Raw genomic sequence first — 57138 nt, 5'->3', positions numbered from 1 at the left:
GCACCGATGCCGAAGAAGGCACCATGGTTGAGGCTGGTCACCAACCGCGACAACAGCAGCAGGCCGTAGTTCGGGGCCAGCGCCGAGAGCAGGTTGCCGACCACGAAGATCGACATCAGCAGCATCAGCGCGCTGCGCTTGCCGAAACGCCCCATCAGCAGCGTCATCACCGGCGCGCCCAGCATCACGCCGACGGCATAGGCGGTGATCAACATGCCAGCGGACGGGATGCTCACGCCGACGCCATCGGCGATGACCGGCAGCAGGCCCATCGGGGCGAATTCGGTGGTGCCGATGGCAAAGGCACCGACGGCGAGGGCCAGCAGGGCAGCTCTGGAGTTCATGGGGTCGTGTGGGGGCGAGTACGGGCAGGTGCGTAGCCTGCGCGCATTGCGCTGCGGGATTAAGCCTCGCCCCGGGAAAACACTGTTGATTCCAGTTCACAGACGGGCACGCCGGGCCACGCGCGGCGAGCGCAGCGGCCCCGGAACGCAGAACCCCCGGCCGGGCCGGGGGTTCTGGGTGACACATTTACCAGTGGCGCGCTTACCAGTTGCCAGCGCCCGGCACGTTGTGATCGCGTGCGCGGCGGCGCATCAGCAGGTTCAGCCACTCCACCAGCACCGAGAAGCCCATTGCGGCGTAGATGTAGGGCTTGGGCACGTGCAGGTCCAGGCCGTCCAGGATCAGCACTGCACCGATCATCAGGATGAAGGCCAGCGCCAGCATCTTCACCGTGGGGTTAGCATCGATGAAGCGGCCCAGCGGGTTGGCCGCCAGCAGCATCACCAGCACCGACAGCAGGATGGCGGCGACCATCACCGGGATGTGGTCGGCGATGCCGACCGCGGTGATCACCGAGTCCAGCGAGAACACGATGTCGATCACCGCGATCTGCGCGATCACGTAGCCGAACACGGCCGAGGCCTTGGTGGTGCTGGGATCTTCATCCTCGCCACCGCTGATCAGTTCCTTGATCTCCATGCAGCCCTTGATGATCAGGAACAGGCCGCCGACGATCAGCACCAGGTCGCGGATGGAAATGCCCATGCCGGCCACGGTGAACAGGTTGGCCGCCATGTGCGCCAGGTAGGCCAGCGACACCAGCAGGGCGATGCGGGTGATGCAGGCCACGGCGATGCCCAACTTGCGCGCGAACGGACGGCGCTCCTCGGGCAGCTTGCTGACCGCGATGGAAATGAACACCAGGTTGTCGATGCCGAGCACGATTTCCAGCGCGCTGAGCGTGAACAGGGTCACCCAGGCATTGGGGTCGGCGAGGAACTCAAAGGACATGGAAACTCTTCAAGGCAGTGGGGGAATGGGGTTTCAGCCGTAGGCACCGGCCAGCGTGTGCGGAACCACGACCAGGGCCCAGCACAGCAGCACGTTCATCATCAGCACGAACACCGCCGCCGAGCCCATGTCCTTGGCGCGGCCAGCCAGCTCGTGGATCTCGCTGCCGTAGCGCTCGATCACCGCCTCGATGGCCGAATTGGCCAGCTCCATCGCCAGCACCAGCAGCATCGAGCCGATCAGCAGCGCGCGCTCCACCGGCGTCTGGCCCAGCCAGATCGCGACCGGGGTCAGCAGGATCAGCAGGTAGACCTCCAGCCGGAACGAGGACTCGTGCAGCCAGGCGGCACGCAGGCCCTGCCAGGACCAGCGGGCGGCCTGGAAGATGCGGCGGGGACCGCGGGGCATGTGGCCGAACTGGTCAGCCACGGAGGAAACATCCAGCAACAAGGGCGCGGCGCAGCGACCGCTCAGACGCACGGCAGGCAATCATGGGTGCACAGGAATAGGCAGACAGCCCCCATTTTGCCACAAGGCCGCCGGCCATACGCCGGAACGCCCCGGCGAATGGCCTGCCACGGGCAAGCATGCCGCCTGTCCCGCTCTCTATGATGGGGTTCCCCTTGCCTGCTGGAGCGCCTGATGTCCCGTCGTCATACCTGCCTGCTGATGCTTGGCCTGCTGACCGCCGCGCCGTTGGCGCAGGCCCGGGGCCCAGCCGCGCCACCGCGCGTGCCGGACCAGGTCTCCAACGTGGCCTGGGCAGGCGACATGGAGCATTTCGCCCGTGCCGACCAGGCCAGCCCGCCACCGCGCGGCGGCATCGAATTCATCGGCAGCTCGTCGATCCGGATGTGGGAGAGCCTGGCCCGCGACTTCCCCGGCCAGCCGGTATTCAACCGCGGCTTCGGTGGCTCGGAAGTGCGCGACAGTACGTGGTACGCCGACCGCATCGTGGTGCCGTACGCGCCCTGCAAGGTGTTCTTCTACGCCGGTGACAACGATCTCAATGCCGGCCGCAGCGCCGTGCAGGTGCGCGACGACGTGGTCGCCTTCGTGCGGCGCGTGCACCGCGACCTGCCGAAGACCCGCGTGGAGTACCTGTCGATCAAGCCCAGTCCGTCACGTGCGCACCTGCTGCCGGCGATCAACGAGGCCAACACGCTGGTCAAGGCAGCCCTGGCCAAGCTGCCCAATACCGGTTTCACCGACGTCTACACGCCGATGCTGGGCACTGATGGCCAACCGGACGCGACGCTGTTCCGCGAGGACATGCTGCACATGACCCCGGCCGGCTATGCGCTCTGGACCAAGGCGCTGGCGCCGAAGGTCAACTGCAACTGAGGCATTACGGACGCCGGGCATGGCCCGGCGTTACCGCAACCCCATCCACGCATGGCGTGGATCTACTGTGGATCGCGGGAATCTGTCGAAGGCGGGGCGGCGTGCGTTTGCAGGACCGTTGGCGCCATGGATGGGTTTACGGCGTGGCCTGCAAACCCACACCGGCCCGGCCCGCCACTCCACGGAACGCCCGCTTTTGATGTTGATGTTGCCTCGGCGGTGCCGGGCGCAGCCCGGCAAAAGCCCCTACCGGAAGATCACCGTGGCTTCGGTGCCCTTGCCCGGCTCGCTGGCCAGGCTGACCTTCCAGCCGAAACGGTCGCACAACCGGCGCACGATCGACAGGCCCAGGCCGGTGCCCTGCGGGCGGCTCGGCTCGGCGCGATAGAACGGTTCGAACGCCCGCGACAGTGCCTCGGCGGACATGCCGATGCCGGTATCACGCACCACCACCCGGTCGTTGTGCACATGCACGTCGATGTGTCCTTCGTCGGTGTAGCTGCAGGCGTTGCGTACCAGATTGCTGACCACCACCTGCAACACCCGCGGCGGCGCGTGCAGCTGCACCGGACCCTCGCTGTGCAGCTGCACCGACACCGGCCGGTTGCCCAGCAGCTCGTTGGCGTTGTCCACTTCGTAGCGGACGATGTCGTTGACGTCGAACAGCTCGACCTGTGGCTCGACGTCGGCCTCGCGGGCCAGGATCAGGAACGCGTCGATCACCGCTTCCATGTCGCGGCCCGCGCGCTGGATGCGCTGCAGGCTGCGGCGCAGGCGCGGCTGCAGGGTTTCATCCCCCAACGCCATGTCACTGGCCACGCGGATGACCGTCAGCGGCGTGCGCAGTTCGTGGCTGGCATCGCGGGTGAAGTTGCGCTCGCGCGCCACGTGCGCACTGACCCGGTTGGCCAGCGAGTGCAGCGCAGCCGCCAGCTGCCGGGTTTCGCCCTGCATGTCCGCGGGCAGCTTGTTCGGTTCAAGGTCGGCCGCTTCCGGATGGCCCGGATCCCAGCGCGACACACGTCGCGCCAGCCAGTTCACCGGCGACACCAGGCGCTTGGAGGCACGGTAGGTCACCCAGGTGGCGCCATACACCGCCAGCAGGGTCAGCAATACCGGCACGATGCCGAACCAGAACGCCAGCATTTCCGCGCGCGAGCGCAGGAACACCAGGTACAGGCGGCCGGCCGGGCGAACATCGACCAGCACCAGCTGGTCGTCCTTGGGCAATTCGTGGAAGCCGGGCTCCAGGTTGCGCAGGTTGGCGGGCAACGACAATGCCGACTGCCCACTTTCCAGCAGGTAACCGCGGATGTTCTGGGTGTTGGGCGGCGGCTGCACCGGCGAGGCCTCGTGCAGGGTCCAGTAGTAGGCCGCCTCTTCGCGCAGGGCCGCACCGACCAGGCTGTGCTTGATCACCAGCGAGACCAGCCAGGCACCGAGCAGGATGCCCAGGCTGGCCAGGACTGCCTGCAGGATGAAGGCGATACGGATCTTGCGCGGCAGGCCGTGCGGCATTGCGGGGTCCCGGTCAGAGCGCTGCGATTATAGGCAGCGCACCGCGCCGTAGTCGTGCATGGGGGATGACCGGCGGCAATACCGGCCGGTCATACCCTGCCCCGCGCATGGCCGGTGCCCGGCCGGGCCTGTTGCTGCACCGGCGCGGGCCCCGATCAGGCCATCGGCTGGGCGATATCGGCAATGCGGTAGCCGGCGCTCTGCACGGTGTGCAGCAACGGACGGTCGAACGGCTTGTCGATGATCTTGCGCAGGTTGTACAGATGACTGCGCAGGGTGTCCGAATCGGGCAGGCCATTGCCCCAGATCTCGCGTTCGATCTCCTGGCGGGTGACCACGCGCGGCGATTCGCGCATCAGGATGGTCAGCAGGCGCAGACCGATCGGCGACAGCTGCAGCTCGGTACCGGCACGCGTTGCACGCATGCTGACCGGGTCGAGCACCAGATCGGCGACCTTCAGCACTTCCGAACCGACCTGGCGTCGTTCACGACGGATCAGCGCGCGCAGGCGGGCTTCCAGCTCCTGGATCGCGAACGGCTTGGTCAGGTAGTCATCGGCGCCGAAACCCAGGCCGGTGAGCTTGTCGTCCAGGGTGTCGCGTGCGGTGAGCATGAGCACCGGTGTCGACTTGCGCGCATCGTTGCGCAGGCGACGGCACACTTCGATCCCATCCAGGCGCGGCAACATCAGGTCGAGCACTACGACGTCATAGCTGTTTTCCGCCGCGAGGCGGTAGCCATCCAGGCCGTCCTGTGCATAGTCGACTTCGAAGCCGCGACCTTCCAGGTACTCTCCGATCATCTCGGAAATATTGCGGTTGTCTTCGACCACCAGCACCAAGCCGGAAGTCTCCTTCGTCTGACGCATGTGATTCCCTCTAACTTCAGCTTTGTGAAACATGCCGGATCGACGGTGGACGCGATGTGAAGTTCCGTCAAGAGGGAATCAAACGGTTCACAGCAGCGGCCTCAGCAGCGGCCAGACGTTGTCCAGCACCTTCGGCTGCGCCTGCGCGGTGGGATGCAGACCATCGGCCTGCATCATGCCCGGCTGCAGGGCCACGCCCTCCAGCAGGAACGGCAACAGCGGCACCTTGTACTGCGTGGCCAGCGCGCGATAGACCGCTGCCAGGCGCTGCCGGTACGCCGGGCCATAGTTGGGCGGCACGTCGATGCCCAGCAGCAGCACCTTGGCGCCGGCCTTCTGGCTGGCCTGTACCATCTTTTCCAGATTGGCCTGCACCTGTGCCGGCGTCAGCCCGCGCAGAGCGTCGTTGCCGCCCAGCGCAATCACCACCACGGTCGGCTTCTCCTTGCCCAGCAGCCCCGGCAGGCGGGTCAGCGCGCCGGCAGTGGTCTCCCCGCTCATGCTGGCATTGACGATACGAGGCGGTGTTTTCGACTGCTGCCTGACCCGCTGCTGCAGCAGGCTGACCCAGCCGGCGTCGGCAGGGATATTGTGGGCGGCACTGAGGCTGTCGCCGAGCACCAGCACCGTGCCGGCCGGACCTTTGGCACAGGCCAGCCCCGGCAGCAGCAGGAACCCTAGCAGCAGCACCATCATCGCGCCGGCTCGCCGGCTCCATCCCGTCTTGCGCATTGGAGTCTCCTCATCGACAGCCTGTCCCCCCGCAGCGCGTCCGTCGCCATCGCCGTCGATCAGGTCGGCAAGTCCGTGCATGGACCGGAGGGTGAAGTCCACATACTGGACAACATCACCCTCACCGTCCATGAAGGCACCAGCGTGGCCATCGTCGGCGCCTCCGGCTCTGGCAAGACCACCCTGCTCGGCCTGCTGGCCGGGCTGGACCTGCCCAGCCGCGGTGGCATCACCCTGGCCGGTCAGGCACTGGGTGCACTGGATGAGGAAGCCCGCGCGCAGCTGCGCGCGCGCGAAGTGGGCTTCGTGTTCCAGAGCTTCCATCTGCTGCCGGCGCTGACCGCCGCGGAAAACGTGGCGCTGCCGCTGGAACTGGCCGGCCGCGAAGACCGCGCGCGGGTCAATGAGGTGCTGGCCCAGGTCGGACTGTCACACCGCGCCCGCCACTACCCGCGCCAGCTGTCCGGTGGCGAACAGCAGCGCGTGGCGCTGGCCCGCGCCTTCGTCACCCGCCCGCGCATCCTGTTCGCCGACGAACCGACCGGCTCGCTGGACCATGCCACCGGCCAGCACATCAGCGACTTGCTGTTCGAGCTCAATGCCGGCAGCGGCACCACCCTGGTGCTGGTCACCCACGACCTGCGCCTGGCCCAGCGCTGCCAGTTCATCCACCGCATCGACAACGGCCAACTGTTGCCGGTCGAACACGGGGCCGAAGCATGAACCTGCTGCGCCATGCCTGGCGCGCGCTGCGCCGCGAGGCGCTGGCCGGCGACCTGCTGACCGTGTTCGCTGCGCTGGTGCTGGGCGTGGCAGTGATGACCGCAGTGGGCACGCTGGTGAACCGGGTCAACCTGGCGCTGACCGGCAGCGCGGCGGAGATGCTCGGCGGTGATCTCGGCCTCGCCGGGCGCGACGACCCGCCGGCAATCTTCGCCGAAGAGGCACAACGCCGTGGCCTGGCGCACACCCGCATCGCCAGCTTCGGCAGCGTGCTGTTCCATGGCGAGGCCAGCCAGATGGCCAGCATCAAGGCGGTACAGGCCGGCTATCCGCTGCGTGGCACGTTGCGGGTGCGGGCCACGCCCGGCGGCGCGTTGATCGCCGATGCCGGCATGCCGCCACAGGGCCAGGCCTATGCAGACCCACGCCTGCTGCAGGGGCTGGGGCTGAAGGCCGGCGATGACCTTGAATTCGGCGCCGGCACGCTGCGCATCGCCGGCATCATCGAGGCCGAGCCGGACACCGGTGGCGACCTGTTGACGCTCTCCCCGACCCTGCTGGTCAACCGCGCCGACGTGGAAGGCACCGGCCTGCTCGGCCCCGGCAGCCGCATCAGCTACCGGCTGATGTTCGCCGGAGCCGCAGACCAGATCGCGGCACTCCGGCAGTGGCTGCTGCCACAGGTGAAGGGCCTTCGCGTGCTGAGCGTGGACGACACCCAGCGCGGCGTGCGCCAGGCCTTCGACCTGGCCGGCCGCTTCCTCGGCCTGAGCGCGCTGCTGGCGGTGCTGCTGGCCGGCGTGGCCACGGCGCTGGCAGCCAACCGCTTTGCGCTGCGCCGCATCGACCAGGTGGCAATCCTGCGCTGCCTGGGCGCGCGCCAGCGCGACATCCTGGCCGGCCTGGCGCTGAAGCTGCTGATGCTGGCGGTGCCGGCCTGCGCGCTCGGCATCGGCCTGGGCATGGCCGCGCAGGAAGGCCTGGTGCAGGTGCTGGGCAGCCTGGTGCCGCAGCGCCTACCACTGCCGGACGCGATGCCTGCGCTGACCGGCGCCGGCATCGGCCTGTTGCTGCTGTTCGGCTTCGGCCTGCCACCACTGCTGCGCCTGCGCGGGGTGCCGCCGATGCGCGTGCTCAACCGCTCCTTCGCCACCCTGCCACCGGCGTCCCTGCTGGCCTATGTCGCGGCACTGGCGGCCAGCCTGCTGCTGGCGGTGCAGGTGACCGGCGATCTGAAACTGGCGCTGTGGGTGCTGGGCGGGCTGGCCGCGCTGGCGCTGGCAGCCAGCGTGGCCGGCTTCGTGCTGCTGCAGCTGCTGCGCGGCCTGCAGCATCGCCTGCACGGCAACTGGCGGCTGGGCCTGGCCGCGCTGACCCGGCGCCGGCTGCTGGCGGTGATGCAGCTGGTCGGACTGTCGCTGTCGCTGTGCGCGCTGCTGTTGCTGGCTGTGACCGGCCCCGGGCTGCTGCAGCAGTGGCGTGAGCGGCTGCCGGCGGACACCCCCAACTACTTCCTGATCAACATCCAGCCCGAACAGCGCGACGGCGTGCTGGCCGCACTGCGCGGCCTTGGCGCGGACGACGCCAGCATCGAACCGATGGCCACCGGCCGCCTGATCGCAATCAACGGCAAGCCACCACTGCGCGTTGACCGCACGCCCGCGCAGGAGGGACAACCGGCGCAAGGCGAAGGCCAGCGCGATGACGACGACGAGAACCGGCCGTTGAACTTCAGCTGGCGCAGTACCTTCCCGCCGGCCAACACGCTGGTCAACGGCACGTTCTGGACGCCTGACAGCACCGCGCCGGAGGCTTCGGTGGAGACGGGTTGGGCCAAGCGCTACGGCGTGCAATCCGGCGACCGCATCACGATTGCGGTGGGCGAGCAGGAGCGCGAATTCACTGTCACCAGCATCCGCAAGGCGGACTGGAATACCTTCCGCCCGAACTTCTTCGTGCTGCTGAACCCGAACGCGGTGGGTGACACCCCGCACAACCTGCTGTCGGCGTTCCACCTGCCAGCCGGCAAGGCTGCGGGGCTGGGCGAGCTGGTGCGCGCGCAGCCGAACCTGTCGCTGCTGGATGTGGATGCGGTGATCTCGCAGGTGCGCGACGTGATGGAGCGGGTGGCTCAGGCGGTGCAGCTGGTAATGGTGTTCAGCCTGCTGGCCGGCGTGCTGGTACTGCTGGCCGCGCTGCAGGCCACCGCCGGCGAACGCCGCTACGACAGCGCGGTGTTGCGCACGCTGGGCGCGACCCGACGCCAGCTGCGCGGCGCGGTGCTGGTCGAGTTCGGCGCGCTGGGCACGCTGGCGGCGCTGCTGGCGGTGGGCGCCGCGGCCGGTATCGGCGTGGCGGTCTCGCAGAAGGTATTCGAGCTGCCGATGCTGCCACCGTGGCCGGGCCTGCTGCTTGGCGGCGCACTGGGCATCGGGCTGAGCCTGCTGGCCGGCTGGTGGGGTACCCGCCGCATCCTGCATACGCCACCGGCGCTGGCCCTGCGCGAGGCCTGACGTGGTGCTGACACGCCGTGGCAGGCGACGGCGGTATGCTGCGCGCCCCCATTCCATGAGAGCGCCCGGATGCCCGGCACGTCGTTCGCGTCCTATCTGTACCCGGTGTTGCTGCTGCTCGGCAGCAACATCTTCATGACCTTCGCCTGGTACGGGCACCTGAAGTACAAGAGCGCACCGCTGATGGCGGTGATCATGGTCAGCTGGGGCATCGCCTTCTTCGAGTACTGCCTGCAGGTGCCCGGCAATCGGCTGGGCAGCGCGGTGTATTCAGCGCCGCAGCTGAAGGGCATGCAGGAGGTGATCACCCTGCTGGTGTTCGCGGTGTTCTCCGCGTTCTACCTGGGCCAACCGCTGAAGTGGAACCACTATGCCGCGTTCGGGCTGATCGTGGCGGCGGCGTTTTTGATGTTCAAGGAATAGGAATGAAGCACGGATTCTGCCTGCGTCTTCTTCTCGTCGGTATTCCGCTGTTCGTCGCGCTGCTGCCCGCATGCGCCCGCACGGCGGTTGGCCATGTCCCGGACCCGGTACAGGCCTTCGTGCTGGAAACGATGCTGGCGGATGAAGCGCGCGCCTTCCACGATGGCCGCGAGACCTATCTGGTTCCGGCCGGCGTATCACGCACGCGCAGCGATGCCGACGTGGTGGCCGACCTGCGTGCGGAGTTCAATCGGTTCTACCAGGGCCAACCGAAGCCCAGAAAGGAAGTGGCGCACATGGCGATCCTGGTCGCGCAGACCGCGCTGCTGTTGCCTGACCGGAGCGCCTGCAGCACTGATCGAGTGCGTTGCCGCGAGGCCGTCATGGGCGTCCGCACCCGCGATGACGAGGCGAGCCTGCAGGCCACCCTGCGGGCCTTCCAGGACGCGGGGCTGGACCTGACCACGTTGAGTGAGACGGCGTCCTGAGCTCGTCATCCACGCATGGCGTGGATCTACTGCTTCCCGGAATGCGCACCCGTCCGGTAGATCCACGCCCTGCGTGGATACGGTGCCGGGCAAGCCCGGCACCCATCAGGGCGAAGGCGATCAGTTTTCCTTCGGGGCCTTTTCCACGTACTTGGCGAAGACTTCGTCGATCTGCTTGTCCTTCACCTTCTTGCCGGCCTGGATCTCCTCGGCCTGGGTGAACATCGGGATGATCATCGCCATGCCATCGAGCTTGGTCTTCAGGTGCACGCCCGGGGCCTGGCCGAGGAAGCCGTCCCAGCGCTGGCGGACCTTGGCCCAGTAGCCGGCAGTGGCCTTCCAGTAATCGCGGGCCGGGCTGAAATCGACTTCGGTGGTCTTCACGTAGTCGTTGAAGCCGAACTCACGTGCGATCTCCACCTGGCTGCCGTCGGCGTTGCGCTGCACCTTGGTGTTGAACTGCTCGTGGGTCCAGCCGTTCGGCGTCAGCGTGTGGCGGTTGATCACGGCCAATGCGTTGTAGTCGCTGCGCTTGGTGTACTCACGGCGCGGCAGCGGACGCCAGCTCAGATCGCTGGTCCAGGTCGGCACGTTGTTGCCATAGGTCCACTTGCCGGTACCGCAGTAGCGTGGCGCGTCGCTCACTTCGTACACGCACTGGGTCCAGGCGCCCTGGTTGATGGTCGCTGGAATGCTGCGCACCTGCCAGGTCTGGTCGGCACTGAACTCGAATCGGTTGGGTGCCTCGTAGACCCAGTCCTGGCGCCAGTGCTTGGTGATGTGGCCGCTCTTCTCGTCCAGCAGCAGATGCTGCAGCACGATGCGCTTCGGGGTGTCCTCGACCACGATGACCACTTCGTTGCCGCCGCTGCGCATCGCCGGCGCGCGCTCATAGCCCGGCTTCAGCAGCACGGTTTCGTCGAAGGCGAAATCGACGGTGTACTCGCCCTGCATGGCCAGGATGCTGTCATGGTCGCGGGCGATGTCGGAGGGCTGCGCGCTGGCCACGCCGTTGGCGGCGAGCAACAGCAGGACGCTGGCTGTCTGGAACTTCATCGGGATCTTCCTTCGGGGTTGCAGGTTCGTTGAGAGGCCGTCCATGGCCGACAGGCGTTCCATCAGGAATGGATCAGAGGCGGATCAACGGCAGGTCGCCGGAAACCCGCGCGGCCGGGCGCCGCGCGGCGCCGGCACAGCAGCAGTCATCGATCGCCAGTTCGCCGTCGGCCCCTTCCAGGCGCGCGATACGGCGCGCGGTGGCAGCCCCCAGCGAAGACAGCGTGGACAGGCTGGCAGCCAGAGTACGGCCCTCATCGGCGGCGTGCAGGCGCAGCGTGCACAGGCGCCAGCGCTGGCCACCGAGATGGCCGGCCAGACGCCGCCACAGGCGCTCGCCCACGCTGCCGTCGCTGTCGTGCTCCGGGCCCGGCGGCAGCGAGGCCACCAACCGGTCCCAGGCCAGGAAATCGCTGTCCGGCAGCAGGTACAGGCGCCACACGCAACGGCCGCGACCATCGAGGAAGCACAGGCTTTCGCGCAGGCCCTCGCTGTCCACGCCCTGGCAGGCATGCACGCGTACCGCCTGGCGCCAGCCACCCAGCTCATTGCCGTCGGCGTGGTACAGGCACAACACGGTGCCAAGCGTGGCCAGCTGTGCCGGGGTCGGCCAGGCCACGCTGTTCGGCGTGGCGATGACGTGGTTCCTGCGTGCGGACAAGGCTCGGCTCATGAGATCACCAGGAAACGGCAAGACTGGCGGAGAGGGTGCGGCCCGGGCTGGTGTAGCGATCCAGCACGCGGCTGGTCGGCAACAGCGTCGAACCCACGTTGGACCAATCGATGTAGCGCTTGTCGCCCAGGTTGAACACACCCACATTGAAGGTCGCGCCCGGCACGAAGTTCCAGTGCGCCATCAGGTCGGCCACGCCGTAACCGGCCGGACGGTAGGCCGTGGCCGAGGCCAGGCGGTCCTTGCGCTTGACGAAGGTGCCGGCCAGTTCCACGCCCCAGGTGTCGGTGTCATACATCAGGCCGACGGTGCCACGCAGCGGATCGACCGAATCCAGCGGCGCATCCTCGGTCTTGTTGTCGCCGCGCGACCACGCCACTGCGCTGCGCAGTGCCCAGCCCTGCAGGGCCGGGCTGATCTGGCCGAAGTCGACGCCGGCCTTCAGTTCGGCGCCGTAGATGCGCGCGTCGGCGATGTTGCGCGACTGGAACACCATCAGGCCCTGCGCGTTGGTGCCGACCAGCGACTGCGACTCGATGAAGTCCTTGTACTCGTTGTAGTAGCCGCTGAGGCTGACGTAGGCCGCCGGCGACAGGAAGCGCACGCCCAGTTCCATGCCATCACTGGTTTCCGGCTTCAGGTCCGGATTGGGAATGGCGGTGTACCCGAAGGCGAAGTTGGTGAATCCGAGGTTGACGTCGCTGTACGGCGGCGAGCGGAAGCCATGCGAATAGCCGGCAAACAGCGACCACGCGTCGGTGAAGCGGTAGACCAGGCCGAACTTGGGCGAAACGCTGGTCTTGGTCAGCTTCGATACCGGCACGCCCGGGTTGTCTTCGGCGAAGATGCTGTCCACCTCCGGCTTCAGTTCGTAGCGGTCCACGCGCACGCCCGGCACCAGCGAAAGCTTGCCGCCAACCAGGCGCATTTCATCCTGTGCGTACAGGCCCAGCTCGGTGGTCTTGCTGATCGGGAAATCGCGCACCGGGAACGCGTCGGGCAGGATGGTGGTGCTGGTCTGGCCGTTGGCCAGTACCTGGTAGCCATCGCGCTTCTGGCGGATCTCGGTGCGCGCGCCCCCGAAGCCATAGGTCAATGCGTGCTCGACGCTGCCGGTGCTGAAGGCCTTGTTGAACTGCGCCTGCAGACCGTACCCGCGCTGGTCGAAATTGAACTCGCGGTGGCGGCGGCTGCGATTGGCGCGATCCTCATCGGTGATCTGGGTGGTTTCGCTGTGCTGGGTGTACACCTGCCAGTGCAGGCTGTCGGCGAAGCCCTTGTCCAGCGCATCCATTTCATGGGCAAACGACACGCGCGTGCGGTTCTGCTTGTCGCGCGCCTTCATGCCGGTGGTGGTGGTGCGATCGATCGAGGACAGCACGTTGGTATCGGTGTTGTCTTCGTTGCCTTCCACCGTCAGGCGGAAGCGCTGGTCCGCGCTCGGTGCGTAGACCAGCTTGGCCAGGCCGCTGCGGCCGTCGCGGTCCTGCGGGTTGGGGGCGGTGCGGGTGTTGTCGAGGCTGCGCACATCGCCCTTGTTGTCGGTTTCCTGGCCCTGGCGGTGGTTGATGTTGACCATGCCGCTCCAGTGTTCGCCACCGAATGCGCTGGTGACGCCGCCGAGCAGGCCCTTCCACTCACCGTCATAGCCGAACTTCAGGCCGAAATAGCTGTCCTTGCCGTCCTTCAGGTAGTCGGCCGGGTCCTTGGTGACGAAGGCGACCACGCCGCCAAGGGCATCCGAGCCATACAGCGAGCTGGCCGGGCCGCGCACGATCTCAACGCGCTTGAGCGTATCCAGATCGGTGAAGTTGCGGTTGGCATTGGAGAACGAACCGATGTTGAAGCTGGTCGGCATGGCGATGCCATCGGTCTGCACGCGCACACGGTTGCCGTCCAGGCCACGGATGCGGATGCTGCCCAGACCGAAGCGCGCCGCGCTGCGGTTGACCGACAGGCCCGGCTCATAGCGCAGCAGATCCTTGACGTCCTGCACCAGGTGGCGGTCCATCTGCTCACGGTCGATCACGTCGACCGTGGCGGCCACGTCGCTGACCGCACGCTCGGTACGGGTGGCGGTGACCTGCACGCGGTCGAACTCGCGCGCCTCGGGGGCGGCGCTGGCAGCGGCGGCGGCATGGGCAGACAGCGGCAGGGCCATCGAGACGGCAAGGCAGAGGGCGGTATGGCGGGTCATCGGGTTCGTTCGTTCAGGCAGGGGAACCCCCGGTTACCGGCACACCCGGGAAGGTGCACGCGGTAGACCGAGGGGGAGAGAGCGGGAGCGGACGGGTCGCCCACCCTGTCGGCACTGCCGGCAGGAGGGAGGGAGGCGGGCGACCAGGCCGTGATTACTTGGTCAGGATCAGCTTGTCGTTGCTGGTGTGCCGCAGGCGGTAGAAGCGGTCGCCATGCTGGATCAGGATTTCACGACGGCCCTTGAGCAGGGCTTCGCTGTCGATGACCTCTTCCGGCGGAACGACGCGGACCGGACGATCGCGGAGGGTCAGCGTTTCGGGGCGCAGCAGTACAGGTTGAGCATTCATGAGCATCTGGACTCGTGCGAGGGACGAGTTAAATGATAATGATTCTCAGTTGACAATCAACAACCATTCTCACTTTCATTGATGAGATTAATGATCGAATTCGCAAATTCGATAGATCCAATCAATCGGAAGCCCGCTTTTGTAGAGTCGAGCGCGGCTCGGCTCTACAAAGGTCTCAGGCAAAGACGGCTTCGACCGCGGCCCAAGCGGTGGCATCCACCTGCTCCAGCACGTCCAGCGCCTGCAGGTTCTGCAGCAGCTGGCTGACCCGGCTGGCGCCGAGGATCACGCTGGAGACGTTCGGGTTGCGCAGGCACCAGGCGATGGCCAGGGTCGCCGGGGCATGGCCCAGCGCGCGCGCCACTTCGCTGAAACGGCGTACCTGGGCCAGGCGGGCCTCTGCATCGGCACCCAGCACCAGGTCCTGCAGCCATTCCATGCCCTCGCGGCCCAGCCGTGCATCGGCCGGGATGCCCTGGTCGTACTTGCCGGTCAGCAGGCCCGAGGCCAGTGGCGAGAAGATGGTGGTGCCCAGCCCGGCACGGGCATACAGCGGTGCGTACTCGACCTCGACCCGCTCGCGGTGCAGCAGGTTGTACTGCGGCTGCTCCATCGACGGGCCCTGCAGGTTGTGCGCCTCGGCGATGTCCAGCGCCTGCTGGATCTGCGCCGCCGACCATTCCGAGGTGCCCCAATAGAGGATCTTGCCCTGGCGGACCAGGGTGTCCATGGCATGCACGGTCTCGGCGATCGGCGCATCCGGATCCGGGCGGTGGCAGTAATAAAGGTCCAGGTAATCCACCCGCAGGCGCTTGAGCGCAGCGTGGCAGGCATCGGTCACATGCTTGCGCGACAGGCCGCGCTGGGTTGGCCGCGGGTCCTTGGCACTGCCGAAGAACACCTTGCTGGATACGCAGAAGCCGTCGCGCGGCAGGCGCAGGTCGGCAATCACATCACCCATCACCTGCTCGGCGCGGCCGTTGGCATAGCCCTCGGCATTGTCGAAGAAGTTGATGCCGCAGTCCCAGGCAGCCGCCACCAGGTTGCGCGCCTCATCGCGCGGGACCTGGTCACCGAAGGTCACCCAGGCGCCGAAGGACAGGGCGGAAATCGGCAGGCCGGTGGAGCCCAGGCGACGGTAGTGCATGCAAATCTCCTGCTGCGGGCCCGCATCCGGGCCGGGATCGAGCCCCATTCTACCCGCCCCCGCCGACCGCAACCCCTTGCCGTTGCTGGCCTGATCGGCACCGATGGCCGCGCGCACGTTGCTTTTCCTTGCCCCGGCCCCGGCCCTGCACTAGGCTTCCCGTTTTTCGCGACGCCCCAGGGGAGTCACTCACATGGTCGAAGGTTTGGGCAGGATCGGCTTCGGCCTGTTCGGGTTGGCGGTGCTGATCGGCATCACCTGGTTGTTTTCCAATAACAAGCGCGCGGTTGACTGGAAGCTGGTTGCCACCGGTATCACTCTGCAGATCGCGTTCGCGGCGCTGGTGATCCTGGTGCCGGGCGGTCGCGATGTGTTCGACGCGCTGGGCCACGGCTTCGTGAAGGTGCTGAGCTTCGTCAACGAGGGTTCGAAGTTCATCTTCGGCTCGCTGATGGACACCAAGAACTACGGCTTCATCTTCGCCTTCCAGGTGCTGCCGACCATCATCTTCTTCTCGGCGCTGATGGGCGTGATGTACCACCTCAACGTCATGCAGGCGATCGTGCGCGTGATGGCGTTGGCGATCACCAAGGTGATGCGTGTGTCCGGTGCGGAAACCACCAGCGTCTGCGCCAGCGTCTTCATCGGCCAGACCGAGGCGCCGCTGACCGTGCGCCCGTACATCGCCAAGATGACCCAGTCCGAACTGCTGACCATGATGATCGGCGGCATGGCGCACATCGCCGGCGGCGTGCTGGCGGCCTATGTGGGCATGCTCGGCGGCGGCGACCCGGTGCAGCAGGCGTTCTACGCCAAGCACCTGCTGGCGGCCAGCATCATGGCTGCACCGGCCACCCTGGTCGTGGCCAAGCTGCTGATTCCGGAAACCGGCACCCCGCTGACCCGCGGCACGGTGAAGATGGAAGTGGAGAAGACCTCCAGCAACATCATCGACGCGGCTGCGGCCGGCGCCGGCGACGGCCTGAAGCTGGCGCTGAACATCGGTGCGATGCTGCTGGCCTTCATCGCGCTGATCGCGCTGCTGAACGCGCCGCTGACCTGGATCGGTGATGTCACCGGCCTGGCCGCGATGATCGGCAAGCCGACCAACCTGTCCACCATCTTCGGTTACGTGCTGGCCCCGATCGCCTGGGTCATCGGTACCCCGTGGGCCGATGCCACCACCGTCGGTTCGCTGATCGGCCAGAAGGTCGTGATCAACGAGTTCGTCGCCTACACCGAGCTGTCGCAGATCGTGAACGGCCAGGTGGCCGGCGTGAGCCTGTCCGAAGAAGGCCGCCTGATCGCCACCTATGCACTGTGCGGCTTCGCCAACTTCAGCTCGATCGCGATCCAGATCGGCGGCATCGGCGGTCTGGCGCCGGAACGTCGCCACGACCTGGCCAAGTTCGGCCTGCGCGCGGTGCTGGGCGGTACCATTGCCACCTTCATGACGGCGACCATCGCCGGCGTGCTGACGCACTTCAGTTGAACCCTTGGTTGAGAAAAGATTCCCTATGAGCAGCAGTGTCGTTGTCGTCGGTTCCTTCAATGTCGATCACGTGTGGCGGTGCGAGTCGCTGCCGGCACCGGGTGCGACCATTGCCGGCCGCTACAGCACCGGTCCGGGTGGCAAGGGCTTCAACCAGGCCGTTGCCGCCTGCCGTGCCGGTGCCGACACCCGCTTCGTGTGCGCGCTGGGCGATGACGCCGGTGGCGCCACCGCCCGCGAACTGGCGGCACAGGATGGCTTCGGGCTGATCGCCGAAGCCAGCAGCGAGCCGACCGGCACCGCCGGTATCTATGTGGATGCCCGGGGCCGCAACACCATCGTGATCGGCCCGGGTGCGAACGCCGCGCTGAGCACCGACTTCCTGCAGCAGCAGCAGACGCTGCTGACCGGTGCCAAGGTGGTGCTGGTGCAGCTGGAATCGCCGGTGCAGACCATCGAAGCGGCGCTGGCCTCGGCCCGCGAGGCCGGCGTCACCACCGTGCTCAACACGGCCCCGGCCGACGCGCCCTCGACCATCGGCCTGCTCAAGCTGGCCGACGTGATCACCCCGAACGAAACCGAGTTCGCCGCCCTGCTCGGCCGCCATGTCGGTGAGCGCGTGGATGCCAACGACGTCGCCGCGCTCGACGGCGCCAGCCTGCACGCGCTGTGCCGCAAGCTGGTCGGCAACGGTACGGTGGTGGTGACCCTGGGATCGGTGGGCGTGTTCGTGTCGCATGCTGACGAGAACCTGCGTGGCGATACCCAGCCGTACTACCGCGTGGGTGCCGAACAGGTGCAGGCCATCGACACCACCGGTGCCGGTGATGCCTTCAACGGTGCGCTGGCAGCCTCGATGGCACAGGTGGCCGACGTCCCGTTCGCCCGCCACGTACGCTTCGCCAACCAGTTCGCCGGTCGTTCGACCGAGAAGGAAGGCGCCGCCTCGGCGATGCCGCGCTTCACCCCGGCTGATTCCGAAGCAAAGTAACGCCACGCCCTGCGTGGATGAGAGGCCCGGGCATGCAGATGCCCGGGCTTTTTTTCGCCTTGCGCAGGCCTGCGACCGCCTGTCGCATTGCCGGCACTGCGGCCCTCGCCCACCCTGCGCGCAGCTTCCTTGCATGGGCAGGACATGGACGGATTCCCCTGGTTGCTGGTCGCCGCCGCCGGCAGTGCCATCGCGGCCCTGCTGCACATCGGCTGCATCGCCTTCGGTGCGCCCTGGTACGAACGCTTCGGCGCGGGAGCTCGCATGGTCCGGCTGGTCCAGGACGGACATTGGTGGCCGCCCCTGATGACCGCCGGCGTCGCCTCCCTGCTGGTGGGCTGGACCCTGTACGCGTTGGCCGCCGCCGGTTGGCACTCACCGCTTCCGGCCAGTCGCCTGGTCCTGCCGGGCATCGCTGCAGTGTTGTTGCTGCGTTCGGCGATGGGCTTCGGCCTGGCGCTGTTCCGCCCCGGCTACAACGGCGCAGGCTTCTGGGCGGTCAGTTCGCTGCTGTGCCTGGGTCTCGGCCTGGCCTTCGCGCTGGGGACCCACCAGGCTTGGCCGAACCTGGGCTAGTGCCCAGCCGCCCACCATCGCCCGCCCCTGGGGACGGCGGAAGCAACCGTCAAGCATCTGCTGATGCCGGTAAGGCATGAGGTCGGTGCCGATCGGCCTGAACCGGATCGCCATCGACACGGCCTCCCCCCCTCCCGCGCCCTACAATGGGCGCATGCAGATCGGCCCGTACACCATTGCCCCCAACGTCGTGCTGGCGCCCATGGCCGGCGTCACCGACAAGCCCTTCCGCCTGCTGTGCAAACGGCTGGGCGCGGGGTTGGCTGCCTCGGAAATGACCATCAGCGACCCACGCTTCTGGAACACGCGCAAGTCGATCCACCGCATGGACCATGACGGCGAGCCGGCACCGATCAGCGTGCAGATCGCCGGCACCGAGCCGCAGCAGCTGGCCGAAGCAGCGCGTTACAACGTGGACCACGGCGCGCAGATCATCGACATCAACATGGGCTGCCCGGCCAAGAAGGTGTGCAATGCCTGGGCCGGTTCCGCGCTGATGCGCGACGAGATGCTGGTGGCGCGCATCCTGGAAGCCGTGGTCAACGCCGTGGACGTGCCGGTCACCCTGAAGATCCGCACCGGCTGGGACTGCGACCATCGCAATGGCCCGCTGATCGCGCGCATCGCGCAGGACAGCGGCATCGCCGCGCTGGCGGTGCATGGCCGCACCCGCGATCAGCATTACACCGGCCAGGCCGAGTACGGCACCATCGCCGAGATCAAGGCAGCGCTGCGCATTCCGGTGATTGCCAATGGCGACATTGATTCGCCGCAGAAGGCCGCCTACGTGCTGCAGCAGACCGGCGTGGACGCGGTGATGATCGGGCGCTCGGCGCAGGGCCGGCCATGGATCTTCCGCGAAGTGGCGCACTACCTGGCCACCGGCGAAGAACTGCCGCCGCCGTCGCTGGGCGAAGTACGCGACATCCTGCTCGGCCACCTGCATGCACTTCACGCCTTCTATGGCGAACCGCAGGGCGTGCGCATCGCGCGCAAGCACCTGGGCTGGTACGCCAAGGACCGCCCGGAAAACGCGGCGTTCCGTGCGGTGGTCAATCGTGCCGAAGATCCGCAGAGCCAGATCGCACTGACCACCGAGTATTTCGACCGCCTGATCGCCGGGGAACCGGCGCTGTCTTCGGCCGCCTGACCCAACCAATCGCAGAGTCGAACTTGTTCGACTGCCCCGCCCCGTAGAGTCGAGCTTGCTCGACTGGATTTCCAGAGCAGTCGAGCAAGCTCGACTCCATGCGACGCCCCTCAATCAAGCTCAACGCCACGAGCCCGCCATCATGACCCCGCCGATTTCTTCCCCCACCTATCTGCACGGGTTCTCCGGCACCGAACAGCAGCGCCTGATGACCCAGGCCCGCCTGCTGGAGTCGAGCATCTTCGGCCAGATCGACTACGGCGGCGCGCGGCGCCTGCTGGAAGTCGGCAGTGGCGTCGGTGCGCAGACCGAGATCCTGCTGCGCCGCTTCCCCGAGCTGCACGTGACCGGTGTGGACCTGAGCGATACCCAGCTGGCCACCGCGCGCGAGAACCTGGCGCGCACGCCGTGGTGCAGCGACCGCTACACCCTGCAGCAGGCCGACGCCGGTGAGCTGCCGTTCGAGGCCCGCAGCTTCGATTCGGCCTTCCTGTGCTGGGTACTGGAGCACGTGCCGTCGCCGGCGCGTGTGCTGAGCGAAGTGCGCCGCGTGCTGGCACCGGGTTCGCCGGTGTACATCACCGAGGTGATGAATGCGTCGTTCCTGCTCGACCCGTACTCGCCGCACATCTGGCGCTACTGGATGGCCTTCAACGATTTCCAGTACGACCATGGCGGCGATCCGTTCGTCGGCGCCAAACTGGGCAATCTGCTGCTGGCTGGCGGCTTCCGCGATGTGCATACCGAGATCAAGACCATCCACCTGGACAACCGCGAACCGGCACGTCGCAAGACCATGATCGCGTTCTGGGAGCAGCTGCTGCTGTCGGCCGCCGATCAGCTGCTGCAGGCGGGCTCGGTGGACGAGGAAACCGTGGACGGCATGCGCCGTGAGTTCCGCCTGGTGCAGAACGACCCGAACGCGGTGTTCTTCTATTCGTTCGTGCAGGGCCGCGCGACGGTGTATTGATCCAGTAGAGCCACGCCATGCGTGGCTGACATCGCCGATATCCATGCCATCCACGCATGGCGTGGATCTACGGGTGCGCGGCACCGGTCGCGGAGGGTGCCGGCGCATGCCAGATCCGCTGCCACATCGCGGCCAGCCGGCGCCCGGCGTCGGCGCGCGCAACGGGGCTGCTGTAATCCACCCGCACCTGCTCGGGAACGATCGCCCGCCACTGCCCATCGGCCTGCTCGGCCACGACGAAATTGAAGGTGTAGTCGGGCTCCAGCCCCATGCGCAGGTCGCTCAGCACCAGCCGGCCATCCACTACCTGCGCGCGCATGAAACCGCGGTTGAACCATTGCAGGCGCTGCACCGCCGGAATCACCTGCGCTTCACGCAACGCCTGAACGTTGGACGGATGGCCTTCGAACTGCATCAGCCCATGGTCGGCCACCAGCGAGCGGTCCCCCACCACATAGCCGTTGGGCGTCATCGCCACCACCCGCCACAGCAGGGTGTTGAACGGCATCGGCACCGAGAAGCGCGGCGCGTCGCCCAGCCCCATCGCGGCCAGGCTCTGCTGTGCGGCACGGTCGACCTGCGCCTTGGCGACCAGGCCCCATCCGAGATACGCGCTGCTGAGCAGCAGCGCCACGCCCAGCACCCTGCCTGCCCACGGCCGCGCGCGGCCAAACCAGGCCAGCACGCAGCCCAGCAGCAACCACACGGTGTAGCCGGGGTCGATGATGAAGACACTGGAGCCCATGGTCGGGTGTGGTCGAAGCGGCCACCACAGCTGTGTGCCATAGACGGTGAACGCATCCAGCACGGGATGGGTGACCAGCGCCAGCTGGATCGCCCAGAACCAGCGCGTCGGCGACTGTGCGACCCGGCCATCGCCGAAGCGCCTGAACAACCACCAGATCAGCGCGGCCACCCAGGGCAGCACCAGCAGCGAGTGGCTGAGGCTGCGGTGTTCGGTCATGTTGGCCACCGGGTCGGCGGCGGTGAAGCCCAGCCACAGCGCATCGAGGTCCGGCAGCGTTCCGAGTGCGGCGCCGGCCAGCAGGGCGGCGCGGCGATGTCCGGGCGGGGCAATGGCAGCAGCGACGGCGCCGCCGAGCACGATCTGGGTCAATGAGTCCATCGGCCGATGCTAACGGCTTGCGCGCGTGCCGTCTCTGTAGAGTCGAGCTTGCTCGACTGCTGCTCACTCAGACCCGTTCGCGCACGGCGGTCGCGCAAGCCCGACGCCACGCAGGCGGGTTACGCCGCCTGTGACAAGCGCGCGCCCGGCAGCTCCACCAGAGTCTGCCCGTTGTGGTCCAGCAGCCGCAGCGCGCCATCGTGGTCCTCGACCAGTGCGGTCAGGCTCTCCACCCAGTCGCCGTCGTTGGCGTAGACCAGGCCGTCGCGTTCGACCAGCGCGGCGCGATGGATGTGCCCACAGACGATGCCGTCCAGGCCACGCCGGCGCACGTCGTCCAGGCCAGCCTGCACGAACCGCTCGATGTAGCGCTCGGCGGCACCGCTGCGCTTCTTCAGGAACTCCGACAGCGACCAGTAACGCATGCCAAGCCGGCGCCGTACCGCGTTCAACGCCTGGTTGCCGGTGAGGATGCGGTAGTACAGCCAGTCGCCGAACCGTTCCTGCAGGCCGCCGAAGTGGGTCACGCCGTCGTAGTCATCGCCGTGCGCGACCAGCAGCCGGCGGCCATCGGCGGTCACGTGGATGGCACGGCGGCGCACCTGCATCGCCGGCAGCATCAATCCGCAGACCTGGCGCAGCGAGGCATCGTGGTTGCCGGGAATGTAGATGATCTCAGTCCCTGCACGGCGCAGCGCATGCAACGCCTGGATGACTTCGCTGTGCGACTGCCGCCAGTTGGCGCGGCGATGCGCCATCCACCACAGGTCGATGATGTCGCCGACCAGGTACAGCCGTTCACAGCGCAGCTGCGAGAGGAACCGGGCCAGCTCGGTGGCGTGGCAATGACGCGCCCCCAGATGCACATCGGAGACGAACACTGCGCGCCGGTGTGGCGACAGGTTCGCCAGCGTGCTCATGCCGGCGTCCCCGCGTCGCGCAGGTAGCGTTTGCGCTTGTTCGGGCGGATCGCGCACAGGTCCACTTCGATCAGACCGTCGATCGAATCACTGAAGTCCGGGTCGACACCGAAGGCGAGGAAGCGTGCGCCGCCGGGTTCGCACAGGTCGGTGTACTGACGGTACAGCGTCGGCACGCCGGTACCGAGCGCGGCGAGGTTGGCCTTCAGCACGTCGAACGCGGCCCCCGCATCCAGCTCGCCGAAACACGGCGGCGCGGCGAAGTACTGGAACGGCCGGTTCGATTCGGCCAGCCCCGCCGTGCCGCTGTAATAGCGCTGGTAGTAGGCCACCAGCTGTTCGCGTGCATCGCGTGGCAGCGCGGCGCTGATCGACACCGCGCCGAACAGGTAGCGGATGCCCGGCCGGCATTGCAGGTACGCACCGATGCCCTGCCACAGGTAATCCAGGCTGCGGCTGCCCCAGTAATCGGGCACCACGAAGCTGCGCCCCAGTTCCAGGCCCTCGGCGATATGGGTGATGGCGTCGTCCGAATAGCGGAACAACGACGCGCTGTAGAGCCCGGACAGGCCATGCCGGGCCAGCGCCTGGGCGCCGCGCATGATGCGGTAGGCCCCGGCGATGCGCTGTGCGGCCGCATCCCAGATCACGATGTGCTCGTACTGCGGGTCGTAGTCGTCCAGGTCGCGGCTGCGACCGGTGCCCTCGCCCACCTGGCGGAAGGTCAACTCGCGCAGCCGGCCCAGTTCCAGCAGCAGCGGCGCGTCGGCCGCGCAGGTGGCCAGCAGGATCTGCTTGCCGTCGGCGGTCTGGCCCAGCTGGGTGGCGACGGCGATGCCGGCAGCAACCTGCGAGGGCGGCACCGGTGCGGCCAACGGCTCGGGGCCCTCGTAAGGTGCAGCCCCGACGGCCGCGCCATTGCGACCCAGCGCATACAGCGCGCGGCGCACGGCCAGCAGCTGCGCGCCCGGATCGCCGCCCTTGCCCAGCTGCATCGGTTCACCGATGCTCAGCCGCAGCGGGCGGCCACGGCGGGTGAACATTTCACGGGCCAGCAACGCGGTGCCGGCCGGTTTGAACAGGGTCGAGGCGCCATAGAACAGCGCCGAGTTGCGCGCCTCCACCCGCACCGGCAGCACCGGCGCGCCCGCCGCGCGGGCAAAGCGGACGAACCCCCGTTGCCAGCGGCCATCGCGGATACCGCGCAGCGACAGTCGCGAGACCTCACCGGCCGGGAATACGATCACGCACTGCTCGGCGGCCAGCGCCTCCTCGACCGCATGCAGGCTGCCGCGCTGCGCCTTGCCGCCGAGGATGCGCACCGGCAGCAGCAGATCCTGCAACGGCGCGATCGCCCCCAGCAGGTCGTTGGCCACGATCCGCACGTCGCGGCGGATGCGGCCGACCGCATCGAGCAGGGCCAGCGCATCCAGTGCCCCGGATGGATGATTGGCGACGATCAACAGGCGGCCGGTGGCTGGAATCTTCGCCAGCGCGGCCGGATCCACCTGGTACTGGCCGTCGATGAACTCCAGGCCGGCGGCGACGAAGCCGAACCCGCGCAGGCCTGCACTGCGCTGCAGGAAGGCCTCGATCTGGTCCAGCCGCGACCAGCGGCCGACGCTGCGCAGCAATGGCCGCGCCAGCTGGCCACGACGGCCGTGGAACCAATCGGGGAAGCGTTGCTGGAGACGCTGTTCGAGTTCCTGCATGGCGTGTTCACTCATGCCCGGCGGCCGTGTTGGCCGACAGCCTGCGCCCGGGAGGCGGCAGCCAGATGGCGGTTTCGGGGCAGAACGATGACGGCCGGGCGGCTCTGCGGCGGGCGACGTGGCAGGCACGGTCGGGGCCGGCAGGCGCCTCGTCCGTTGTCACGCTGGTGGAACACTGGGCCTCGAGGCTGGGACCCAATCCCACTGTAACGGCCTCTGCAGGCCTACATGGGCTTAACCACCGGCAACCGGTACCGGTTCACAATGCACAGGCGGCGCACCCCGTGTATCATGCGCGCCCATCTTTCCATCCGAATCAAGGGATATTACGCCTGATGTCCAGCTATCTCTTCACCTCCGAGTCGGTCTCCGAAGGCCATCCGGACAAGGTTGCCGACCAGATCTCCGATGCGGTGCTGGACGCGATCCTGACCCAGGACCAGCGCGCCCGCGTGGCCTGCGAGACCATGGTCAAGACCGGCGTTGCCATTGTCGCCGGTGAAATCACCACCAGCGCCTGGATCGACCTGGAAGCGCTGACCCGCAAGGTCATCGTGGACATCGGCTATGACAGCTCCGAAGTCGGCTTCGACGGCGCCACCTGTGGCGTGCTGAACCTGATCGGCAAGCAGTCGCCGCACATCGCCCAGGGCGTGGACCGCAAGAAGCCGGAAGAAATGGGCGCGGGCGACCAGGGCCTGATGTTCGGCTACGCCACCAACGAGACCGACAGCTACATGCCGGCCGCGATCCACCTGTCGCACCGCCTGGTCGAGCAGCAGGCCAAGATCCGCAAGAAGAAGAATTCGCCGCTGTCGTGGCTGCGTCCGGACGCCAAGAGCCAGGTCACCCTGCGCTATGAAAACGGCGTGGTCTCGGCCATCGACGCCGTGGTGCTGTCGACCCAGCACGCCCCGGGCATCAAGCAGAAGGACCTCATCGAGGCCGTCCGCGAAGAGATCATCAAGCCGGTGCTGCCGGCCAAGTGGCTGCACAAGGGCACCAAGTTCCACATCAACCCGACCGGCAAGTTCGAGATCGGTGGCCCGGTGGGCGACTGCGGCCTGACCGGCCGCAAGATCATCGTCGACACCTACGGCGGCTGGGCTCGTCACGGTGGTGGCGCCTTCTCCGGCAAGGACCCGTCCAAGGTCGACCGTTCGGCCGCCTACGCCGCCCGCTACGTCGCCAAGAACGTGGTGGCCGCCGGCCTGGCCGACCGTTGCGAAGTGCAGGTCTCCTACGCCATCGGCGTGGCTGAGCCGACCTCGATCTCGGTCACCACCTTCGGCACCGGCAAGATCAGCGACGACAAGATCGAGAAGCTGATCCGCAAGCACTTCGACCTGCGCCCGTACGGCATCATCAAGATGCTGGACCTGATCCACCCGATGTACCAGCAGACTGCGGCCTACGGCCACTTCGGCCGCAAGCCGAAGGAGTTCAGCTACCTCAACGGCGAAGGCGAGACCGTCAACGCCACGGCCTTCTCCTGGGAGAAGACCGATCGCGCCGCCGCCCTGCGCGCCGATGCGAAGCTGAAGTAAGAAACACGAAGGGCCGCTCACGCGGCCCTTCTGCTTTCGGTAGAGCCGGCCGCTGGCCGGCTTTTTCATGGCCTGTGAGAACGGGTGCGCGGTTGCCAGCCAGCGGCCGGCACTACCCGGTTGCCGATACAATCGCCCCATGTCGACCGAACTGAAAACCCACCAGCTCACCATGACCGTGCTGATGTCGCCGGAGATGGCCAATTTCTCCGGCAAGGTCCACGGTGGCGCCGTACTGCGCCTGCTCGACCAGGTTGCCTACGCCTGCGCCAGCCGCTACGCCGGCAGCTACGTGGTCACCCTGTCGGTGGACCAGGTGATGTTCCGCCAGCCCATCGCGGTGGGCGAGCTGGTCACCTTCCTGGCTTCCGTGAACCATACCGGCACCTCGTCGATGGAGATCGGCATCAAGGTGGTGGCCGAGGACATCCTCAAGCGCAGCGTGCGCCACGCCAACAGCTGCTTCTTCACGATGGTGGCAGTGGATGAGGACGGCCGGCCGACGCCGGTGCCGCCGCTGCAACCAGCCACCTCCGACGAGAAGCGCCGGCAGGCCGCCGCGCAGATCCGCCGACAGCTGCGCCAGGAAATGGAACAGCGGCATCTGGAGCTGCTGGCGTCGAACCCGCCTTCGCCGGAAGAATGAGAACGTGCGGGGCAAGCCCCGCACCCACCGAGGCAGGTAGCGCCGGGCCATGCCCGGCGGATGCATTTCACCCCGTGTTCTGCACGCCCTGCGAAACGCCATTCACGCACGCCACCAGCGCACGCAGCAGGTCGTCGTCCTCGCGCCCGCTGGCCCGCCAACGCTGCAGCAGATCCACCTGCAGCACGCTGATCGGGTCAACGTAGGGATTGCGCAGGCGGATCGACAACGCCAGCCGGGCGTCATGCTCCAGCAGCGTCTGCTGGTCCATCAACACCAGCAGCCAGTGCCGGGTCAGTTCAAGTTCGCGCTGCACCTGCGGGAAGAAGCGCGCATGCAGCTCACCGGACAACAGCGAGAACTGTTCGGCGATGGTGATATCACCCTTTGACAGCACCATCGCGATGTCGTCCAGGAAGGTACGGAAGAACGGCCAGTCACGCGCCATATCGCGCAGGGTCTGCTCGTGCCCGGCATCGGCCGCCGCCTGCAGGCCACTGCCCACCCCGTACCAGCCAGGAATCACTGCGCGCGCCTGGCTCCAGGCGAATACCCACGGGATCGCGCGCAGGTTGCCCAGCGCCGCGTCCTGGCCGAGCCGGCGCGACGGCCGCGAGCCCAGCGTCATCCGCTCGATCACGTCGATCGGCGTGGCGGTGCGGAAGTAGTCCATGAAACCGGCCTGGCCAACGAAGGCGCGATACACCTCGCTGCTGGCAGACGCTACCGCGTCCATCACCGGCCGCCAGTCGTCCTCGCGGGGCTCGGCCGCACGCGGGCGCAGGCTGGCGCGCAGCACCGCGCCGGTCGCCTGTTCCAGCGAACGCAGCGCCAGCGCGCGGATGCCGTACTTGCGATGGATCACCTCGCCCTGCTCGGTCACCCGCAGGCGGCCATCGATGCTGCCGCGCGGCGACGCATCGACGGCGTGCGTGGTCTTGCCGCCGCCGCGGCTGATCGAACCACCACGGCCATGGAAGAAGGTCAATCGGATGCCGGATTCGGCCGCCACCTCCAGCAGTTCCACCTGCGCGCGCTGCAGGCCCCAACGCGAGGCGGCGATACCGCCGTCCTTGCTGCTGTCCGAATAACCCAGCATCACCATCTGCACGTCATCGCGCGCGCGCAGGTGGCTGCGGTACACCGGGTCGGCCAGCAGGTCGCGCAGGGTCGCGGTACCCCGCTTGAGGTCATCCACGGTTTCGAACAGCGGTGCGATGTCCAGCGGCACCGCGCCGTCTGCATCCACCAGGCCACCGCGCCGCGCCAACGCCAGCACCGCCAGCACATCGCTGCGGTCGTGCGCCATCGAGATGATGTAATTGCCGAGCGCATCGGCGCCATGGCGCGCGCGCGCATCGGCCAGTGCAGCGAACACCGCATCCAACCGCTGGTTGCCGTCGTCGTCGCCCTTCGGCAAGGGTGCGTCACCGCTGGCATGGGCTGCCAGCAATCCTGCGCGACCCATTGCATCCAGGCCTTCCCATGCAGCATCGCCGCCCAGCACCGCCGCCAGCGCACGTGCATGCACGCTCGATTCCTGGCGCACGTCCAGCCGCGCCAGATGGAAGCCGAAGGTTTTCACCCGCCACAGCAGACGCTGCACGGCGAAGCCGCCGGCATGTTCACCACGATTGGCACGCAGGCTGTCGAGGATCAGCTGCAGGTCGTCGATCAGTTCATCGGGACCGGCGTAGGGACCTTCGCCATCATCCAGCGCCGCCTGCAGGCGTGCGCGCATGCGGTCATTGAGCAGGCGATACGGCATGTCGGCATGCCGCGGCCGCGACTGTACCTGGGGAAGCAGCTGCTGGTACTGCGACACGCGTGCCTGCAGCGCATCACTCACGCCTACCCGCTCGGTGGATTGGCTGAGCAGGCTGGCCAGCTGCAGCAGTTCCTTCTGGTAGCGCGCGAGTACTGCTTGCCGCTGCGCATCCAGCGTGTTGCGGATGGTATGGGCATCCACGTTCGGATTGCCATCCATGTCACCGCCCACCCAGGTACCGAAACGCAGCAGGCGCGGCAGCGGCAGTTCTTCGCCATAGGTATCGCGCAGCGCCTGCTGCAGTGACTCGTACAGCACCGGTATCACCCGGTACAGCACCTGCACCAGGTAGAAGCCCACATGCTCGCGCTCGTCATCGACGGTGGGCCGCACCGGCGAGGAATCGGTGGTCTGCCACGAGGCGGTCAGCGCCATGCGGAAGCGTGCGGCATCGGCGGCGGCTTCGCCGGGGGTGCGCTGGCCGTCGAGGTTGTCGACCAGGCTGGCCACCATCAGCTGCTCTTTCTCCAGCAGCGCGCGGCGCACCGCTTCGGTCGGGTGCGCGGTGAACACCGGCTCGATATCGATGCGTGGCAGCCACTGCGCCAGTTCATCCAGGCCAACGCCCTGTGCCTTCAGGTGCTGCAGGGCGTCCTGCAGGCCATCGGGTTGCGGTGCGGCCGCAACGGCGCGCTGGTAGTCGCGGCGGCGGCGGATGCGATGCACGCGCTCGGCGATGTTGACCACCTGGAAGTAGGTGCTGAACGCCCGCACCATGGTCTCGGCCTGCTGTGGCGTGCGTCCGGCCAGGCCATCGGCCAGCTCGGACAGCGGTGCCTGGTTCTCGCGGCGGGCGATGGCGCGGGTGCGCACGTCTTCGACATCGTCGAGGAAGGCGGCCGAGACCTGTTCCACCAACAGGTCGCCGACCAGTGCGCCGAGCCGGCGCACGTCATCGCGAAGCGGAAGATCGGGAGAAGCGAACTCGATGCTGCTGCGGTACTCGTTCATCGGCGACGCACGGGCCTCGGTCAACGGATCCTGGCCCCAAGCCTATCCCAGATCGGGCGTCGTACTGCGATGCAAAAATGGTTTCATCTGGTAGTGCCGGCCGCGGGCCGGCACTACTAGGACTGGTCAGCGCTTCTTCTTCGCCTTGCCCTGGTCAGCCGGGCCGATGGTCTGCTCCAGCCAGCGTTCGCTCTCGGCCAGCATGGTCATGATCGATTCGCGTGCGCGGTAGGCATGCGATTCGTTCGGCAGCATCACCAGCCGCGCGGTGCCACCCAGGCCCTTCACCGCGGCGAACATGCGCTCGCTCTGGATCGGGAACGTGCCGGAGTTGTTGTCGTCCACGCCATGGATGAAGAGGATCGGATCCTTGATCCTGTCCGCGTAGTTGAACGGTGCCATCTTCTGGTACACGTCCTGCGCCTGCCAGTAGTTGCGCTCCTCGGCCTGGAAACCGAACGGGGTGAGCGTGCGGTTGTAGGCGCCGCTGCGTGCGATGCCGGCCTTGAACAGGCGGGTGTGCGCCAGCAGGTTGGCGGTCATGAACGCACCGTAGGAATGGCCACCGATGGCGATGTGATCGCGATCGGTCACGCCACGGCGCACCACTTCATCCACCGCCGCCTGCGCATTGGCCACCAGCTGCTCGATGTAGGTGTCGTTGGGTTCCTTGTCGCCCTCGCCGATGATCGGCATCGACGGGCTGGCCAGCACCACGTAGCCCTTGGCCAGGAACGCCTGCGGTCCCCAATAGCTGACCGCATTGAAACGGTACGGCGAATCAGTCACCTGGCTGGCAGCCGCCGCGCTCTTGAACTCACCCGGATAGGCCCACATCAGCAGCGGGCGCGGACCATCACGCTTGGGGTCGTAGCCGGGCGGCAGCAGCAGGGTCGCGGTCAGGTCGACGCCGTCCTTGCGCTTGTAGCGGATCTGCTCCTTCTGCACGCCCTTCAACTGCGGCAGCGGATGGGCAAAGTGGGTCAGCGCGCGCGGGGCGGCGCTGGCGTCGGCCAGCGACTGCACGTAGAAGTTGGCCGGCTCGTCAGGGCTCTCACGGCTCAGCAGCAACGAACTGCCCTGCGCGTCCAGCAGCGCCACCGGTGCGGCATAACTCGGTGCCTGCGAGTGGAACAGGCGGGTGGCCTTGCCGGTGGCGATGTCGAAGCGGTCCACGAACGGACGGTCGCCTTCCGGCGAAGCGCCGGCACCGGCCAGGTACAGGCTGCCGCCATCGGCGCTGGTCTGCAGCAGCGAGCGGCCGCGCCCGTCGCTGGCCTGCAGCGGGCGGCCCGGATCGGCATAGCGGTCCTGCGCATTGCGGTCCCACAGCAGCCGCGGATCGGTACCGGCGCTGTCCGGGGCGATCAGCCAGGTCTTGGTGTTGCGCGACTTCCACCACGACTCGCTCAGCAGCGCCAGGTCGCCGCGGCCCCAGCTGATGCCCGCGAAGCGGCTGCCAAGCTGGGCCAGGGTCACCGGCGGCGTGTCGAACGGCGCCGCCTGCATGAACACGGCATCGCGCACCTTGGCGTCCCTGTTCGGGTCACCGCCATCCTGCGCCTCGGCCCAGACCAGGGTGGCCTCTGCATCGCCGCGCCAGCTGATGTCGCGCACGCCGGTCACCTCGGCGTCATTGCCGGTCGGCAGGCCCTCCACCAGCGGGCGCACGGCCACGGTATGCACCAGTTTGCCGCTGGCACGCTCGATCACTTCGATGCGGCGCGGGAAGCTGCTCACCGGCACCACGTAGGAATACGGGCGCTGCACCGGCTGACGCAGCACGAAGCGTCCATCCGGCGAGACCGAGAAGCCCATGAAGATACCGGCCGCGCCGATCGCACGGGTGCTGCCATCCAGGCCCACTTCCACCGGCTGGGTGGTCGCGTAATAGTCGAACTGGCGTGCATCGGCCTCGTTCTTCAGCAGGTCCTGGTAGGTGCGGATCGACACCACGCCGCCGCCCTGGCTGGTCTGCTGCACGGCCGGGCCGGTCGGGATGCCGTCGGCGGCCGGCGCCGCACCGAGATTGGCCGGGCGGGTGAACACCACCAGCCCACGGCTGTCGGGCAGCCACTGGTAGCCGCTGCCGATCACCGTGTTCAGACCCGCAACCAGGCGGCGGGCGCTGCCGGCGGCCACGTCCACCAGCCATAGTTCGTTGGCGCCGCTGGCGGCGTCGACCTGGTTGAAGGCCAGCCACTTCTGGTCCGGCGACCACATCAGGCTGGCGATCGACAAGGTGGCCGGCAGGCCGCTGACCTGCCGCTCCCTGCCATCGGCCACGTTCATCAGCCACAGCTTCTCGCCGAAGCTGAAGCGGCTGTCGGAGAAGGTGCGCGGATTGATGCGCAGGCCCGCCAGCTTCAGTTCCCGCTGCGCCACCACCTGGATCGACGGCAGCGACGGCATCTGCATCAGCGCGGCCACATCGCGGCGCGGCGACAGGTACAGCGACGGCGCGCGCGGGGCATCGACCACCGCCTGCAGCGCGGCCGAAGGCAGTTCATAGCCGTTGACGCCCTGCGCCTGCGCCGGGGCTGGCTGCGGGGTGGCCGCGAACGCCAGCGGGGCCACCGCCAGCAGGCCCATCGACAGGATCAGACCGGTCCATCGCCGTGTGCGGCGCGCGTGCATGCTCATCGTTCAACCTGTGTGATGCGTGAAAACATTGACCTTAACAGGCCGTGCGCGCCGCCCCACCTGCCGATGGTTGGGTCATCGGGATGTCATGACAAGGCCGCGATATAATGGGGGTTCTCCCCTGCCGAGGGGCGCTGCGACCGGATCCCATGAGGCCCGGCCAGGCTCGGTAAGGTGGCTATGCAACAACGGCGCCCGGCCAGATGCGAGCACCCGCTCGTCTACAACCGGAGCACACGAATGAACGCTGTTGCCAAGACCTTCTCCACCGAAGGTGATTACAAGATCCGCGATATCACGCTGGCCGACTGGGGCCGCAAGGAACTGGACATCGCCGAGCATGAAATGCCGGGCCTGATGTCGATCCGCCGCAAGTACCAGGCCGAGCTGCCGCTGAAGGGCGTGCGCGTGACCGGTTCGCTGCACATGACCATCCAGACCGCCGTGCTGATCGAGACCCTGAAGGACATCGGCGCTGACGTGCGCTGGGCCTCGTGCAACATCTTCTCGACCCAGGACCACGCGGCCGCCGCCATCGCCGCCACCGGCACCCCGGTGTTCGCCTGGAAGGGCGAGACCCTGGAAGAGTACTGGGACTGCACCCTGGACGCGCTGACCTTCACCCTGGCCGACGGCACCCTGACCGGCCCGGAACTGGTGGTCGACGACGGCGGTGACGTGACCCTGCTGATCCACAAGGGCTACGAGCTGGAAAACGGCAGTGACTGGGTCAACACCGCTTCCGGTTCGCACGAAGAACAGGTCATCAAGAACCTGCTCAAGCGCGTGGCCAAGGAGCGCCCGGGTTACTGGGGCCGCGTAGTCAAGGACTGGAAGGGCGTCTCCGAAGAGACCACCACCGGCGTGCACCGCCTGTACCAGCTGGCCCAGGCCGGCACCTTGCTGATCCCGGCGATCAACGTCAACGACTCGGTCACCAAGAGCAAGTTCGACAACCTGTACGGCTGCCGCGAGTCGCTGGCCGATGGCCTGAAGCGCGCGATGGACGTGATGCTGGCCGGCAAGGTGGCCGTGGTCTGCGGCTACGGCGACGTCGGCAAGGGCTGCGCCGCTTCGCTGCGTGCCTATGGTGCGCGCGTGGTGGTGACCGAGATCGACCCGATCTGCGCCCTGCAGGCAGCGATGGAAGGCTATGAAGTCAACACCATCGAATCGACCCTGGGCCGTGCCGACCTGTATGTCACCACCACCGGCAACAAGGACATCATCCGCATCGAGCACCTGAGCGCGATGAAGGACCAGGCCATCGTCTGCAACATCGGCCACTTCGACAACGAGATCCAGGTCGATGCGCTGGTGGCGTTCCCGGGCGTGAAGCACGTCAACATCAAGCCGCAGGTGGACAAGTACATCTTCCCGAACGGCAACGCGATCTTCCTGCTGGCCGAAGGCCGCCTGGTGAACCTGGGCTGCGCCACCGGCCACCCGAGCTTCGTCATGTCCAACTCGTTCGCCAACCAGACCCTGGCCCAGATCGACCTGTGGGCGAACAAGGACAGCTACGAGAAGAAGGTCTATCTGCTGCCGAAGAAGCTGGACGAAGAAGTGGCTCGCCTACACCTGGAAAAGATCGGCGTGAAGCTGACCACCCTGAGCCAGGAACAGGCCGATTACATCGGCGTGCCGGTGGAAGGCCCGTTCAAGCCGGACCACTACCGCTACTGATCGCCCCCGGCGGCCTGTCCGGGCTCGGATCCCTTTCCAAAGGAAAGGGCTCTGACCCCAGCATCGCCCCAGCGACGGAAGCAGACAGAACGGGCGCCTTCGGGCGCCCGTTCTGCGTTGATGTGTCCGGCATTGCGTATCCACGCATGGCGTGGATCTACTGATCATCCGCCCCTGGGTAGTTTCATGCCATGCGTGGATATCGCCGGCACCGCTCCCCGGTAGATCCACGCCATGCGTGGATGCTCCTGCCGCAATAGCCTCGGTCAAGGCAAGGCTTCCGCGCCGCGCTACGATGCACCCATGACCCCGGCCATCAACCTGCTCAAGCGCGAGAAGATCGCCCACACCGTGCGCAGCTACGTGCACGATGCCCACGCCGAATCCTATGGCGGCGAGGCCGTCGACAAACTCGGCCTGGATCCGGCCCAGGTGTTCAAGACCCTGCTGGCCAGCACCGAGACACACGAACTGCTGGTAGCGATCGTGCCCGTGGCCGGCCAGCTCGACCTGAAGGCATTGGCCGAAGCGGCGAACTGCAAGAAGTGCGAGATGGCCGCCGCAGATGTGGCACAACGCGCCACCGGCTACCTGATCGGCGGCATCAGTCCGCTCGGACAGAAGAAGCGCCTGCGTACCTTCCTCGATGCCAGCGCCGAGCCCCTGCCCGCGCTGCATGTCAGCGCGGGACGGCGCGGACTGGAAGTGGAGCTGGCACCGGCCGATCTGCTGCGGCTGACCGCCGGCCACTACGCCGTCATCGGCAAGGCGCGCTGATGCGCTGGCCTTGGTCCACGGCGCCTTCGCCGCGGCTCGAGGACGCACAGGCCGATGTGCTGCTGCAGGATCTGCTCGCGCGCGACGGAAACCACGTCACCGGTGCCGCACGCACGCTCGCACGGGTGTTCAGCACCGCATCGCTGGAGGCACTGGCACCGCATGCCGATCTGATCGAGCAGCGCTGCACAGGCGTCGAACTCGGCGGCATATTGATCAGCAACCAGGCACACCTGAAAGCGGCGCTGCAGCGACTGCGCTATTGGGAGGCACGCAAGGGCTGCCTGTGTGCGCTCAATGCAAGTTACCCGTTCTTCAATCCCCGTCATCTGATCGAACAAGGGCAGATGCAGCTGCTCTCGTTGCAGGAAGCCGAGGACGGTTGGGGCGACTGCCATATCGTTGCCTGCACGCAGTGCGGCCAGCATTGGCAGGCCATCGACCGCGAGTACCATTACCCCTGGTGGGAGTGGAAAGCCGCCTGAAGGGTATGCAACCACGCATGGCGTGGCTCTACTGCGGACCAGTAGATCCACGCCATGCGTGGATGGCCGTTACTCCACGTACTCATACCGCATCGGCACCCGCACAAGGCTCAACGCCGGCACCGCGCCCGTCGCATCGGCCCGGGTGAAGCGCCAGCCACGCAGCTCCTCCACGGCAGCCTCGTCCAGCAACACATGGCCGCTGGAGACCTTCACGATCACGGCCGCAACGCCGCCCTGCGCATCGACCAAACCCGTCAGCAGGCTGCGGCCAGAGAGCCCCAACTGCATGGCCTTCAACGGGTAGCGCGGCGACACGCCGCGTGGCGGCAGCCAGGGAACCGTCTCGCCCGCGAACATATCCCGGCTGCTGCGTGCCGCGCATCGCTTCGGCAGCCGCAGCTGCAGCGATACCCGCGCCTCGTCCACAGTCACCTCCGCAGGCGCTGCGCAGGCATGCTGCGCCAGCACCTCCAGCATCTGCCGCTGCCGAAGCAGCCCCTTGCCGTCTCTCGCCGACACCTCGACCACGCAGCCACCGTCCCGGGGCTGCATCGACAATGCAGTCACGCTCGCATCGCGCAGTCCGGGTACGACCGCCAATGGCGAGCAGGCCATTTCTGCGACCGGCTTCGCCGCCAACACGGTGGCGGCGGGCAACATGCCTGCCAGCAACACCGGGATCATCCTTGTCCACACAGCCATGCCTCGCCCTCCGTGGGGTTACCTGGCCCGATCATACCCGGCGCATGGGGTCGGATGATCGGGTCAGAGCCCCGCGATGCGGGAGTCCGACCCGGGCCGGCTACGGCCGCCAGTTGGCGTTGTTTTCCCAGAACGCCACCGAGCGCCGGTAGGCCTCGCGGTCCAGCGGCACGCCGGAACCGCCCTCCTCCACCCCCAGCGCATTGCGCATCATCGTGATCGGTGCCATCGGCACTTCTTCCGGTTCGGCGGTGTAGATGCAGCCGACGATGCCCCAGTCGGCTTCGATCGGCGAGCCTTCCTTCGCCAGCTGCCCGGCGCTGTACAGGATCACCACCAGATAGTTCGCACGCGGTGATTCCACACCTTCGAACCAACGCACCAGCACCGGCAGCTCTTCGCGGTTGCGTGCCTCGTAGCCACTGCGCAGCTGGTGGCGGTTGGCCTCGGTGACCGGCACTGTCAGGCACCGGGTGCTGGTCCAGTTCTCGTAGACAAACAGCTTGCAGAACGGCGCGTAGCCATCGAGCACCTTCAGCGGGGCATGCGCGTTGAGGTGCGCCTCGAACTGCTCGGCAGTGCAGTCCTGGATGGTGTTGCCGCGCGGCACGCGCGGGAACAGGCGGGGGCGGGCGAAATCGGTGAGGACGATGGACATGGCGCGGCGCAATCTGGGAATCCGCTGCACAGGGTAACCGCTGGCAGCCCCTACAACGCCATCCGCTCGCGCAGCTCACGTGCCCGCCGGCGCGACACCTCGACCTCGCTGCCATCGTCCAGCGCAAGGTCGTAGCCATCGCCGATGCTGGGTGTCACCCCACGGATACGACGCAGGTTGACCAGGGTGTTGCGGTTGGCACGGAAGAACAGATCCTGCGGCAGGCGTGCTTCCAGCGCGCTCAAGCTGCGGGTCAGCAACGCGTTCTGGTCGCGGAACCACAGCCGTGTGTAGTTGCCATCAACCACCAGCCGGCGGATCTCGGAGACCGCCACGAACCAGCAGCGTTCGCCCTCGCGCACGAACACCTGGTCCTGCGGCGCCAGCGTGCTGCGCGGCTCCACGGTAACGGCCTGCGCGGCCGCATGCGGGCGCGCCCGCTCCAGCGCCTCCAGCAGGCGCGGCGCTTCCACCGGCTTCACCAGGTAGTCCAGCGCATTGGCCTGGAACGCGCGCACGGCATAGGCGTCGTAGGCGGTGACGAACACCACCGCCGGCACTGTCTCCAGGCCGTCCAGCACGTCGAATCCACTGCCCGAGGGCATCTGCACATCCAGCAGCACCAGATCCGGCGCCAGCGTGGCGATGGCCGCGCGGGCGGCTGGCACGTCGTCGGCCTCACCGACACACTGCACCCACGGCAGTGCCGACAACAGCGTGCGCAGCTCCTGCCGCGCCAGCCGCGCGTCATCCACGATCAATACACGCAGTACGCCAATCATTGCGGAATCTCCAGCAGGGCCTGCATGCGGTCGCCGACCGGCCGCAGGGTGAATCGTCCGCGCGTGCCGAGCTGCGCACGCAGATAGGCCAGGCCAACGCCATGCCCGTCGACAGGTTCGCTGGCGCTGCCCAGCGGGTTGTCCACCTGCAGGCGCAATACAGCGTTGTCCAGCGTGGCCCGGATCTGCACCTCACCACCACCGGCGCGACTGGCGATGCCGTGCTTGATCGCATTCTCCACCAGCAGCTGCAGCGCCATCGCCGGCAACTGCACCTGCAGGGCATCGGCATCGATGCGCTGGCATACCTGCAGGCGCTGCTCGAAGTGGATGGCCTCGATGGCCAGATAGTCGTCCACCACCGCCAGTTCCTCGGCCAAGGTGACCTGCTCACTGCGGTTGTGTGCCAACGCCTGGCGCAGCGTGCGCGACAAGCGCGTGACCATGTCGCGGGCGCGTTCGGGGTCTTCCAGGATCAGCGCGCGCAAGTTATTCAGCGCATTGAACATGAAGTGCGGATTGAGCCGTGCGCGCAGTGCATCGCGTTCCAGCGCGCTGCGTTCGGCCTCGGCGCGCAGGCGCGCCAGCTCCGCGCCACGGATCCGCCGCAGGCTGTGCAGACTGGCCCAGAGTGCGGTCCACAGCGCGAGCATCACTGCCGTGGAGTACCAGTAGAGCAGCAGGGCCTTGGGGCTGAAGTCGGCAACCTGACGGCCGATGCCCACCCATCCCCAGGCCAGCGCGGTGTACAGTGCCGCGTTCACCAGGGCCTGCGCCAGCGCCGCACCCAGTGCCACCGACAGTGCCAAGCGCAACAGCAGCCCGGCAGTACCGCGCGCCCACCAGTCACCGCGCAGCGCCAGTGCCCGGATGCCGCCGCTGCATCCGAACAAGGCCAGCGCCAGGCCCAGCGTGATCAGAACACCGGCGCTTCCGGCATCGGCGAGGTAGGCATGCCGCAATCCCAGGCCGGCGGCGCCGTAAAGCGCCCACACCAGTGCATTGAGCAGCCAGAAGCGTACCGTCGAGGAGGAATCCGGCATATCCATTCCGAGGCGTGTCGAGGCTCAGGGATGACGGTCGAGGAAGGCCTGCACCTGCCCGCGCAACCAGCTCGGATCATCCCACATCAGGAAGTGGAACCCATGGGCACTCATCGCGATCTGCACGTCGTGCAGTTTCGCGTACTGGCTCTGGAACACGGCGCGGGTGCTTTCCTCGGTGCCGCCCATCGGCTGGTAGCCGGCCCAGCTGCCCAGCACCAGCGTCGGCGAAGTGATCGAAGCGATGCTGTCGCGCAGGTCAGTGGTCATCACCGCATGCATGGCGTCGGCGGTGGTCTGGCGGTCGCTGGCTTCGCCCCAGCCGCCCAGCTCGGCCTGCCGCTGCGGGTCGCGGGTCATGCCGGGCAGACCCGCCTTCAGCTGCGCCTGCCACTGCGCGGCGTCGGCGGCGAGCATGCCCTTGCGCAGCTGATCGGCCATCGGCCGCACGCTGTCCGCCGTGGCATTCGGATCGCGCGCCGCCGGCAGGAACGGCAGTGCGTCGACCACCACCAGCGCGCTGACCGCCTTCGGCTCGGCCTGCGCCATCTGCAGGCCCAGCAGGCCGCCGAGGCTGTGGCCGACCACCACCACCGGGCCCAGCCGCTGGTCATGCAGATAGGCCAGCAGCTGCCCGCGCATCGCCGGCAGGAACCCGGCCGGGCGCGGATCGGCAGGCGCGGCGCCGGCAAAGCCCGGCAGCTGTACCAGATGGCACTGCACGTCCTTCAGCGCCAGGCAGGTCTCGCGCCACACCTCGGCGCTGCTGTTGAGGCCGGGAATCATCAGTAGCGGTCGGCCCTTGCCGACCACCTCGACCTGCACCTTGCCGGCCGCCGCGTCAGTGGCGGCATGCGCCGAACCGGAGCCCAGCACGGCCATCGCCATGCCGATCATCGCCAGCCGGGCCAGGGCCTTCATCGCGTACCAGAGTGCCAGGAAGATCTTCATCGTCTGCTCCTTCATCAGGTGGGTGGTGCCGGGATGGGAACAGCGTGCAACCTGCCCGGGCCTCCCGGTTGCGATTCCGGAGCAGCGGCCGGTCGCCGGGGTGAACGGTCGCGTGCCACGGACGGCCAGCCCTCACACACCAATTGCACATCCATCTTGATGAAGCGATATACTGCTTGACACCCGCCGCCGCCGCCCGTGCCATGACCGCCATCAGCTTCGAGTTCTATCCGCCCAAGACCGACGAGCAGCGCAGCCAGCTGGACCGCGCCGCGGCCAAACTGAAGGACTACGGCCCGGAGTATGTGTCCTGTACCTTCGGCGCTGGCGGCTCGACCCTGAGTTACACCTCCGAGACGGTGCGCCATCTCAACCAGCACCACGGCTTCGATGCCGCACCGCATCTGTCCTGCGTCGGCGGCACCCGCCAGGAGATCCGCGAGCTGCTCAAGCTTTACCGCGCCATTGGCTGCCGCCGCCTGGTCGCGCTGCGCGGCGACCTGCCCTCGGGCATGGGCTTCCCGGGCGACATGCGCTATGCGGCCGAACTGATCGAGTTCATCCGCACCGAGCATGGCGACGCGTTCCACATCGAAGTGGGCGCCTATCCGGAAACGCACCCGCAGGCCCCCGATGCGCTGGCCGACCTGAAGCACTTCAAGGCCAAGATCGACGCCGGTGCCGATGCGGCGATCACCCAGTACTTCTTCAACCCGGACGCCTACTTCCACTTCGTCGATGAAGTGCGCCGGCTCGGCGTGCAGGTACCGATCACGCCCGGCATCATGCCGATCGCCAACTTCAGCCAGCTGCGCCGCTTCTCCGAGCAGTGCGGCGCGGAGATCCCGCGCTGGATCAGCCGCAAGATGCAGGCCTATGGCGATGACGCCGACTCGGTGCGTGCATTCGGCACCGACGTGGTGGCCCAGCTGTGCCAGCGCCTGATCGAGGGCGGCGCGCCGGGTCTGCATTTCTACACGTTGAACCTGGCCAAACCGACCACCTCGGTTCTGAAACTGCTGCGCGGCTGAAAGCGCGCCAGGCTGTAGCGATCAGCGCTACCCTGCGTCGATGAACCGGCTTTCCTTCCTGCTGTTGCTGCTGTCGCTGTGCTCGGCGTCGAGCCTCGCCCACGCGCAGAGCTCGCGCCTGAACCGTTGCATGGATGCGCGCGGGCAGAGCGTGTACACCGACCGCCCCTGTGACAGCGTCGGCGCACAATCGCGCTTGCCGCCGCCTGCGCCCACCGGCAGTACCCTGCCGCGCGACACCCTGGGTGCGCGCTGCCCACGGCGACTGAGCGAGCTGGTGGACGCGCTGCGCACCGGCATCCTCAGCAACGATGTGAACCGGCTGTCCTCGCTGTACCTGTGGGGCGCGGTTTCCGATGCGGGCGCGCAGCGCATCCTCGGCCAGCTGGAATCGCTGGCACGGCGGCCGCTGGTGGATGTGGTGCCGGTATATCCGCGGCAGGATCAGGAGGCATTGCCGGATGAGGGTCAGACCGCTGCTGCGCAGGGATCCGACCCTGAGCCGCCGGCCGTGCGCCATCCGGTCGGCCTGCGCTTGGAGCAGACCTTGCCCGGCAGCGTGTCGCGCGCTTCGACAGTGCTGGGGTTGCGGCGGCAGTACGGGTGTTTCTGGATCACGCTGTGATCGGGAGGGGTCGGATCCCTTTCCAGCAGAAAGGGCTCTGACGCCGGATTCCAGCAAGGGGGTCAGAGCCCCCCGTTGCGGGGATCCGACCCCGACATCACGCCGGCCACAGGCCGCGGATGGCGGCGATGCCCTGCCCGCCATGGCGGCGCGCCTCGGCGATGTGGCCAGCGCCCAGGCCACCCAGCGCATAGATCGGCAGCGACACCTGCGCGCGCAGCGCAGCGAACGCCTCCCAGCCCAGCGGCACCGTATCGGGATGACTGGTGGTGGCCTGCACCGGGCCCAGCACGGCGAAGTCGCAGCCCAACCGCTGCGCGGCCTGCAGCTGCTGCAGATCATGGCAGGACGCGGCGACCAGTTGGCCGTCGGGCAGTGGCCGCTGCTGCAGGTCACGCAGCTGTTCGCTGCCCAGGTGCACGCCCACGCCCAAGGCGCGTGCCAGCTCGATATCGCGGTTGAGCAACCACTGCACGCCGCGACGATGCGTGCGTACCGCCTGTTCGATCATCGCCTGCCGCTGTGGATGTGCAGGCGGCAGACGCAGCTGGATACGCTGCCGTCCCGCAGCCACTGCGCGCTGCAGCTGGCCATGCCAGCGTTGCTGGTCGGGGTCGTCGTCGGCCGGCGCCGGTGTGATCAGGTAACTGTCCGGCTGCCGCAGGGCGGCCACCACCGGCAGGTCCGCCGGCGGCATCGAGTAGCGGCCCAGCTTGTCCTGCGCCACCCAGGTGATGGCCTGGCCCTCGCGCCCACGCGGTGTGCCCTTCCAGCTGCGCACATGGCGCACTTCCAGCGTCAGGTGCTTGTCCGGATAGCGCTGCGGCACATCCATCAGCCACGGCCCGACATCGGCCTCGATGCCCAGCTCCTCGCGCAGTTCACGCACCAGCGCCTGTTCGGAGGTCTCGCCGGATTCGCGCTTGCCGCCCGGGAATTCCCACAGGCCGGCCATGTCACGGTTCTCGGTACGGCGGTTGAGCAGCACGCGGCCGCGGGCGTCGGTGATGACGGCGGCCACAACGTGGATCGATCGGGTCGGGGAATCCATGGAAGCAGCATGCCCAGAACAGGGCGACCGGCGCAATCACGACGGGGCGGCATCCTGCGCTGCAAACGAAGAGCCCCGCTTTCGCGGGGCTCTTCGGGGCTCAGCTCAGCTGGCCGTGGCAGTGCTTGTACTTCTTGCCACTGCCGCACGGGCACGGATCATTGCGGCCGATCTTCGGCTCGTCGCGCTGCAGCGTCGCCACACCCTGCCGGGCGGCTTCGACCTGCGCGGCTTCCTCGTCGGCGCTGTAGCCGCCGGCGTCCTGGTGCTGGAACTGCGACTGGCTCAGGCGGGCCTGCACCTGCTGGCGCTCGGCCGCTTCCAGGGCCTGCACTTCCTCGTCGCTGCGGATACGCACGCGCGCCAGCAGGGTCACCACTTCGCGCTTGACGTTCTCCAGCATGTCCGAGAACAGCTCGAAGGCTTCCTTCTTGTATTCCTGCTTCGGCTGCTTCTGCGCGTAACCGCGCAGGTAGATGCCCTGGCGCAGGTAGTCCATGCGGGCCAGGTGCTCCTTCCAGCTCTGGTCCAGCACAGTCAGCATCACGTGCTTTTCCAGCGCCCGCATGGTCTCTTCGCCCAGGCCGGCTTCCTTCTCGGCGAAGTGCTGGTTGACGCGTTCCTGCACCTTTGCGGCGATGGCCTCGGCGTCCAGCTCTTCGTGTTCCTTGACCAGGTCGGTCAACGACATCTGCAGGCCGAAGTCCGACTCCAGGGTCGCCTCCAGACCGCGCAGGTCCCACTGCTCGTCGATCGAGTTCGGCGGCACGAAGCGCGCAACGATGTCGAAGATCACGTCGTCGCGGATGCCATCGACGTTCGCCTTCACCGACTCGGCATCCAGCAGCTCGTCGCGCTGGGCGTAGATCACCTTGCGCTGGTCGTTGTTGACGTCGTCGAAGTCCAGCAGGTTCTTGCGGATGTCGAAGTTGTGGGCTTCGACCTTGCGCTGCGCCTTCTCGATCTGGCGGCTGACCAGACGGTCCTCGATGACGTCGTCTTCCTTCATGCCCATCATGCGCATGGCCTTCTGCACCCAGTCGGAGGCGAAGATGCGCATCAGGTTGTCTTCCAGCGACAGGTAGAAGCGGGACGAACCCGGGTCACCCTGACGGCCCGAACGGCCGCGCAGCTGGTTGTCGATACGACGCGATTCGTGGCGCTCGGTGCCGACGATGTGCAGGCCGCCAGCGGCCTTCACTGCATCGTGGCGCTGCTGCCATTCGGCCTTGACCGCGGCCTTCTGCGCGTCGGTCGCGTCCTCGCCCAGGGCGTGGATCTCGGCTTCCAGCGAACCGCCCAGCACGATGTCGGTACCACGACCGGCCATGTTGGTGGCGATGGTCACCGCTGCCGGGCGGCCGGCGTTGGCGACGATGGTCGCTTCGCGGTCATGCTGCTTGGCGTTGAGCACTTCGTGCTTCACGCCGGCCTTGTTCAGGTGCTCGGACAGCATTTCCGAGGTTTCGATCGAGGTGGTACCCACCAGCACCGGCTGGCCGCGCTTGGCGCACTCTTCGATGTCGGCCAGCACCGCATTGAACTTGCCCTTGCGGTTGAGGAACACCTGGTCCGGGCTGTCCTTGCGGATGGTCGGGCGGTTGGTCGGGATCACCACCACTTCCAGGCCGTAGATGCTCTGGAATTCGAACGCTTCGGTATCGGCCGTACCGGTCATGCCGGACAGCTTCTTGTACATGCGGAACAGGTTCTGGAAGGTGATGCTCGCCAGCGTCTGGTTCTCGCGCTGGACCGGCACGCCTTCCTTCGCTTCCACCGCCTGGTGCAGGCCATCGGACCAGCGGCGGCCGGCCAGGGTACGGCCGGTGAATTCGTCGACGATGACCACTTCGCCGTCGCGCACGATGTAGTCCACGTCACGCTGGTAGATCGCGTGGGCGCGCAGTGCGGCATTGAGGTGGTGCACCACGGTCAGGTTCTGCGCCGCGTACAGGCCTTCGGTCTCGCCATCGAGGATGCCGGCGTCGACCAGCAGCTGCTCGGCGTGTTCCATGCCCGCTTCGGACAGGTGCACCTGCTTGCCCTTCTCATCGACCCAGAAGTCACCCTCCCCGTCTTCCGCTTCCTGCTTGACCAGGTGCGGCACGACGCGGTTGACGCGGATGTACAGCTCCGGAGAGTCATCGGCCGGACCGGAGATGATCAGCGGGGTACGCGCTTCGTCGATCAGGATGGAGTCGACTTCGTCGACGATGGCGTAATGCAGGCCGCGCTGGTAGCGGTCGGCCTTGGACAGCGCCATGTTGTCGCGCAGGTAGTCGAAACCGAATTCGTTGTTGGTGCCGTAGGTGATGTCGGCCGCATAGGCTTCGCGCTTGTCACTGTGCGGCATGCCCGGGTACACCACGCCCACGCTCAGGCCCAGCCAGTTGTACAGCTTGCCCATCTGCGCAGCATCGCGGCGGGCCAGGTAATCGTTGACGGTGACCACGTGCACGCCCTGGCCTTCCAGCGCGTTGAGGTACACCGGCAGGGTCGCCACCAGGGTCTTGCCTTCACCGGTGCGCATTTCTGCGATCTTGCCCAGGTGAAGCACCATGCCGCCGATCAGCTGCACGTCGTAGTGGCGCATGCCCAGCACACGGCGGCCGGCCTCGCGGCAGACCGCAAACGCTTCCGGCAGCACCTTGTCCAGGGCTTCACCGTCAGCGATGCGCTGCTTGAACTCCGGCGTCTTGGCCTGAAGCTGCTCGTCGGAAAGCTTCTCGATCTCCGGCTCCAGCGCATTGATCTTGGCGACGATGCGGTTGAGCTGGCGCAGCTGTCGTTCGTTACGACTGCCAAATACGCGGGTAAGCAGGCTGTTGATCATTGAAGGAACCGGGTTGGATGGACACGACGCCCGGCCTCCCCCTTGGGAATCCGTCCGTCGCAAACGAAACAGGGCGCCTGGCGCCCTGTCGATGGCAACACCCATTGTAGCTTGGGACGGCCGGCTGAGGTTTCAACCCTTGGGCGACAATGGCATCCGAACGTTCCCGGTAGTGCCGGCCGCTGGCCGGCATTCCGCGATGCTGCCGAAGATCATGAGGTTGCCGGCCAGCGGCCGGCACTACCCCGACCTGGGAATCAGCCGCGGCTGATGCGGCCGACCGGCGTGTTGCCGCCGTCGCCGAGGAACTTGCGCGGATTGACCACGTTGCCGTTTTCCCACACCTCGAAGTGCACGTGGGCGCCGGTCGAGCGACCGGTGGAACCGGCCTTGGCCACTTCCTGGCCGGCACGGACCAGATCGCCGGCCTTCACCACCAGGCGCGAATTGTGCGCGTAGCGGGTGACATAACCATTGCCGTGGTCGACGTCAACGACGTTGCCGTAGCCGCCCTTCACGCCGGCGAAGCTGACCACGCCTTCGGCCACGGCCATCACCGGGTCACCGACCTTGGCGTGGAAGTCCATGCCCTTGTGGGTGGCGGCACCGCGACCGAACGGGTCGGCACGGGTACCGAAGCCGGAGGTCACGTAGCTGTTGCGGATCGGCATGCGCGAGGGCACGGCGTTCTGCTGCAGCTGGTGGTCGAACATCAGCGATTCCATCACCGACAGCTGGCGGCCTGAAGCAGCAAAGCGCTGCTCCAGCACCTGTAAGTCGGCGTTGACGTCCTTGACCGGGATGTCGCTGGTCGGGCCACCGGCATCACCGTCACCCAGGCCGGGGGTCTCGTTGAAGTCGAATTCGCCGTCTTCCAGCTTGCCCATCTGGGTCAGCCGTTCGCCGAGGGCGTTGAGCCGGGTAGCCTGGGCCTGCAGCTCGCCGAGGCGGGCCGCCAGCGCATTGACCTGGGTCTGCGCATCGCGCCGGACCTTGGCCAGCTCGGCGTCCTGGCGGTCGACCTTGGCCTGCAGGCGCGAATCATTCAGCGCACTGGCGCCAATGCCGCCGGCAAGGCCGATAATGCAGCCTACCCCGAGCACGCTGCCCAGCAGGGCACGGGGGCGGTCCTCGAAATAGAACCGCAGACGCGCGATGGGCGATGCCTTGGCCTTTCCTTCACGCGTTTTGATTACGATCTTTTTGAATGCCATCAGTGAGTTTTCATGTCTGAGCCGAAATCCAGCGTTCGCCCCGCGTCAGTGCCGAAACCGGCGCTGGATGCGGTGATGGCGGACAAAAGCGGGAACCCGCTGCGGCGTGCCTTGTGGCTCGACGCGCTGGACCGTCAGTTGCGCCCCCAGTTGCCGCCACCTCTGCGCAGCCGTTGCCGGCTGGCCAATGTGGACGGGGAACACCTCGTTTTTCTCGTCGAATCCCCGGTCTGGCATGCCAAGTTGCGGCTTGCCGAAGCCCAGTTGCTCGACGCGGCCCGTTCCATCGGGCTGAAGGCCACCAGGGTGACCATCAAGACTGCGTCCACCACTCCTTCACGCTCCCCAGCGATCGACAACCGGAATGGCCCCCACGCAGTTTCAGCCGCCACGCACAAAGGGCTACGCGACGCCTTGGCTTGCCTGCAGGACATTCCCTCGAAGCCGAAGAAACGGTCCTGATGACATCGGAGCATCCGGCTCCGTTCCCCGTCGCACGTGTCACCACGGCGTGAAACATTTCGGGGGCCGGGTCGCATCCTAGCGGTGATCCGGGGGGCTGTCGTTAGATTGAAGTTAAATTGTCGTTAAATTCAGGCTTCCAATCCAACAGGTTCACAAAACCGTGACCCCGGACCGGCCTTGAGGCTCCTCAAGCACGCTGAATGCGTCGAGGTCGCCAGAAACAGCAACGCCGCCCTGGAAGGCGGCGTTTTCTTATTCAATATCAATTACCTGCGCCAATCATGCGTAGGCCGGCGTGGCGTATTCAACCGGATCCGGCGTGGCCGGAGAGTCGAACGTGACCCACTCCCAGGCGGTGGCATCGGCCATCAGCGCCCGCACCAGCTTGTTGTTGAGCGCATGGCCCGACTTGAAGCCCTCGTAGGCGCCCAGCACCTGGCCACCGGCCAGATACAGGTCGCCGATCGCGTCGAGGATCTTGTGACGTACGAATTCGTCGGCGTAGCGCAGGCCGTCTTCGTTGAGCACGCGGAACTCGTCCAGCACGATGGCGTTGTCCATCGAACCGCCCAGGCCCAGGTTGCGCTCGCGCATGTATTCCAGGTCGCGCATGAAGCCAAAGGTACGCGCGCGGGAAATTTCCTTGGTGTAGGCCAGCGTCGAGAACTCGATTTCCTGGCGCGACTGCTTGGCCGGGATCATCGGGTGGTCGAACTGGATGGTGAAGCCCAGCTTGTAGCCCTCATACGGGGTGAAGCGGGCCACCTTGTCGCCCTCGGTCACTTCCACGGTCTTCAGCACGCGGATGAAGCGCTTGGGCGCATCCTGTTCCACGATGCCCGCCGACTGCAGCAGGAACACGAACGGGCCGGCCGAACCATCCATGATCGGCAGCTCGGCCGAGGACAGTTCGACGATGATGTTGTCCACACCCAGGCCAGCCAGCGCCGACATCAGGTGTTCGACGGTCTGGATCTTGGCGTCGTTGCAGGTGAGGCCGGTGCACAGGGTCACTTCGGTGACCAGTTCGGCCTTGGCCGGCACTTCCACCACCGGGTCCAGGTCCACGCGGCGGAACACGATGCCATGGTTGACCGGTGCCGGGCGCAGGGTCATGTAGACCTTGTCACCGCTGTGCAGGCCAACGCCGGTGGCTCGGATCGTGTTCTTGAGGGTGCGTTGCTGGATCATGGAGGACGGACCGGAAGTGACACATTAGATTAACACGCACGGTCCCCTACCCCGGCTGAAAGGCAGGCAGGACGCACCGGCGCGCCAATGGGACGCACATGAAGCAGGGCGGCCGGGCCCATCCTGGCCCGGCGCCCGCGTTTTCAGGACATGGTGGCGCAACCCGGGGAGGACAACCCCGGGCCGCCCCGCTTAGTCCGCCTGGCGGCGCAGGAAGGCCGGGATGTCCAGGTAATCGTTCGGCAGGTCCGCCGCCGCCGGAGCCGAAGAGGCCGGCGCCGAGGGGGTGGAGGCTGCCGCGGTGTCGCTGCTGGCACGACGCAGGCCCAGGCCCATGCCGCCCACCGCCTTGGAGACGGCGTCGCCGCCGTTGTCGAACTCGCCGAACTCCGGCTGGCCGGTGGTGGCGTTGCGAACCAGCTTGATCGGTGCGCGCTCGCCCGGACGCTGGGTCTTGCTGGCCGAGACGCGGTTCAGGCCGGTGGCGACCACGGTCACGCGCACTTCGTCCTGCATGTCCGGGTCCAGCACGGTACCGACCACCACGGTGGCGTCTTCGGAAGCGAAGCCATCGATGGTGCGGCCGATCTCGTCGAACTCGGCCATGGTGAAGTCGGCGCCGGCGGTGATGTTGACCAGGATGCCGTTGGCACCGGCCAGGTTCACATCGTCCAGCAGCGGGTTCTGGATCGCCGATTCGGCGGCGGCCTGGGCGCGGTCATCGCCACGGGCGGTGCCGGTACCCATCATCGCCAGGCCCATTTCGGACATGACGGTGCGCACGTCGGCGAAGTCGACGTTGATCAGGCCCGGGCGCACGATCAGGTCGGCGATGCCCTGCACGGCGCCCTGCAGCACGTCGTTGGCGGCACGGAAGGCCTGGATCATGGTCGCGTTGCGGCCCAGTACGGTGATCAGCTTCTCGTTGGGAATGGTGATCAGCGAGTCGCAGTGCTGGCTCAGCTCCTCGATGCCCTTCAGCGCCACCTGCATGCGGCGACGGCCCTCGAACGGGAACGGCTTGGTGACCACGGCCACGGTCAGGATGCCCATTTCCTTGGCCAGCTGAGCCACCACCGGTGCAGCGCCGGTGCCGGTGCCACCGCCCATGCCGGCGGTGATGAACACCATGTCCGCACCCTGCAGCGCGTCCATGATGCGCTCACGGTCTTCCAGCGCGGCCTGACGGCCGACTTCCGGGTTCGCGCCTGCGCCCAGGCCCTTGGTCACGTTGGTGCCCAGCTGCAGCTGCAGCTTGGCACCGCAATTCTTGATGGCCTGCGAGTCGGTGTTGGCGGTGATGAATTCCACGCCATCCACTGCCGAGTTGACCATGTGCGCCACGGCATTGCCGCCGCCGCCGCCCACGCCAACCACCTTGATCACCGCATTGGGTGCCATCTTTTCGATCAGTTCAAAATGCGCCATGTCCGTGTCCTCGTTGTATCCGCTTTCGATGGCATGGGCATTCGGGCGTCCTGCCGTCCTGCTGCATGCCGACGTTGCGGCTGTGTGGGTTGTGTGTTGCCGGTGTTGCGTGTGATGCGGGTACTGCAGGCACTGCGCCCGGGCCGGGCCCGGTGTTGAAGATTCCGCGTCAGAACTCGCCGCGGAACCAGGTCTTGAGTTTCTTGAACATGCTTCCAGCGCGCCCGGTCGGCAGCGACGGCCGACGCGGGTGCTCGATCTGGCTGCCCATCAGCAGCAGGCCCACGCCGGTGGCGTGCACCGGGTTGCCGACCACTTCGCCCAGGCCGGTGACGTGCTGCGGGATGCCCACGCGCACCGGCATCTGCAGCATTTCCTCGGCCAGCTCGACCACGCCTTCCATCTTCGACGCGCCACCGGTCAGCACCATGCCGGCGCGCACCAGTTCCTCGAAGCCGGAGCGGCGCAGTTCGGCCTGCACCATCTCGAAGATTTCCTCGTAGCGGCCCTGCACCGCCTGCGCCAGCGAGTGGCGTGGCATGCGGCGCGGCGGCCGGTCGCCCACCGACGGCACCTGGATGCTTTCCTCGGCGGTGGCCAGCTGGGCCAGCGCGCAGGCGTAGCGCACCTTGATCTGCTCGGCTTCCGGGGTCGGCGTGCGCAGCATGTGCGCGATGTCGTTGGTCACGTGGTCGCCGGCGATCGGCAGCGAGGCGGTGTGGCAGATCGCGCCCTGCACGAACACCGCGATATCGGTGGTGCCAGCGCCCATATCGACCAGCACCACGCCCAGCTCGCGTTCGTCGGCGGTCAGCACCGCCACGCTGGAGGCCAGCGAAGACAGCACCAGGTCGTCCACCTGCAGGCCGCAGCGCTGCACGCACTTGCTGATGTTGGCCGCGGCCGACTGCGCGCACACCACCAGGTGCGCGTGCACCTCCAGGCGCACGCCGGTCATGCCGACCGGGTTGCGGATGCCTTCCTGCGAATCATCCAGCACGTACTCGCGCGGGATGGCGTGCAGGATCTTCTGGTCGGCCGGGATCGCCACCGCCTTGGCCGCGTCGAGCACGCGATCCAGGTCGCCCCAGGTCACCTCCCCGTCGCGGATCGGCACGATGCCCGGCGAGTTCTTGCACTGCACGTGGTTGCCGGAAATCGAGGCGTACACCGAGCGGATCTCGCAGCCGGCCATCAGCTCGGCTTCCTCCACCGCACGCTGGATCGACTGCACGGTCGATTCGATGTCCACCACCACGCCGCGCTTCAGGCCACGCGATTCATGCGAGCCGATGCCGATCACTTCGATCGGGTTGCCCGGCGAGTACTCGCCCACCAGCGCCACCACCTTGGAGGTGCCGATGTCCAGGCCAACGATCAGCGATTTGTCACCCTTGCGATTCATGTCCTTTCCTGCGTCCTTCTGGCCGGGGTCGCCGGCGCTTTCGCCGGCGTGGCCGGGGTACCCCAGCTCAGCGTGAAACCATTGGTGTAACGGAGGTCGGCGCGCTCGATCGGCGCGGCCTGGCTGGTCAGCTGCGGCAGCACCTGCACGAAGCGCTGCATCCGCGAGCGCGCGTCGTCGCGGCCGACCACCACTTCGGTGCCGTTGCTCAGCAGCAGCGACCAGCTGCCACGCGCATCCATCGTCACCCGGCGCACATCCACGCCGGCCGGTGCGAACAATGCACGCGAGTCGCTGTACAGCTTCATCACTTCTTCGGTCTGGCTGTCCGGGCCATCCAGCTCCGGCAGCGCCAGATCGGACAGCTTCTTCGGCGTGGGGAACAGCTTGCCCTGCTCCGACACCAGGCGGTCGTTGCCCCAGCGCGCGAACGGCTTGTGCTCGACCAGGGTCACTTCCAGCACGTCCGGCCACTGCTTGCGCACCTGCGCGCTTTCCACCCAGGGCAGCTTTTCCAGCGCGTCCTGCGCGTCCTGCAGCTTCACTGCGAAGAAGCCGGCACGCGCATACGGCAACAGCACCTGCTGCAACTGCTCGGCTGGCACCCGCTTGAACTCACCGTGCACGCGCAGCTTCGCCAGCGGCCAGCGCTCGGCGCCGACCCAGCCATTGACCACGGCCACCACCGGCAGTGCAACCACCGACAGCGCCAACAGCCAGACGAAGATGCGCAGCACCGCGTTCATGCGTGCGATGCCTCCAGGGTCTGTTCCAGCACGCGCCACACCAGCTCTTCAAAGCTGATGCCGGCCTGTCCGGCTGCCTTGGGCACCAGCGAATGGCTGGTCATGCCCGGCGCGGTGTTCACTTCCAGCAGGAAGAAGCGGCCGCTGGCGCGGTCGCGCATCACGTCCACGCGACCCCAGCCACGGCAGCCAGCGGCACGGAACGCCGCCAGCGCGATGCGGCGGATCTCGTCCTCGGTATCACCGTCCAGGCCCGGGCACAGGTACTGGGTGTCCTCGGCGATGTACTTGGCGTTGTAGTCGTACCACTGGCCCTTGGGCACGATGCGGATCGACGGCAGCGCGACGTCGCCGAGGATGGCCACGGTCAGTTCGTCGCCGACCACCATCTGCTCCATCAGCAGTTGGCCGTCGTAGCGCGCGGCCAGGGCCACCGCTTCGTCGAGTCCGGCCTCGTCGGTCACTCGGCTGATGCCCACGCTGGAACCTTCGTTGGCCGGCTTGACCACCACCGGCAGGCCCAGCTCTGCGGCCAGGGCGTGGACGTTCGACGCGTCCACCTTCCGGTACTGCGGCGTCGGCAGGCCCAGCGACAGCCACACCTGCTTGGTGCGGATCTTGTCCATGCTCAGCGCCGAACCCAACACGTTCGAGCCGGTATACGGCACGCCGAAGGCATCCATCAGGCCCTGCACGATGCCATCCTCACCGCCACCATTGTGGCCGTGCAGGATGTTGAAGACGCGGTCGATGCCACCGGCGACCAGCACCTTGGCCAGCGCCGGAATGCCGTCCACCGCGAACGCATCAATGCCGCGCGACTGCAGCGCTTCAAGCACGTTGCGGCCGGAGTCCAGAGACACTTCGCGTTCGCTGGAACTGCCGCCGAGCAGCACGGCGACGCGGCCGAAGACGGCCGGGGCGGTCACGCGCAGCGGCGGGAAGGTCAGCGTGCTCACGCCTCGCCCTCCGCCTTGAAACCTTCCACCGCGATGTGGCTTGCCACGGCGCCGATGTCGCCGGCGCCCATCATCAGCAGCAGGTCCCCGTCCTGCAGCACGTCCGGCAGCACGCTGGCCAGTTCGGCAGCCTTGCCCACCACCACCGGCTCGCTGCGGCCGCGCGCACGGATGGCACGCGCCAGCGCATGCGAATCGGCACCGGCAATCGGTTCTTCACCGGCCGGGTAGACCTCGCTCAGCACCAGCGCGTCGACGCTGGACAGCACCGCGGCGAACTTGTCGAACTGGTCGCGGGTACGGCTGTAGCGGTGCGGCTGGAAGGCCACCACCAGGCGCTTGTCGGCCCAGCCACCGCGCGCCGCGGCGAACACCGCCTCCAGCTCGCTCGGGTGATGGCCGTAGTCGTCGATGATGCGCACCTTGGCACCACTGGCGGTGGTCACTTCACCCAGGTCGTTGAAACGGCGACCGACACCGGCGAACGCTTCCAGCGCGCGTGCGATCGCATCCGGGGCCACGCCCAGCTGCCAGCCCACCGCAGCGGCGGCCAATGCATTCAGCACGTTGTGCTTGCCCGGCAGCGCCAGCACCACTTCCTGACTGGTGCCCTGCGGCAGGCGCAGGGTGAAGCGCATGCGCGAACCTTCCTGCACCACATTCTCGGCGCGCACGTCGGCCTGCGGGCTCATGCCGTAGCTCATCACGTGGCGTGGGGTCTTGGCAGCCAGTGCGGCCACTTCCGGGTCGTCGATGCACAGCACGGCCAGGCCGTAGAACGGCAGGCGCTGCAGGAACTCGGCGAACGCCGCCTGCACGCGGGCAAAGTCGTTGCCGTAGTTCTCCAGATGATCGGCATCGATGTTCGTGATGATCGACATCAGCGGGTTCAGGCGCAGGAAGCTGCCATCGCTTTCGTCGGCCTCGGCCACCAGCCACTGGCCACCGCCCAGCTTGGCGTTGGCACCGGCCGCCAGCAGCTGGCCACCGATCACGAAGGTCGGGTCCAGGCCGCCTTCGCTCAGCACCGCAGCAGTCAGACTGGTGGTGGTGGTCTTGCCGTGCGTGCCGGCTACGGCGATGCCACGGCGGAAGCGCATCAGCTCGGCCAGCATCGCCGCACGCGGCATGATCGGAATGCGCTGGCTGCGCGCTTCCATCAGTTCCGGGTTGTCTTCGCGGATGGCACTGGAGACCACCACGCAGTCGGTGCCCAGCACGTTGGCGGCCGAGTGGCCGCGCATGATGCGCGCACCCAGGCTGGCCAGACGGCGGGTCGCCACGTTGTCGGCGTTGTCCGAACCGGACACTTCGTAGCCCAGCGTCAGCATCACTTCGGCGATACCGCTCATGCCGGTACCGCCGATGCCGACGAAATGCACGCGCGGGAACGCGCGCACCAGGTCGTTGGTGTCGTGCAGGCGGCGGATCATGCGCGGCCTCGCGCAGGGCAGGCGCGGTGGCATGCCTTCTTCATACAGCTTCCTCAAGAATGATATCGGCGATGCGCTCGGCGGCATCGACCTTGGCCAGGGCACGCGCGGCTTGCGCCATCTGCATGCGGCGGGCGGGATTTTCGGACAGATCGCGCAGCAGTGCGGCAATGCCGTCGGCCAGCGTTCCGTCCTGCTTCAGCAAAATCGCTGCGCCGCGCTCGACCAGATACTCCGCATTGCGGGTCTGGTGATCGTCGACGGCGGCGGGGAATGGCACCAGCACGCTGCCGACACCGACCGCGCACAGCTCGGCCAGGGTCGATGCACCGGCGCGGCACACGACCAGATCAGCCCACGCGAACGCCTCGGCCATGTCGGCGATGAACGGGGTGATTTCGGCCTGCACACCGGCCTTGGCATACGCCTCGACCGCTTCGGCGTGCATTTTCTCGCCACTCTGGTGGCGCACCTGCACTGCCACGTCGGTGCCCAGCGCGGCAATCGCCTGTGGCACGCCGGTGTTCAGCGCGCGCGCACCCTGGCTGCCCCCGACCACCAGCACGCGCAGCGGACCGTGGCGATCGGCGAAGCGCTGTTCCGGTGGTGCGATGGCGGCAATTTCAGCGCGCACCGGGTTGCCGACGAACTCCTCGCGGTTGGCGAAGGTGCCCGGGAAGCCGGTCAGCAGGCGGCGCGCGTAGCGCGACAGGATGCGATTGGTCAGGCCCGGCGCACGGTTCTGCTCGTGCACGATCAGCGGCAGCCCATGCAGGCGCGTCGCCATGCCACCGGGGCCGGAGGCAAAGCCACCGAAGGCCACCACCGCGCGCGGCTGGCGCTTGCGGATGACCATGCCGGCCGCACGCAGCGCGCGCATCAGCCGCCACGGCGCCGCCAGCAGGGCCAGCTTGCCCTTGCCGCGCAGGCCGGTGATGGCCAGCGTGTCGATCGCGATGTCGTGCTGCGGCACCAGACGGGTTTCCATCGCGCCCTCGGCGCCCATCCAGGTAACCGGCACGCCGCGCTCGCGCAGCACGCGGGCCACGGCCAGACCGGGGAAGATGTGACCGCCGGTACCACCAGCCAGGATCATCACCGGGCGGGCGTTGGCGGGCATGTTGGAGACGGGGCGGCTCATGACAGCCTCCCGAAGGTCGGTTCGATGCGTGACTGCAGGCGACTGGTGCCACGCACGGCGTTCGGCGCGGCGGCAGCCACTGGCTCGGCACTCATCGGTACACTGGCAGCCACCGGCGCGACTGGCTCTTCCGTCGACTCGACAGCGGCGTCTTCTGCGCCACCGATGCGGACGGCCTGGCGGCGCTCGGCGCGCTTGAGTTCATAGGACACACGCAGCAGCAGGCCCATCGCCACGCAGGTCATCAGCACCGACGAACCACCGGAGGAGATCAGCGGCAGGGTCAGGCCCTTGGTCGGCAGGATGCCCAGGTTCACGCCGATCGAGACGAAGGTCTGCATGCTGATCCACAGGCCGATGCCGAAGGCGATGTAACCGGAGAAGTGCCGCTTCATTTCCACGCAGCGCATGCCCAGCCAGAAGGTCCGGCCGACCAGCAGCGCGTACAGGGCCACGATCACGCAGGTGCCCAGGAAGCCGAACTCCTCGGCGGTGACCGAGAAGATGAAGTCGGTGTGCGCTTCGGGCAGGTAGTACAGCTTCTGCACCGAATTGCCCAGGCCAACGCCGGTCCATTCGCCTCGGCCCACCGCCATCAGCGCGTTGGACAGCTGATAGCCGTCGCCCTGCTGGTCGGCCCACGGGTCGAGGAAGGAGGTGATGCGGCGCATGCGGTACGGCTCGATGATCGCCAGTGCGCTCATGCCGACCAGGCCGATGATCACCGGCATCGACATGCGCGGCATGTTCACTCCGCCCAGCACCAGCATGCCGGCGGTGATCGCCAGCAGCAGGGTCGAAGAACCGAAGTCCGGCTGCAGCAGCAGCAGCAGCACCAGTGCACCGGCCACGCCCAGCGGCTTGAGCATCGCCGGCCAGGTCGCGTTGACCTCATCGCGGAAGCGCACCAGGTAGCTGGACAGCCACACGATGTACAGCACCTTCACCGCTTCGACCGTCTGGAACTTGGAGATGCCCAGGTTGATCCAGCGGCGCGCGCCGTTGACCGTGCTGCCCAGGCCCGGCGCGAACACCGCCAGCAGCAGCACGAAGCAGCCCAGCAGCAGCATCTGGTTGTACTGCTCGATCGACTTCAGTTCGGTGCGGGCGGCGATGACCGCCAGCACGATGCCGACCGCCAGGAAGATCAGGTGGCGGTTGAGGTAGTAGAACGGGCTGCTCATCAAGGCGATCGAACTGGACGCCACCATCACCACACCGATGCCCGTGAGCGCGATGATCGCGCCCAGCAGCCACTTGTCGTAGCTGCCTTCGATGGCTTCAAGGCGTGTTGCCTGGCGGGACAGGTCGTTCATCTCAGCGCACCTTCAACGTGGCCAGGCCGATCAGGACGAGCACGACGGAGATGATCCAGAAGCGCACGATCACCCGCGGCTCCGGCCAGCCCTTCAGTTCGAAGTGGTGATGGATCGGTGCCATGCGGAACACGCGCTTGCCGGTCAGCTTGAACGAAGCAACCTGGATCATCACCGACAGCGTTTCGATGACGAACACGCCGCCCATGATCACCAGCACCAGCTCCTGGCGGGTGATCACCGCGATGGTGCCCAGCACCGCGCCCAGCGACAGCGCGCCGATGTCGCCCATGAAGACCATGGCCGGATAGGTGTTGAACCACAGGAAGCCGAGGCCCGCGCCGGCAATGGCCGCGCAGATGATGACCAGCTCGCCGGCACCCGGGATCTGCGGGATCTGCAGGTAGTTGGCGAACACCACGTTGCCCGAGGCATAGGCGAACACACCCAGTGCGCAGGCCACCAGCACCGTCGGCATGATCGCCAGGCCGTCGAGGCCGTCGGTCAGGTTCACCGCATTGGAGAACCCGACAATCCAGAAATAGGCGATGGCCACGAAGCCGATGCCGGCCAGGGGCAACGCCACCGACTTGAACATCGGGATGTAGAAGGTCAGCGCCGCCGGCACATCGGCCGTCTGGAACAGGAAGATGCCCGCAGCGAGGCCGAAGATCGACTGCAGCAGGTACTTCCAGCGCGACTTCAGCCCGTTCGGATCGCGACGGACGATCTTGATCCAGTCGTCATACCAGCCGATGGCGCCGAAGCACAGCATCACTGCCAGCACCAGCCACACGTAGCGGTTGCGCAGGTCGGCCCACATCAGCACCGACAGCGTGACGGTGAGCAGGATCAGCGAACCGCCCATGGTCGGCGTGCCGGCCTTGGAGAAGTGGGTCTGCGGACCGTCCGTGCGGATCGGCTGGCCGCCCTTGAACTGGGCAAGCTTGCGGATCATCGCCGGGCCGAGCCACAGCGACAGGAACAGGGCCGTCAGCGCGGCAAGGATGGCGCGGAACGTCTGGTAGTTGAACAGCCCGAACAGGCTCTCCAACTGTTGCAACCATCGAGCCAGTTCATACAACATGCGGGGATTCCTCTCCTTGCGCCAGCAGCGCTTTGACGATCAGGTCCATGGCACTGCCACGGGAACCCTTGACCAGGCAGCGCACACCAGCGTGCAACTCGTCCTGCAGCGCCTTTGACAGCGCATCATGGGTGGCGAAATGGCGGCCACCTTCGCCGAAGGCAGCCGCAGCGGCGGCGCTGAGCGGGCCCAACGCGTACAGACGCTTCAAGCCCGCGGCGCGCGCGCGGAGACCGGCCTGCGCAT

General features: G+C 67.2%; 51 protein-coding genes, 1 pseudogene and 1 riboswitch (2 of these 53 cut by a window edge). Of the genes and pseudogenes, 18 read left to right on the top strand and 34 right to left on the bottom strand.

Translation table 11 applies throughout. The annotated features are described in order from the left end of the window. The 3 genes from ABH900_RS14110 to ABH900_RS14100 all read right to left on the bottom strand — a co-directional run. Positions 1–344, bottom strand: partial view of an MFS transporter gene (locus ABH900_RS14110; protein WP_429623608.1) — the beginning only. 817 nt of this gene lie to the left of the window's left edge; 344 of the gene's 1161 nt are visible here — the first part of the coding sequence; its start codon is at positions 342–344; its stop codon lies beyond the left edge, outside the window. A gap of 202 nt (positions 345–546) precedes the next feature. Further along, on the bottom strand, positions 547–1296 hold the full coding sequence (locus ABH900_RS14105) for a TerC family protein (protein ID WP_429623607.1): 750 nt from the start codon (positions 1294–1296) through the stop codon (positions 547–549). 33 nt (positions 1297–1329) lie between these two features. Continuing rightward, a complete protein-coding gene (locus ABH900_RS14100; protein ID WP_429623605.1) occupies positions 1330–1725 on the bottom strand; it encodes a diacylglycerol kinase in 396 nt (131 codons plus the stop codon). Between the two features lie 213 nt (positions 1726–1938). Between ABH900_RS14100 and ABH900_RS14095 the strand changes: the two genes are divergently transcribed. Next, positions 1939–2640 carry an SGNH/GDSL hydrolase family protein gene (locus tag ABH900_RS14095; protein WP_429623603.1) on the top strand — a complete coding sequence of 234 codons (702 nt, stop codon included), beginning with the start codon at positions 1939–1941 and terminating at the stop codon, positions 2638–2640. A 246-nt stretch (positions 2641–2886) separates the two neighbouring features. Here ABH900_RS14095 and ABH900_RS14090 read toward each other — a convergent pair whose 3' ends face one another. The 3 genes from ABH900_RS14090 to ABH900_RS14080 all read right to left on the bottom strand — a co-directional run bounded on the left by ABH900_RS14090 (position 2887) and on the right by ABH900_RS14080 (position 5759). Next, positions 2887–4158 carry a sensor histidine kinase gene (locus tag ABH900_RS14090; RefSeq protein ID WP_429623602.1) on the bottom strand — a complete coding sequence of 424 codons (1272 nt, stop codon included), beginning with the start codon at positions 4156–4158 and terminating at the stop codon, positions 2887–2889. A gap of 155 nt (positions 4159–4313) precedes the next feature. Then, complete coding sequence (locus ABH900_RS14085) at positions 4314–5027, bottom strand: response regulator transcription factor (RefSeq protein ID WP_002811889.1); 714 nt, start codon at positions 5025–5027, stop codon at positions 4314–4316. Positions 5028–5114: 87 nt separating this feature from the next. Continuing rightward, complete coding sequence (locus ABH900_RS14080) at positions 5115–5759, bottom strand: arylesterase (protein ID WP_429623601.1); 645 nt, start codon at positions 5757–5759, stop codon at positions 5115–5117. A gap of 75 nt (positions 5760–5834) precedes the next feature. On the opposite strand from ABH900_RS14080, the gene ABH900_RS14075 reads away from it, so the two are divergent. The 4 genes from ABH900_RS14075 to ABH900_RS14060 all read left to right on the top strand — a co-directional run bounded on the left by ABH900_RS14075 (position 5835) and on the right by ABH900_RS14060 (position 9906). Then, entirely contained in the window at positions 5835–6482 is a 648-nt protein-coding gene (locus ABH900_RS14075; RefSeq protein ID WP_429623599.1) for an ABC transporter ATP-binding protein, read from the top strand. After that, complete coding sequence (locus tag ABH900_RS14070) at positions 6479–8995, top strand: ABC transporter permease (RefSeq protein ID WP_429623597.1); 2517 nt, start codon at positions 6479–6481, stop codon at positions 8993–8995. Before ABH900_RS14075 ends, ABH900_RS14070 begins: the two co-directional genes overlap by 4 nt. Before the next feature lie 69 nt (positions 8996–9064). Next, complete coding sequence (locus ABH900_RS14065; RefSeq protein WP_429623595.1) at positions 9065–9418, top strand: DMT family protein; 354 nt, start codon at positions 9065–9067, stop codon at positions 9416–9418. A 2-nt stretch (positions 9419–9420) separates the two neighbouring features. After that, positions 9421–9906, top strand: coding sequence for a hypothetical protein (locus ABH900_RS14060; RefSeq protein WP_429623594.1), 486 nt, complete (start codon positions 9421–9423; stop codon positions 9904–9906). 120 nt (positions 9907–10026) lie between these two features. Here ABH900_RS14060 and ABH900_RS14055 read toward each other — a convergent pair whose 3' ends face one another. The 5 genes from ABH900_RS14055 to ABH900_RS14035 all read right to left on the bottom strand — a co-directional run bounded on the left by ABH900_RS14055 (position 10027) and on the right by ABH900_RS14035 (position 15328). After that, positions 10027–10962 (bottom strand): DUF6607 family protein, encoded by a 936-nt coding sequence (locus tag ABH900_RS14055; protein ID WP_429623593.1) that lies wholly within the window; start codon positions 10960–10962, stop codon positions 10027–10029. A gap of 73 nt (positions 10963–11035) precedes the next feature. Next, positions 11036–11635, bottom strand: a complete 600-nt coding sequence (locus ABH900_RS14050) for a Hemin transport protein (RefSeq protein ID WP_429623591.1) — start codon at positions 11633–11635, stop codon at positions 11036–11038. A 4-nt stretch (positions 11636–11639) separates the two neighbouring features. Then, positions 11640–13832 carry a TonB-dependent hemoglobin/transferrin/lactoferrin family receptor gene (locus ABH900_RS14045; protein ID WP_429623589.1) on the bottom strand — a complete coding sequence of 731 codons (2193 nt, stop codon included), beginning with the start codon at positions 13830–13832 and terminating at the stop codon, positions 11640–11642. Positions 13833–13986: 154 nt separating this feature from the next. Beyond that, a complete protein-coding gene (hemP, locus tag ABH900_RS14040; protein ID WP_005412278.1) occupies positions 13987–14181 on the bottom strand; it encodes a hemin uptake protein HemP in 195 nt (64 codons plus the stop codon). 175 nt (positions 14182–14356) lie between these two features. Next, positions 14357–15328: an aldo/keto reductase gene (locus ABH900_RS14035; RefSeq protein WP_429623587.1), complete on the bottom strand. Its 972-nt coding sequence runs from the start codon at positions 15326–15328 to the stop codon at positions 14357–14359. Between the two features lie 193 nt (positions 15329–15521). Here ABH900_RS14035 and ABH900_RS14030 point away from each other — a divergent pair, with 193 nt between their 5' ends. The 5 genes from ABH900_RS14030 to ABH900_RS14010 all read left to right on the top strand — a co-directional run bounded on the left by ABH900_RS14030 (position 15522) and on the right by ABH900_RS14010 (position 20507). After that, positions 15522–16820, top strand: a complete 1299-nt coding sequence (locus ABH900_RS14030; RefSeq protein WP_429623586.1) for a NupC/NupG family nucleoside CNT transporter — start codon at positions 15522–15524, stop codon at positions 16818–16820. 25 nt (positions 16821–16845) lie between these two features. Continuing rightward, positions 16846–17811 carry a ribokinase gene (locus ABH900_RS14025; protein WP_429623584.1) on the top strand — a complete coding sequence of 322 codons (966 nt, stop codon included), beginning with the start codon at positions 16846–16848 and terminating at the stop codon, positions 17809–17811. Between the two features lie 144 nt (positions 17812–17955). Beyond that, on the top strand, positions 17956–18387 hold the full coding sequence (locus ABH900_RS14020; RefSeq protein WP_429623583.1) for a hypothetical protein: 432 nt from the start codon (positions 17956–17958) through the stop codon (positions 18385–18387). Between the two features lie 154 nt (positions 18388–18541). After that, entirely contained in the window at positions 18542–19537 is a 996-nt protein-coding gene (gene dusB, locus ABH900_RS14015; protein WP_429623581.1) for a tRNA dihydrouridine synthase DusB, read from the top strand. A gap of 142 nt (positions 19538–19679) precedes the next feature. Then, positions 19680–20507, top strand: coding sequence for a methyltransferase domain-containing protein (locus ABH900_RS14010; protein ID WP_429623579.1), 828 nt, complete (start codon positions 19680–19682; stop codon positions 20505–20507). 67 nt (positions 20508–20574) lie between these two features. Here the strand turns inward: ABH900_RS14010 and ABH900_RS14005 are convergent, their stop codons facing one another. From ABH900_RS14005 to ABH900_RS13995, 3 genes are all read right to left on the bottom strand, one after another. After that, positions 20575–21633 (bottom strand): metal-dependent hydrolase, encoded by a 1059-nt coding sequence (locus ABH900_RS14005; protein WP_429623577.1) that lies wholly within the window; start codon positions 21631–21633, stop codon positions 20575–20577. 119 nt (positions 21634–21752) lie between these two features. Continuing rightward, complete coding sequence (locus ABH900_RS14000) at positions 21753–22553, bottom strand: UDP-2,3-diacylglucosamine diphosphatase (protein WP_429623575.1); 801 nt, start codon at positions 22551–22553, stop codon at positions 21753–21755. Further along, positions 22550–24265, bottom strand: coding sequence for a lysophospholipid acyltransferase family protein (locus ABH900_RS13995; protein ID WP_429623696.1), 1716 nt, complete (start codon positions 24263–24265; stop codon positions 22550–22552). Before ABH900_RS13995 ends, ABH900_RS14000 begins: the two co-directional genes overlap by 4 nt. 335 nt (positions 24266–24600) lie before the next feature. Here ABH900_RS13995 and metK point away from each other — a divergent pair, with 335 nt between their 5' ends. Together metK and ABH900_RS13985 are read left to right on the top strand one after the other, a co-directional pair. Beyond that, positions 24601–25812 (top strand): methionine adenosyltransferase, encoded by a 1212-nt coding sequence (gene metK, locus ABH900_RS13990; RefSeq protein WP_353101740.1) that lies wholly within the window; start codon positions 24601–24603, stop codon positions 25810–25812. A gap of 139 nt (positions 25813–25951) precedes the next feature. Next, positions 25952–26458, top strand: coding sequence for an acyl-CoA thioesterase (locus ABH900_RS13985; protein WP_429623572.1), 507 nt, complete (start codon positions 25952–25954; stop codon positions 26456–26458). A 67-nt stretch (positions 26459–26525) separates the two neighbouring features. Here the strand turns inward: ABH900_RS13985 and ppc are convergent, their stop codons facing one another. Together ppc and ABH900_RS13975 are read right to left on the bottom strand one after the other, a co-directional pair. After that, complete coding sequence (gene ppc / locus ABH900_RS13980) at positions 26526–29237, bottom strand: phosphoenolpyruvate carboxylase (protein WP_429623695.1); 2712 nt, start codon at positions 29235–29237, stop codon at positions 26526–26528. A 126-nt stretch (positions 29238–29363) separates the two neighbouring features. Continuing rightward, entirely contained in the window at positions 29364–31880 is a 2517-nt protein-coding gene (locus ABH900_RS13975; protein ID WP_429623570.1) for a S9 family peptidase, read from the bottom strand. Between the two features lie 120 nt (positions 31881–32000). Beyond that, positions 32001–32084: riboswitch (S-adenosyl-L-homocysteine riboswitch) on the top strand. A 36-nt stretch (positions 32085–32120) separates the two neighbouring features. Here ABH900_RS13975 and ahcY point away from each other — a divergent pair. The 3 genes from ahcY (at position 32121) to ABH900_RS13960 (ending at position 34828) form a co-directional block, all read left to right on the top strand. Beyond that, entirely contained in the window at positions 32121–33566 is a 1446-nt protein-coding gene (ahcY, locus tag ABH900_RS13970; protein ID WP_429623568.1) for an adenosylhomocysteinase, read from the top strand. A 303-nt stretch (positions 33567–33869) separates the two neighbouring features. Continuing rightward, complete coding sequence (ybaK, locus tag ABH900_RS13965) at positions 33870–34343, top strand: Cys-tRNA(Pro) deacylase (protein WP_429623567.1); 474 nt, start codon at positions 33870–33872, stop codon at positions 34341–34343. Further along, on the top strand, positions 34343–34828 hold the full coding sequence (locus ABH900_RS13960; protein ID WP_429623566.1) for a hypothetical protein: 486 nt from the start codon (positions 34343–34345) through the stop codon (positions 34826–34828). The genes ybaK and ABH900_RS13960 overlap by 1 nt, the downstream gene beginning before the upstream one ends. A gap of 69 nt (positions 34829–34897) precedes the next feature. On the opposite strand, the gene ABH900_RS13955 is transcribed toward ABH900_RS13960, so the two are convergent. The 5 genes from ABH900_RS13955 to ABH900_RS13935 form a co-directional block, all read right to left on the bottom strand. Beyond that, a complete protein-coding gene (locus ABH900_RS13955) occupies positions 34898–35533 on the bottom strand; it encodes an energy transducer TonB (RefSeq protein WP_429623565.1) in 636 nt (211 codons plus the stop codon). Positions 35534–35633: 100 nt separating this feature from the next. Then, positions 35634–36191, bottom strand: a complete 558-nt coding sequence (locus ABH900_RS13950) for a DUF3228 family protein (RefSeq protein ID WP_180865281.1) — start codon at positions 36189–36191, stop codon at positions 35634–35636. A gap of 50 nt (positions 36192–36241) precedes the next feature. Next, the gene (locus tag ABH900_RS13945) at positions 36242–36973 is read right to left on the bottom strand and encodes a LytR/AlgR family response regulator transcription factor (protein ID WP_429623563.1); all 732 of its coding nucleotides are present in this window, start codon (positions 36971–36973) and stop codon (positions 36242–36244) included. Continuing rightward, positions 36970–38016 carry a sensor histidine kinase gene (locus ABH900_RS13940; protein ID WP_429623562.1) on the bottom strand — a complete coding sequence of 349 codons (1047 nt, stop codon included), beginning with the start codon at positions 38014–38016 and terminating at the stop codon, positions 36970–36972. Before ABH900_RS13940 ends, ABH900_RS13945 begins: the two co-directional genes overlap by 4 nt. Before the next feature lie 24 nt (positions 38017–38040). Then, complete coding sequence (locus ABH900_RS13935; RefSeq protein WP_429623561.1) at positions 38041–38967, bottom strand: alpha/beta fold hydrolase; 927 nt, start codon at positions 38965–38967, stop codon at positions 38041–38043. A 203-nt stretch (positions 38968–39170) separates the two neighbouring features. On the opposite strand from ABH900_RS13935, the gene metF reads away from it, so the two are divergent. Together metF and ABH900_RS13925 are read left to right on the top strand one after the other, a co-directional pair. Further along, entirely contained in the window at positions 39171–39998 is an 828-nt protein-coding gene (gene metF, locus ABH900_RS13930) for a methylenetetrahydrofolate reductase [NAD(P)H] (RefSeq protein WP_429623560.1), read from the top strand. A 40-nt stretch (positions 39999–40038) separates the two neighbouring features. Further along, entirely contained in the window at positions 40039–40623 is a 585-nt protein-coding gene (locus tag ABH900_RS13925) for a DUF4124 domain-containing protein (RefSeq protein ID WP_429623558.1), read from the top strand. A 97-nt stretch (positions 40624–40720) separates the two neighbouring features. Here ABH900_RS13925 and ABH900_RS13920 read toward each other — a convergent pair whose 3' ends face one another. The 3 genes from ABH900_RS13920 to ABH900_RS13910 form a co-directional block, all read right to left on the bottom strand. Next, positions 40721–41674 carry a Nudix family hydrolase gene (locus tag ABH900_RS13920; RefSeq protein WP_429623556.1) on the bottom strand — a complete coding sequence of 318 codons (954 nt, stop codon included), beginning with the start codon at positions 41672–41674 and terminating at the stop codon, positions 40721–40723. 100 nt (positions 41675–41774) lie between these two features. Next, complete coding sequence (gene secA / locus ABH900_RS13915; RefSeq protein WP_429623554.1) at positions 41775–44507, bottom strand: preprotein translocase subunit SecA; 2733 nt, start codon at positions 44505–44507, stop codon at positions 41775–41777. A 257-nt stretch (positions 44508–44764) separates the two neighbouring features. Next, on the bottom strand, positions 44765–45721 hold the full coding sequence (locus tag ABH900_RS13910) for a M23 family metallopeptidase (RefSeq protein WP_429623553.1): 957 nt from the start codon (positions 45719–45721) through the stop codon (positions 44765–44767). 12 nt (positions 45722–45733) lie between these two features. Between ABH900_RS13910 and ABH900_RS13905 the strand changes: the two genes are divergently transcribed. Beyond that, positions 45734–46183, top strand: a complete 450-nt coding sequence (locus ABH900_RS13905; protein WP_014035989.1) for a DUF721 domain-containing protein — start codon at positions 45734–45736, stop codon at positions 46181–46183. A 282-nt stretch (positions 46184–46465) separates the two neighbouring features. Here the strand turns inward: ABH900_RS13905 and lpxC are convergent, their stop codons facing one another. From lpxC to ABH900_RS13855, 10 genes and pseudogenes are all read right to left on the bottom strand, one after another. Next, positions 46466–47377 carry a UDP-3-O-acyl-N-acetylglucosamine deacetylase gene (lpxC, locus tag ABH900_RS13900; RefSeq protein WP_197582494.1) on the bottom strand — a complete coding sequence of 304 codons (912 nt, stop codon included), beginning with the start codon at positions 47375–47377 and terminating at the stop codon, positions 46466–46468. Between the two features lie 192 nt (positions 47378–47569). After that, positions 47570–48805 (bottom strand): cell division protein FtsZ, encoded by a 1236-nt coding sequence (gene ftsZ, locus ABH900_RS13895; protein WP_429623551.1) that lies wholly within the window; start codon positions 48803–48805, stop codon positions 47570–47572. Positions 48806–48974: 169 nt separating this feature from the next. Next, positions 48975–50210, bottom strand: a complete 1236-nt coding sequence (gene ftsA / locus ABH900_RS13890; RefSeq protein ID WP_005408083.1) for a cell division protein FtsA — start codon at positions 50208–50210, stop codon at positions 48975–48977. A gap of 68 nt (positions 50211–50278) precedes the next feature. After that, positions 50279–50956: pseudogene (locus ABH900_RS13885) on the bottom strand (cell division protein FtsQ/DivIB); the annotation flags it as partial. Continuing rightward, positions 50953–51915: a D-alanine--D-alanine ligase gene (locus tag ABH900_RS13880; protein WP_429623550.1), complete on the bottom strand. Its 963-nt coding sequence runs from the start codon at positions 51913–51915 to the stop codon at positions 50953–50955. The pseudogene ABH900_RS13885 and the gene ABH900_RS13880, both read right to left, overlap by 4 nt. Further along, a complete protein-coding gene (gene murC / locus ABH900_RS13875) occupies positions 51912–53348 on the bottom strand; it encodes a UDP-N-acetylmuramate--L-alanine ligase (RefSeq protein ID WP_135272316.1) in 1437 nt (478 codons plus the stop codon). Before murC ends, ABH900_RS13880 begins: the two co-directional genes overlap by 4 nt. A 40-nt stretch (positions 53349–53388) precedes the next feature. Next, on the bottom strand, positions 53389–54489 hold the full coding sequence (gene murG, locus ABH900_RS13870) for an undecaprenyldiphospho-muramoylpentapeptide beta-N-acetylglucosaminyltransferase (RefSeq protein WP_429623548.1): 1101 nt from the start codon (positions 54487–54489) through the stop codon (positions 53389–53391). Further along, positions 54486–55805: a putative lipid II flippase FtsW gene (gene ftsW / locus ABH900_RS13865; protein WP_429623547.1), complete on the bottom strand. Its 1320-nt coding sequence runs from the start codon at positions 55803–55805 to the stop codon at positions 54486–54488. The genes murG and ftsW overlap by 4 nt, the downstream gene beginning before the upstream one ends. 1 nt (position 55806) lies before the next feature. Continuing rightward, positions 55807–56892, bottom strand: a complete 1086-nt coding sequence (mraY, locus tag ABH900_RS13860; RefSeq protein WP_303637919.1) for a phospho-N-acetylmuramoyl-pentapeptide-transferase — start codon at positions 56890–56892, stop codon at positions 55807–55809. After that, positions 56882–57138, bottom strand: partial view of a UDP-N-acetylmuramoyl-tripeptide--D-alanyl-D-alanine ligase gene (locus tag ABH900_RS13855; protein ID WP_429623545.1) — the final stretch only. Its footprint extends 1138 nt past the window's final position; only the last 257 of its 1395 coding nucleotides appear in the window; its start codon lies beyond the right edge, outside the window — the gene reads right to left on this strand; it ends in the stop codon at positions 56882–56884. The genes mraY and ABH900_RS13855 overlap by 11 nt, the downstream gene beginning before the upstream one ends.

It is taken from the genome of Stenotrophomonas sp. AN71, assembly GCF_050435725.1.
Classification (GTDB): domain Bacteria; phylum Pseudomonadota; class Gammaproteobacteria; order Xanthomonadales; family Xanthomonadaceae; genus Stenotrophomonas.
Note: the sequence above shows the minus strand (reverse complement) of the source record. Positions and strands in the feature narration are given on the sequence as shown.

Bases quoted from the DNA above. Each gene is read 5' to 3' on its own strand.
- ABH900_RS13940 (WP_429623562.1), bottom strand. From the start codon at position 38,016: ATGCCGGATTCCTCCTCGACGGTACGCTTCTGGCTGCTCAATGCACTG.
- murC (WP_135272316.1), bottom strand. From the start codon at position 53,348: ATGATCCGCCGCCTGCACGACACCAACGACCTGGTGCGCGCGTTCCCG.
- ABH900_RS14030 (WP_429623586.1), top strand. From the start codon at position 15,522: ATGGTCGAAGGTTTGGGCAGGATCGGCTTCGGCCTGTTCGGGTTGGCG.
- ftsZ (WP_429623551.1), bottom strand. From the start codon at position 48,805: ATGGCGCATTTTGAACTGATCGAAAAGATGGCACCCAATGCGGTGATC.
- ABH900_RS13950 (WP_180865281.1), bottom strand. From the start codon at position 36,191: ATGTCCATCGTCCTCACCGATTTCGCCCGCCCCCGCCTGTTCCCGCGC.
- ABH900_RS13925 (WP_429623558.1), top strand. From the start codon at position 40,039: ATGAACCGGCTTTCCTTCCTGCTGTTGCTGCTGTCGCTGTGCTCGGCG.
- ABH900_RS13905 (WP_014035989.1), top strand. From the start codon at position 45,734: ATGTCTGAGCCGAAATCCAGCGTTCGCCCCGCGTCAGTGCCGAAACCG.
- ahcY (WP_429623568.1), top strand. From the start codon at position 32,121: ATGAACGCTGTTGCCAAGACCTTCTCCACCGAAGGTGATTACAAGATC.
- ABH900_RS13935 (WP_429623561.1), bottom strand. From the start codon at position 38,967: ATGAAGATCTTCCTGGCACTCTGGTACGCGATGAAGGCCCTGGCCCGG.
- ABH900_RS14050 (WP_429623591.1), bottom strand. From the start codon at position 11,635: ATGAGCCGAGCCTTGTCCGCACGCAGGAACCACGTCATCGCCACGCCG.
- ABH900_RS14090 (WP_429623602.1), bottom strand. From the start codon at position 4,158: ATGCCGCACGGCCTGCCGCGCAAGATCCGTATCGCCTTCATCCTGCAG.
- ABH900_RS13920 (WP_429623556.1), bottom strand. From the start codon at position 41,674: ATGGATTCCCCGACCCGATCGATCCACGTTGTGGCCGCCGTCATCACC.
- ABH900_RS14070 (WP_429623597.1), top strand. From the start codon at position 6,479: ATGAACCTGCTGCGCCATGCCTGGCGCGCGCTGCGCCGCGAGGCGCTG.
- ABH900_RS14045 (WP_429623589.1), bottom strand. From the start codon at position 13,832: ATGACCCGCCATACCGCCCTCTGCCTTGCCGTCTCGATGGCCCTGCCG.
- ftsA (WP_005408083.1), bottom strand. From the start codon at position 50,210: ATGAATCGCAAGGGTGACAAATCGCTGATCGTTGGCCTGGACATCGGC.
- ABH900_RS14005 (WP_429623577.1), bottom strand. From the start codon at position 21,633: ATGGACTCATTGACCCAGATCGTGCTCGGCGGCGCCGTCGCTGCTGCC.
- ABH900_RS14055 (WP_429623593.1), bottom strand. From the start codon at position 10,962: ATGAAGTTCCAGACAGCCAGCGTCCTGCTGTTGCTCGCCGCCAACGGC.
- ABH900_RS14065 (WP_429623595.1), top strand. From the start codon at position 9,065: ATGCCCGGCACGTCGTTCGCGTCCTATCTGTACCCGGTGTTGCTGCTG.
- ABH900_RS14085 (WP_002811889.1), bottom strand. From the start codon at position 5,027: ATGCGTCAGACGAAGGAGACTTCCGGCTTGGTGCTGGTGGTCGAAGAC.
- ftsW (WP_429623547.1), bottom strand. From the start codon at position 55,805: ATGAACGACCTGTCCCGCCAGGCAACACGCCTTGAAGCCATCGAAGGC.
- lpxC (WP_197582494.1), bottom strand. From the start codon at position 47,377: ATGATCCAGCAACGCACCCTCAAGAACACGATCCGAGCCACCGGCGTT.
- ABH900_RS14080 (WP_429623601.1), bottom strand. From the start codon at position 5,759: ATGCGCAAGACGGGATGGAGCCGGCGAGCCGGCGCGATGATGGTGCTG.
- ABH900_RS13945 (WP_429623563.1), bottom strand. From the start codon at position 36,973: ATGATTGGCGTACTGCGTGTATTGATCGTGGATGACGCGCGGCTGGCG.
- ABH900_RS14025 (WP_429623584.1), top strand. From the start codon at position 16,846: ATGAGCAGCAGTGTCGTTGTCGTCGGTTCCTTCAATGTCGATCACGTG.
- ABH900_RS13955 (WP_429623565.1), bottom strand. From the start codon at position 35,533: ATGGCTGTGTGGACAAGGATGATCCCGGTGTTGCTGGCAGGCATGTTG.
- secA (WP_429623554.1), bottom strand. From the start codon at position 44,507: ATGATCAACAGCCTGCTTACCCGCGTATTTGGCAGTCGTAACGAACGA.
- ABH900_RS13960 (WP_429623566.1), top strand. From the start codon at position 34,343: ATGCGCTGGCCTTGGTCCACGGCGCCTTCGCCGCGGCTCGAGGACGCA.
- mraY (WP_303637919.1), bottom strand. From the start codon at position 56,892: ATGTTGTATGAACTGGCTCGATGGTTGCAACAGTTGGAGAGCCTGTTC.
- ABH900_RS14020 (WP_429623583.1), top strand. From the start codon at position 17,956: ATGGACGGATTCCCCTGGTTGCTGGTCGCCGCCGCCGGCAGTGCCATC.
- ppc (WP_429623695.1), bottom strand. From the start codon at position 29,237: ATGAACGAGTACCGCAGCAGCATCGAGTTCGCTTCTCCCGATCTTCCG.
- murG (WP_429623548.1), bottom strand. From the start codon at position 54,489: ATGAGCCGCCCCGTCTCCAACATGCCCGCCAACGCCCGCCCGGTGATG.
- ABH900_RS13975 (WP_429623570.1), bottom strand. From the start codon at position 31,880: ATGAGCATGCACGCGCGCCGCACACGGCGATGGACCGGTCTGATCCTG.
- ABH900_RS13910 (WP_429623553.1), bottom strand. From the start codon at position 45,721: ATGGCATTCAAAAAGATCGTAATCAAAACGCGTGAAGGAAAGGCCAAG.
- metK (WP_353101740.1), top strand. From the start codon at position 24,601: ATGTCCAGCTATCTCTTCACCTCCGAGTCGGTCTCCGAAGGCCATCCG.
- metF (WP_429623560.1), top strand. From the start codon at position 39,171: ATGACCGCCATCAGCTTCGAGTTCTATCCGCCCAAGACCGACGAGCAG.
- ABH900_RS13995 (WP_429623696.1), bottom strand. From the start codon at position 24,265: ATGCAGGAACTCGAACAGCGTCTCCAGCAACGCTTCCCCGATTGGTTC.
- ABH900_RS14000 (WP_429623575.1), bottom strand. From the start codon at position 22,553: ATGAGCACGCTGGCGAACCTGTCGCCACACCGGCGCGCAGTGTTCGTC.
- hemP (WP_005412278.1), bottom strand. From the start codon at position 14,181: ATGAATGCTCAACCTGTACTGCTGCGCCCCGAAACGCTGACCCTCCGC.
- ABH900_RS14035 (WP_429623587.1), bottom strand. From the start codon at position 15,328: ATGCACTACCGTCGCCTGGGCTCCACCGGCCTGCCGATTTCCGCCCTG.
- ABH900_RS13985 (WP_429623572.1), top strand. From the start codon at position 25,952: ATGTCGACCGAACTGAAAACCCACCAGCTCACCATGACCGTGCTGATG.
- dusB (WP_429623581.1), top strand. From the start codon at position 18,542: ATGCAGATCGGCCCGTACACCATTGCCCCCAACGTCGTGCTGGCGCCC.
- ABH900_RS14060 (WP_429623594.1), top strand. From the start codon at position 9,421: ATGAAGCACGGATTCTGCCTGCGTCTTCTTCTCGTCGGTATTCCGCTG.
- ABH900_RS14105 (WP_429623607.1), bottom strand. From the start codon at position 1,296: ATGTCCTTTGAGTTCCTCGCCGACCCCAATGCCTGGGTGACCCTGTTC.
- ybaK (WP_429623567.1), top strand. From the start codon at position 33,870: ATGACCCCGGCCATCAACCTGCTCAAGCGCGAGAAGATCGCCCACACC.
- ABH900_RS14010 (WP_429623579.1), top strand. From the start codon at position 19,680: ATGACCCCGCCGATTTCTTCCCCCACCTATCTGCACGGGTTCTCCGGC.
- ABH900_RS14095 (WP_429623603.1), top strand. From the start codon at position 1,939: ATGTCCCGTCGTCATACCTGCCTGCTGATGCTTGGCCTGCTGACCGCC.